Genomic DNA, 57,671 nt, shown 5'->3' on the forward strand with positions numbered 1-57,671 from the left:
GGGTCGCCCGTCCGCGGGGGTGCGGCGGCGGCCGCCGCCCGCCTCCGCGGCCCGCCGGCGCCCCCCCCGCCCCCCCCCCCCCCCCCCCCCCCCCCCCCCCCCCCCCACCCGCCCCCCGGGGACGGCGGGCACCGGCCCACCCCCCCCCACCCCCCCCCATCGGCGGTCCTGCTTCAGGAACCCTCGGCCCGCAGCGCCTCCCGGATCTTCGTCCGGCCGCTGGTGCGCAGCAGCGCGCCGGCGTACACCCGCCCGCCGAGCCGGACGATCAGCGCGATCGCCACCAGCATGAGGACGACGGCCAGCGCCACCTCCCAGGCCGCGACCTCGCCCGCCGCCTGCCGCACCGGCATCACCGTCGGCGAGAGGCCCGGCACGTAGGAGGTCACGGTGGCCAACGTGCTGCTTGGGTCGCCGGCGGCCTGGATGGCCACGATGAACCCGACCACCAGCAGGATCGTCGTCGGCGTGAGCACGCTGCCGAGGTCCTCCTGCCGGCTGACCAGGGACGCCGCCACGGCGAAGACCGACGCGTAGAAGGCGTACCCGAGGACGAACCAGGCCACGACGGTGAGCACGGTGCTGATCAGGTCGCCGGGGACCGCGACGATGTCGAAGGCCAGCGCCGCGGCCACACCGACGACGCCGATGACGACGATCTGGCCGAGCCCCAGCACGCCCAGGCCCAGGATCTTGCCCGCCAGCAGCTGCCAGGGGCGCATGGTGGCCAGCAGCAGCTCCACCACCCGGCTGGACTTCTCCTCGACCACACCCTGGGCCACGAACTGCCCGAACAGGATCAGCAGGCCGTAGAGGACCCCGACGCCGACGATCGCGACGACCACCGCCTGGCCGTCGTCCTCGCTGCCCTCGAGCGGGGTGACCGCGACCTGGGGCAGCGTCTGCAGGTCGACGCCGGCCTCGAGCAGCCGGTCGGAGATGGCCACGCTGTTGACCGCGCCGGTGACGACGGCCTCCATCGTCGCGTCGCGCTCGCGCACGAGGAGCTGCGGGTCGGTGCCGGCGCCCTCGACGAGCGCGCCGTCGACCTCGTCGTCCTCGACCGCGGCCCGGGCCGCGGCCTCGTCGGCGTACTCGACGATCTCGACGTCCACGCCGACCGCCTCGCCCTGCGCCCGGATCGCGGGCCCCAGCTGGGCGGTGTCGCCCACGATGCCGAGCCGCCCCTCGTTGCCGCCCGAGCTGACCGCGACGTTGAAGGCGATGGCGCCCAGCAGCAGGACGATGATGACGATCGAGCTGATGATGAAGTTTTTGTCGCGGATGCGGCTGCTGATCTCGCGGCCGGCGACCAGCCGCACCAGGGCGGCACTCGACGGGGTGCGCGGCTCGGTCACCGTGTCCATCGGGGACCGCCCGAACTCGGTCACGCCGCCACCTCCTCGCGCTCGGGGGCCGGATCGGCCACGGCCTCGCGGAAGAGCTCGACGAGGGTGGGCTCCCGCCAGGCGAAGTGGGTGACCCGGCCGGTGCGCAGCGCCGCGGCCAGCACGGCCTGGTCGTCGCTGCCGCCGTCGAGCTCGAGCAGGGTGTCCCCGGCCTGCTGGGAGACCACCCGCACGCCGGGCAGCGCGGCCGCCCAGCCCTGCGGCGCGTCGGGGACGACCACCCGCAGCAGGCGGCCGGCCTCCCGCCGGCGCAGCTCGGCGACCGTGCCGGAGGCGACCATGTGCCCGCGGGCGAGGATCCCGACCGAGTCGCACAGCCGCTCGACCAGGTCCAGCTGGTGGCTGGAGAAGACGACCGGGACGCCGTCGCGGACCTGCTCGAGCAGCGCCTCGGCGAGGGCGTCGACGCCGACCGGGTCCAGGCCGGAGAAGGGCTCGTCGAGGATGAGCACCTCGGGCCGGCTGACCAGCGCCGCGGCCAGCTGGACGCGCTGCTGGTTGCCCAGCGACAGCTTCTCCACCTGGTCGCGGCGGCGCGGACCCAGCCCCAGCCGCTCGGCCCAGTGCTCGGCGGCGCGGGTGGCGGCCGCGGCGTCCAGGCCGTGCAGCCGGGCGAAGTAGGCCAGCTGCTCACCGACGCGCATCTTCGGGTACAGGCCGCGCTCCTCGGGCATGTAGCCGATCCGGCGGCGCACCGCCTGGTCCAGCGGCCGGCCCCGCCAGCGGACCTCGCCGGCGTCGGCGCGGGCCAGGCCCATCGCGATCCGCATCGTGGTGGTCTTGCCCGCGCCGTTGGCCCCGCAGAACCCGAACATCGAGCCCGGTGCGACGGAGAACGACACCCCCTCGAGCACCCGGTGCGACCCGTAGGTCTTGACCAGGCCGTCGAACTCCAGCACCGCACTCCCCAGGACGTCGTCTACCGGTGGTCACCGAAACTATCGGCTGGACCCCGGCGGACCTGGAGCCGGCTCAGAAGACCTTCGCCAGTTCCCGCGCCTCGGCGTGGGCGGCCTGCCGGCCCGTGTCGGCGTCGGCCGTGGCGAGGTCCGGCCGGAAGTGCACCTCCGCGACGTCGCCGATGCCGGCCCACTGCAGCCAGTCGCGCAGGTACGGCGCCTGGAAGTCGGCGCCGAAGGCGGGCCCGCGGCCGGGGCCGTAGACGCCGCTGGTGTAGACCACGGCGGCCTTCTTGCCGGTGAGCAGGCCGGTGTACCCGGCCTCCGGGTCGAAGGAGAAGACCATGCCGGGCTGGCTGACCACGTCGATGAACTGCTTGAGCACGTAGGGGATCCCGGCGTTCCACATCGGCACGCTCAACAGGTACCGGTCGGCGGAGGCGAACCGCGCGAAGGTCGCCCGGGCCGCCGACCAGGCGCGGCCCTGCTCCCCCGTGGGCGTGTCCCCGGCGAACACGGTCATCTTGGCGCCGGCGGCGGCCGGCCCGAACTCCGGCAGGGTGCCGTCCCACAGGTCGAAGGTGTCGACGACGGCGTCCGGGTGGACCTCGAGGTAGGTGGCGAGGAACGTGCGGGCGATGGCGAGGGACTCCGAGCCCTCGCCGCGGGGCGAGGACGAGATGTGCAGCAGGCGGGTCATTCCGGACTCCTGGGACGTCGGGACCGCGGCGGGGTGCCGCGACGTCCCGGACCCTCCGCACCCGGCTGTCACGCTGCTGTCGGGCCTGTGACAGCCGGCCGGCTCAGGGCAGCAGGGCCAGCAGCTCGGGGACCGGCCGGTCGCGTCCGGCCGCCGCCATCCGGTCGAACGCCCCGTCCAGCGCAGCGCGGACCGCGGCCTCGGTCGCGCCGACCAGGCGCTGCTGGAGCGGGAGGAGGGGCAGCGCGTACCGGGCCCGCTGCGCTGCCGCGGCGCCGAGCAGGCGGGCGGCGTCCTGCGGGCGGTCCTCGGCGCGCGCGGTGTCGGCCAGCAGCTCGAGCCCCTCGGCGACGGCCGCCCGGTGGGACAGCTCCAGCGCCCGCCGGACGCTCTGCCGGTAGCGGGCCCGCGCGCCCGTGACGTCCCCGCGGCCGGCCCGCACCCGCCCCTGGGTGAGCAGGGCCGCCACGACCCCCTCGGGGTAGCCGAGCCGCTCGAACAGGCGGTGGCCGGCGAGGCCGAGCCGTTCGGCCTCGTCCAGGTCGCCGACGAACAGCGCGCAGCGGGCCGACTGCTCCAGCGCCAGGGCCGTGAGGTGCTCGTCGCCGGCCCGCGCGAGCACGTCCTCGGCGGTGCCCAGCCACGTCCGCGCGCCCTGCGGGTCGCCCGCCTCGAGCGCCGTGCGGGCCCGCAGCACGAGGGCCAGCGCCGCGCCGCCGTCGTCGGCAGCCGAGCGGAACAGCGCGATCGAGCGGTCCTGCGCCGCGGCCGCGCCGGGCAGGTCGCCGAGGGCCCAGCGGGCGGTGCCGACGTGCAGCAGGCTCTCCGCCTCGTTGCGGGCGTCCCCCAGGTCGGCGAAGACCTCCGCCGCCGCGGTGCACTCCCGCTCGGCGACGGCGAGCCGGCCGAGCGACTCCGCGTGCGTGCCCGCGGCCAGCCGCAGCAGCGCCGTCGTCCGGACCTCGTGCGGGCCGGCGGCCAGTGCCGCGGCGATCCACTCGGCCGCCTCGGCGAACCGGCCGTCGAAGGACCACGCCCACGACAGCGAGCAGACCAGCGCCGCGCCGGTGGCGGGGTCGGCCGCGGGCGGCGTGAGGCAGGCCGTCAGGGCGGCGCGCAGGTCCGGCGCGGCCAGGCGCAGCTCGGCCAGCCACCCTTCCTGGTCGGCGCCGCGGATGTTCCGGTCGGCGTCCCGGGCGAGGTCGGCGTACCAGCGGGCGTGCCGGGCCCGCGCGTCCTGGCCCTCCGTGTGCCCCCGCGCGGCCAGCCGCTCGGCGGCGTACGCCCGGACGGTGTCGAGCAGCCGGAACCGGTCCTCTCCCACGACCGCGAGCAGGGAGTGCGCCACGAGCGCGAGCAGCGGCTCCAGCGCGTCGCCGGGCAGCCCGGCGCCGGCCACCTCGACGGCGGCCTCGACCGGGAACGGCCCGGCGAACACCGACAGCCGGTCGAGGACGAGCGCCTCCTCGGGAGAGAGCAGCTCGTAGCTCCAGTCGATGGCCGCGCGCAGCCCCGCGTGCCGCCCGGACCGGCCCTGCCCGCCCCCGACCAGCCGCAGCCGGTCGGTGAGCAGCGCGGCGATCGTCCGGGGGCTGAGCGCCCCGGCGGCACCGGCGGCGAGCTCGAGCGCCAGCGGCAGGCCGTCCAGGAGCCGGCAGACGGCGGCGACGTCCGCGGCGTTGCCGGCGTCGAGCGCGAAGCCCGGCCGCACCGCCGCGGCCCGCTCGCAGAACAGCGCGACGGCGGCCGACCGCGCGACCGCAGCCGGGTCGCGCTCCCCCTCCCCGGGCAGCCCGAGCGGCGGGACCGGGTGCACCCGCTCGCCCCGCACACCGAGCCGACGGCGGCTGGTGGCCAGCACCCGCAGACCCGGGCAGCCGGCGGCCAGCCCGGTCACGAGGTCCGCCGCCGCGGCCAGCACGTGCTCGCAGGTGTCCAGGACCAGCAGCACCTGCCGGTCCCCGACCGCCCGCCGGAGCCCGTCCACCGGGTCGGTGCCCGGCGGGAGGGGCAGGACCGCGGCGCCGGCCACGGCGGCGGCGACGCCGGCCGGATCGGCGCCGGTCAGCCCGCTGAGGTCGGTCCACCACGCCTCGCCCGCCCGGGAGCCGGCGAGCTCGACCGCGAGCCGGGTCTTCCCCGCCCCACCGGGTCCGGTCAGCGTCACCAGCCGGGACGCGGCCAGCGCCGCGCCGGCCGCGGCGAGGTCGTCGTCCCGGCCGAGCAGGGCCGTCAGCGGCACCGGCACCGGTGCGGGCGCGCGACCGGCCGGGTCGGCCGGCTCCTCGTCGGCGGTCGCGGGGGCCGGTCCGGTCGGCGGCGCGACGGCCGGCGCGGTCCCGACCGGCGGCAGCAGCCCGGGGTCCTGGCGCAGCACCCGCTCGGCCAGCCGGCGCAGCTCGGGGCCGGGATCGAGTCCGAGCTCCTCGGCGAACACCCTCCGGGTGCGGTCCAGGGCGGCGAGCGCCTCGGCCTGCCGGCCGGACCGGTAGAGCGCGAGGACCAGCTGCTCGGCGAAGCGCTCCCGGAACGGGTGCTCGCGCACCAGCTCGCCGAGGTCGGGCACCGCCTCGGCGTGCCGGCCCATCGCCAGCAGGGCGTCGCCGCGCAGCTCGGCGGCAGTGAGCCGCAGCTCGCCGAGCCGGGAGATCTCACCCTGCGCGTAGTCGTCCTCGGCCGCCTCGCTGAGCGGGCGGCCGCGCCAGAGCGCAAGTGCCTCGCCGGCGAGCCGCAGCTGCTCGGGTGCCTCGGGAGCGGCCTGCGCGCCGCGGACCAGCTGCTCGAAGCGGAACGCGTCCACCCGGGCGGGGTCGACCAGCAGCCGGTAGCCGGCCGCGCTCCACTCCAGGCGCAGCTCGTCGCCGGCGAGCACGCGGCGCAGGTAGGACACGAGGACCTGCAGGGCGTTGTCCGCGTTGACCGGCGGCCGGGTCCCCCAGAGCTGGTCGACCAGCGTGGCCGGGGACACCGGCGTGCCGCGCTGCAGGAGCAGCGACAGCAGCAGCCGCCGGGGCCGGCCCCGGCGCACCGGCACCACGTCGCCGTCCCGCCGGACCTCCAGCGGACCGAGGACGAGGACGTTCACCGGCGCGCAGCGTAGTGCGCCCGCGCGCGCCGGCGGGGCCGCGCCGCGCCGCGGCCACCACGGCCGGCGCACGGTTCAGCGCGCCGGGACCGCCTCGAGGGGAGCCGCCTCCGCCACTCGCGGCAGCCGCCGGGCCACCGCCACGGCCGCGACCGTGGCGACGACCGCTGCCAGCGGCTGGACGACGCTGCCCACGATGCCGGCGGGGTAGAAGACGACCAGCGCCGCGGCGAGGACGACGCCGGGGACCCGCAGGCCCGGGCCGCAGCGCCCGATCCCCGCCCCCAGCAGCACGGCGCCCACCGTCCAGGCGACCAACGCCACCGCGGCGGTGGCGAACAGCTCCGGGCCGTAGACGTCGGCGTCCACGGCCTCGATGCCCTCGACGCCGGCGCGGGCGGCCCGGCCGATGGCCGGCTGGGCGAACGCCGCGACACCGAACACGGCCGTGTTCAGCACGGTTGCCAGCACGGCCGCGGCGGCACCGGCGAGGGTCCGGCCGGGCCGGCCGCTCGGCCGCGCGGCCAGCAGGGCCACGCTCGCCGTCCCCACGATGCCGATCGCCGCGCCCAGGACGCTGGCGCCGAGGTGGCTGACCAGGAACGTCGGCCCGGTGACGTACTCGGCGTAGCCGGCGAAGTCGGCGCGCGGGTCGGGCTGGTGGGTCACGGTGCCCACGGCGAGCAGCGCGGTGGACACGGGCAGGCCCCAGATCCCGGCGGTGAGCGCCCGCCGGACGGGGTCGGTGCGGATGGTCACGGGAGTTCCTCTCCAGGGGCGCCCCGGGCGGGCGTCGGTGCCGGCCACCGTCCGCGGGGCGCTGTCACGCGGCTGTCACGGCCGCGCAGCCGGACGCCGCTGACCGCGTCGTCCCACCGCGGTCGCAGGCCCTGCGGTTCCGGCCCGCCTGCGGTGGAATCGGGCCATGAGCCAGGAGAACGTCCCCGCGCAGCCGCCGACCGGGGTCGGGCTGGAGGGCCTGCGTTCGGCCGCCGCCGGGTGCACGGCGTGCGAGCTGTGGCAGGGCACCACGCAGACGGTCTTCGGCGAGGGCCCGGAGACCGCGCGCATCGTGTTCGTCGGCGAGCAGCCCGGCGACCAGGAGGACCGCAAGGGCGAGCCGTTCGTCGGCCCGGCCGGGCGGCTGCTGGACAAGGCCCTCGCCGAGGCCGGCATCGAGCGGCAGGACGCGTACGTCACCAACGCGGTCAAGCACTTCCGCTTCACGCAGAAGGGCAAGCGCCGGATCCACCAGACGCCGGGGCCGGAGCACCTGCGGGCCTGCCGGCCGTGGCTGGAGGCGGAGTTCGAGGTGCTCAAGCCCGAGGTGGTCGTCTGCCTGGGCGCGACGGCGGCCAAGGCGCTCATCTCGCCGTCGTTCCGGATCACGAAGGACCGCGGCCAGCTCATCCCGTGGACGGCACCGGGGGTGGCCGCCGCGGAGGGCGAGCCGGCCGACGACGACGAGGACGCCCCGCACCAGACCTGGATGCTGGCCACCACGCACCCGTCGGCGATCCTGCGGACACCGGACGAGTCCCGCGACGCCGCCTACGACGCCCTCGTCGCCGACCTCCGGGTGGTCGCCGGCGCGCTGGCCTGAGAGGGCCGCCCGGGCGGAACGGCGCGGGGCCGGTTAGGAAGGACCCGGTCCCGGCCGGTCGTCGCCACTCTCGGGGGCTGGTGAGGTCGGCCGGGACTCCCCCGCCCGCACGGTCGCCTGCGTCGAGCGCGAGGCCCGGAAGGTCCAGAAGGACGGCACGACCAGGGCCACCACGACCATCGCGACCACGATGACGATCCCGCCGGAGACCATGGCGGCGGTCACCCCGGCCGCGCTCGCGATCGCCCCGGCGCGGAGGTCGCCCAGCCGCGGGCCGCCGGTGACGACGACGATGAAGACGCCCTGCATCCGGCCGCGCATGTGCTCCGGGGCGGCCAGTTGCAGCATCGACGAGCGCAGCACGGCGCTGACCATGTCCCCCGCGCCGGCGACCGCCAGGCACAGCACCGCCAGCCACAGCGTCGGCGCGAAGCCGAAGCCGACGATCGCCACGCCCCAGACCGCGATGGCGACCAGCACCACCGCGCCCTGCCGGTCGACCCGCGACACCCACCCCGACGTCAGCCCCATGACCAGCGCGCCGATGGAGACGCCGGCGAACAGCCAGCCCAGGCTGTTGGGCGAGTCGGCGTAGCGGCCCTGCGACAGCTCCGGGAACACCGCCTGCGGCCACGCGAAGAGCATCGCGATCACGTCGACGACGAAGGTCATCAGCAGCACCGGCTGGGTGCGCAGGAAGGTGAAGCCCTCCCCCACCCCGCGCACGGCGGCGCCCAGCCGCAGCGGCCCGGCGTCGTGCCCCGGCGGCAGGGGCGGCAGCCCGCGCAGCAGCAGCACGGCGACGACGAAGCCGAGCGCGTCGACGGCGTAGGTGATCGGCAGGTCCCCGACCGCGATGAGGACGCCGGCCAGCAGCGGCCCCACGATGACCCCGACCTGGCGCACGGTCATCGACAGCGCGTTGGCCGCCGGCACGCCCTCGGGCCCCACGAGGGCCGGGATGACCGCGCTGCGGGTCGGCTGGTTGACCGCGGTGAAGCCGGAGACGCACGCGGTCAGCACCCACAGCACGGCCAGGTTCCCGCCGCCGGGCAGCAGCGCCTGGACGGCGAGCAGGGCACTGGTCACCGCCGAGCCGACGCCGGTGACCAGCATCAGCCGCCGGCGGTCCATGGCGTCGGCGATCGCGCCGCCCAGCAGGCCGAAGGCGATCAGCGGCACGAGCGCGACGACGGAGGTCACGCCGACCAGCAGCGACGAGCCGGTGAGCTCGTAGACCTGGTACGGGACGGCGACCAGCGTCATCTGCTGGCCGAGCATCGTCGCCGCGACGCCCCAGAACAGCCGCCGGTAGTTCGCGTTGCGCAGCGGCGTGGTGTCGATCGCCCAGGCGCGGCGGCTCCTCGGCTCCGCCGGCACCGGCTCCTCCACCGGGCCGGCCCCCTCCACGGGGTCGACCGGCCACTGCTGGGGATCGTCCCCGGACGCGCTCACGGCGCGAGCCGCTGGACCACCCAGCCGCCCCCCTCGGCGTCGTCGCGGACGAACCGGATGCGGTCGTGCAGCCGGTCGGCTCCGCCCTGCCAGAACTCCACCCGCTCCGGCACGACGCGGTAGCCGCCCCAGGCCTCCGGCCGCGGCAGCGGGCCCTCCCCGGTGTCGGCGTCCAGCCGGCGCAGCCGCTCCTCGAGCTCCTCGCGGGAGTCGACGACGGTGGACTGGATCGAGGCGGCCGCGGCCAGCTGGGCGCCGCGCGGGCGCGGGTCCCACAGGTCGTCGGAGGCCGCGCCGCCGACGCGCTCCACCCGGCCGGCGACCCGCACCTGCCGCTGCAGCGCGTGCCAGGGGAAGACCAGCGCCGCCCGTGGGTTCACCGCCAGCTGGGCGCCCTTCGCCGACGCGTAGCTGGTGCCGAAGACGAAGCCGTACTCGTCGTAGCCCTTGACCAGCACGATCCGCGCGTCGGGGGCGCCGTCGGCGTCCGCGGTCGCCACCACGACGGCGTTGGGCTCGGGCAGCTCGGCGGCCACCGCGTCGGCGAACCACCGGTCGAACTGCTCGACCCACGTGGGAGCCAGGTCGGACTCGCGCAGACCCTGCGTCTCGTAGTCCCTGCGCATGCGGGAGAGGTCGGGCACGGGACCCATGCTGTCACCGGCGGTTCCGACAGGCGCGCACACCGAGTCGGCCCTGCCCACCCCCCCGCCCCGGCTGCCCCGGGCGTGTCCGGACGGCCTAGGGTCTGGTCGCAGTCGTGTGCCCGCCCCGAGCGGGTCACGAGTCCCGCGCGCAGAGGAGCATGCGAGATGGCCGACGACTTCAAGCCGGGGCTGGAGGGCGTCATCGCCTTCGAGACCGAGATCGCCGAACCGGACAAGGACGGCGGCGCGCTGCGCTACCGGGGCGTCGACATCGAGGACCTCGTGGGCAAGGTCACCTTCGGCAACGTGTGGGCGCTGCTGGTCGACGGCAAGTTCGGCCCCGGGCTGCCCCCGGCCGAGCCGTTCCCGATCCCGGTGCACACCGGCGACGTCCGGGTCGACGTGCAGGCCGCCCTCGCCATGCTCGCCCCGGTCTGGGGCTACCAGCCGCTGCTGGACATCAGCGCCGGGGAGGCCCGCGAGGAGCTGGCCCGCGCCGCGGTGATGGCGCTGTCCTACGTCGCGCAGTCCGCCCGCGGCATCGGCGTCCCCGCCGTCCCGCAGAAGCGCATCGACGAGGCCGCGACCATCGTCGAGCGGTTCATGGTCCGCTGGCGCGGCGAGCCCGACCCCCGCCACGTCGCCGCCGTCGACGCCTACTGGACGTCGGCCGCCGAGCACGGCATGAACGCCTCCACCTTCACCGCCCGGGTCATCGCCTCCACCGGGGCCGACGTCGCCGCCGCCCTCTCCGGCGCGATCGGGGCCATGTCCGGCCCGCTGCACGGCGGCGCCCCCTCCCGCGTGCTGCACATGCTCGACGGCGTCGAGAAGGAGGGGGACGCCGACAAGTACGTCAAGGCCCTCCTGGACCGCGGCGAGCGGCTGATGGGCTTCGGCCACCGCGTCTACCGCGCCGAGGACCCCCGCGCCCGCGTGCTGCGCAAGGCCGCCCAGCAGCTGGGCGCGCCCCGCTTCGACGCCGCCCTGGCGCTCGAGCAGGCCGCGCTCAGGGAGCTGCGCGAGCGCCGCCCGGACCGGCCGATCGAGACCAACGTGGAGTTCTGGGCGGCGATCGTGCTGGACTTCGCCGAGGTGCCCGCGCACATGTTCACGTCGATGTTCACCTGCGCCCGCACCGCCGGCTGGTGCGCGCACATCCTCGAGCAGAAGAACACCGGCCGCCTGGTGCGCCCCTCGGCGCGCTACGTCGGCCCGGCGCCGCGCCGCCCCGAGGAGGTCGAGGGCTGGGACACCATCCAGACCAAGGCCGTCGACGAGGCCACGCCGGCCTGAAGAAGTAGAAGGACCCCGTCCCTCTCCCCCTCGCAAGCTCGGGGCGAGCCTCCGGACGGGGCCAACCGACCCCCGAGAGGCAGTCCCCCCGGATGACCATCTCCATCCCCGCCGACCTCCTGCCCGCTGACGGCCGCTTCGGCTGCGGCCCCTCGAAGGTCCGTCCCGAGGCGCTGCAGGCGCTCGCCGACAGCGGCGCCACCCTCATGGGGACCTCGCACCGCCAGGCCCCCGTCAAGGGCCTGGTCCGCCAGGTGCGCGAGGGGCTGACCGAGCTGTTCGACCTGCCCGACGGCTACGAGGTGGTGCTCGGCAACGGCGGGACGACGGCGTTCTGGGACGCGGCGATCATCGGCCTGATCCGCGAGCGCAGCGCCCACGGCACCTACGGCGAGTTCTCCGCGAAGTTCGCCTCCGGTGTGGCCGAGGCCCCGTTCCTCGCCGACCCGGTCGTCGCCAAGGCCGAGCCCGGCTCGCTGGCGCTGCCGAAGGCCACCGACGGCGTCGACGTCTACGCCTGGGCGCACAACGAGACCTCCACCGGCGTGATGGCCCCGGTGCAGCGCCCGGCCGGCGCCGACGACGCGCTGGTGCTCATCGACGCGACCAGCGCCGCGGGCGGTCTGCCGGTCGACGTCTCCCAGACCGACGTCTACTACTTCGCCCCGCAGAAGAACTTCGGCGGGGACGGCGGGCTGTGGATCGCCCTGATGTCCGGCGACGCGCTGGCTCGGGTCGGCGAGATCAAGGCCTCCGGCCGTTGGGTCCCCGGCTTCCTCGACCTGTCGATCGCGGTCGACAACTCCGGCAAGGACCAGACCTACAACACCCCCGCCGTCGCGACGCTGTTCCTGCTGGCCGACCAGATCCGCTGGCTGCTGTCGCTCGGTGGCCTCTCCGGGGCCGTGGCCCGCACCCAGGAGTCCTCCCGCCGGCTCTACGGCTGGGCCGAGCAGTCCGAGTACGCCACGCCGTTCGTGACCGACCCCGACCACCGCTCCCTCGTCGTCGGGACGATCGACTTCGCCGAGTCGGTCGACGCGGCGCAGGTGGCGAAGGTGCTGCGGGCCAACGGGGTCGTCGACGTCGAGCCCTACCGGAAGCTGGGCCGCAACCAGCTGCGGGTGGGCATGTTCCCGGCCGTCGACCCCGACGACGTCAGCGCACTGACCGCCTGCATCGACTTCGTCGTCGGCAAGCTGTAGGAGCGCCGCAGCGGAGTGTGAGAGGGCGGGTTTCCTGCACTCCCACACTCCGCTGGCGGCCCCGTAGTCGCGCCACGCCGGGCGAGCCTGCCCCCTCGCCCGGCCCCGCGCGGATAGCCTCGGGACCCGGAGCCGTCTCTGCCGAGCCGGCCGCCCCGACCCGTGCAGACCACCAGGAGGCCGCCCATGCGCACGCTGCGGCTCGTGGCGCTCTCCGACGACGGGAGGAGCCTGGTGCTGGCCCTCGACGGCGCCGAACCCGGCGAGGAGGGCGAGCGGTTCGAGCTGCCCATCGACGAGCGCGTCCGCGCGGCCGCCCGTGGCGACGCCCGCCGGCTGGGTCAGATCGACGTCGAGATCGGCGTCAGCCTGCCCCCGCGGGTCATCCAGGCCCGCATCCGCGCCGGGGAGACCCCCGAGCAGGTCGCCCAGGCCTCCGGCATCCGGGTCGAGCGGATCATGCGCTTCGCCCACCCGGTGCTGCAGGAGCGGGAGCGGGTGGCCGAGCAGGCCCGCGAGGCCCGCGTCCGGCTCTCCGACGGCACGCCGGCGGTCCCGCTCCAGCAGTTCATGTCCGAGCGGCTGCGGCTGCTCGGCGCCGACCTCGACGCCGTCCGCTGGGACGCCTTCCGGGCCGCCGACGGCACCTGGCAGGTCACCGCCGCCTGGCAGGCCGGCGCCAAGTCCGGCGTGACGCGCTGGGCCTACGACATCCCCGCCCGCACCGTCACGCCGGTCGACGCCGCGACCACCGACTTCGCCGAGGGCACCCGCCTGGTCCGCGTCGTCCCGCACGTGCCCGCCGAGCGGCCCGCACCGGTGCACCGCGGCCGGCCGGTCGCCGTCGTCCCCGACGAGGACGGTGTCGCCGCCCCCGCGTCCTCCTCCCGGCTGGCCTCGGACGAGGACGCCGACGACGAGCACGTGCGCCCGGTCCTGCCGCAGGACGTGCGCACGGGTGAGCGGCGCACCGACGCGTCGTTCGACGACGACATCGCCGAGCACGACACCGTCGTCCTGGGCCGCCCGGGCGGCGACGGGGACGACGACGAGGACCCGCGCGCCCGCATCCCGGCCTGGGAGGACATCGTCTTCGGGGTCCGCCGGCACCGCTGACCCGCCGCGGAACAGGGCCGACGCGTCCCCCGTTCCAGCAGAGACAGGAGGTGGGCCATGTCAGCTTCGGTGTCCATGCCGCTCGGTGGCGTGCAGGTGGGGTCCTACGACAGCTACGAGCAGGCGCAGGCTGCCGTCGACTACCTGGCCGACGAGAAGTTCGCGGTCGAGAACGTCACGATCATCGGCTCGGACCTCAAGCAGGTCGAGCGCGTGACGGGTCGGCTGACCTGGGGCCGGGCGATCGCCGCCGGCGCCGCGGCCGGGGCGTGGTGGGGCCTGTTCGTCGGCCTGCTGCTGGGCATCTTCGCGCCCAGCGGCAGCAACTGGGTGGGCTCGGTCCTGCTCGGCCTGCTCATCGGCCTGGTCTTCGGCGCGCTGTTCGGCGCGATGGGCTACGCGGCCACCCGCGGACGGCGGGACTTCACCAGCACCAGCGCGATCGTCGCCGGCCGCTACGACGTGATGTGCAACCCGGCCCGGGCCGAGGACGCCCGCGCCCTGCTCGCCCGCTTCTCCCTGCGGGGTTGAGAAAGGACCCCGTCCTCCTCACCGCTCGCAGGCTCGGGGCGAGCCTCTGGACGGGGCCAGCTCAGCGGAGGGTGGCGAAGGCGACCGCCGCCGCGGCGGCCACGCCGAGGGAGTCCACGCCGGCCCGCATCGGGATCCGCGCCCGCACCCGCGCGGCCCGCTGCGCCTCCTCGGTCAACCCCGGGCCCTCCGCTCCCAGCAGCACCGCCGTGCGGGGGTGGGCGCGGGGGTCGACCGCGGCGAGGTCCACGGCGTCGGGCGCCGGGGTGAGCGCGACCGTCAGGTAGCCCGCCTCGTGCAGCCGGTCGAGCCCGCCCGGCCAGTCCGGCAGGACGGCGAACGGCAGCGCGAGCACGTGCCCCATGGAGACCCGCACGGAGCGCCGGTACAGCGGGTCGGCGCAGCGCGGGTCCAGCAGCAGCCCGTCCACCCCGAGGGCGACCGCCGACCGCGCGATGGAGCCCAGGTTCTCCGCGTCGTTGAGCGCCTCGAGCACGGCCAGGCGCCGCGGTGCGGCCGGGTCGGGGCCGGTCAGCAGCGCGTCGAGGTCGTCCGGTGGACGGCGGTCGGCCGAGGCGAGCACGCCGCGGGTCAGCCGGAAGCCGATCACCTGCGACAGCACCCACTTGCCCGCCTCGTAGGCCGGGACGCCCTCCGGCAGGTCCAGCGCGGCCACCCGTCCGGGCACGCCGAACACCGCCCGCACGCGGTACGGCGAGGCCAGCAGCCGCTCCACCGCCGGGACGCCCTCGACGATCACCGGCCCGGTCCCGCGCTCGGTGCCCGGCCGCCGGTCACCGGACTTGAGGTCGCGGAAGTCGGCCACCCGCTCGTCGGCGGGGTCGGTGATCAGCGTGGGGACGGTGGGCACGACGTCGATCCTCCCAAGCGGCCCAGGGCACCTAGCGCGGCAGGCGGGCCAGCTGCCGGCTCTGCGCGACCAGCCGGCCGGTGGAGTCCCAGATGCGGTAGTCCTCGTCGAGCCAGCCGCCGGCGACCTCACCCGCCCGCGCCTCGACCAGGCACCAGCCCGGCGCCGGCAGCGCGCGCACCAGCACCTGCAGCTGCACCGTCGGCGCCCACCCGAACCGGCCGACCGCCCAGCTGGTCGGCGGGAGCACGTCGGCGAACAGCAGCAGCGCGAGCGGGTCGGGCTCGCGGCCGTCGGCCAGGCGCACCCAGCCCCGCACCAGGGGCTCGTCGCCGGGGCGGCCCGTGGCCCAGCCGGCGGTGACCGGGTCCAGCCGGGTGTGCACCCGCGTCCGCAGCCCCACCTCCGCCAGCGGCACGGCCGGCGGACCGTCGTCCACGGCCGGGAGGCAGTCCTCCACGGGCGTCGCACCCGGCGGCGGGGCGGCGGAGTACGCCGGCGGCTCGTCGGGCAGCGTCGCCGTCGTCGCCTGGGCCGCGAGCGTAGGGCCGTCGGCGCCGGCGAGGACCACCGCGGAGTGCGCCAGCGTCCGGCCCGCCGGCCCCGGGGTGACGTCGAGCGAGACGCGGCCGGGTGCGGTGGGCCGCAGGAAGCTCGCCGACAGCGCCACCGGGTGCGGGTGCGGGCCGGCGGTCAGCGCCGCCCGGGCGACCACGGCGAGCAGGTAGCCCCCGTTGAGGACCCCGCCGCCGACGTCCCACCCGGGGTCGAGCTCGGCCGCCAGGCCCCCGCCCTCGGTGCGGGTCACCGCGGTGGCGGCGTCGAACTGGAACGGCCCGGGGTCGGTCTGCGGCACGGTCCCGAGACTGCCAGGGTGGTCCCCCGTGGAGTACACGCACCTGGGGCGCAGCGGCCTGTCGGTCTCCCGCCTCTGCCTGGGGACCATGAACTTCGGCTGGAAGACCGCCGAGCCCGACGCGCACGTGATCATGGACCGCGCGCACGACGCCGGCGTCAACTTCTTCGACACCGCCAACACCTACGGCTTCGACGCCGGCAAGGGGCGCACCGAGGAGGTCCTCGGCACCTGGTTCGCCCGGGGCGGCCGGCGGCGCGAGAAGACCGTCCTGGCCACCAAGGTGTACGGCTCGATGACCGACTGGCCGAACGACACGTTCCTCTCCGCCCGCAACCTCGTGCGCTCCTGCGAGGCCTCGCTGCGGCGGATGCAGACCGACTGGATCGACCTCTACCAGTTCCACCACGTCGACCTGGCCACGCCGTGGGAGGAGATCTGGCAGGCCTGCGAGACGCTGGTCGCTCAGGGCAAGGTGCTCTACGTCGGCTCCTCCAACCACGCCGCCTGGCAGATCGCGGCTGCCAACGAGGCGGCGGCGCGGCGGCACTTCGTCGGGCTGGTCAGCGAGCAGTCCCATTACAACCTGCTCACCCGGCACGTCGAGCTCGAGGTGCTGCCGGCGGCCCAGCACTACGGCGTCGGGGTCATCCCGTGGAGCCCGCTGGCCGGCGGCCTGCTGGCCGGCGTGCTCGCCCAGGAGGGCGGCGACCGGCGGCGGTCCCGCGAGGAGCGCATCGAGCGGCACCGGCCGGCGCTGCAGGCCTACGAGGACGCCTGCCGGGAGTGGGGCCTGGCACCGGCGGACGTCGGCGTCGGCTGGCTGCTGCACCGGTCCGGGGTCACCGCGCCGATCGTCGGGCCCCGCACGATGGAGCAGTTCGAGGGGTCCCTGGCGGCGCTCGACGTCTCCCTGGACGAGGCCCAGCTGGCCCGCCTCGACGAGATCTTCCCGGGGTACCGGCCGGCGCCGATGGAGTACGCCTGGTGAAGGACCCCGCTCCCCCGCCACTCGCAGACCCGCAGCGGGCCCCTGCAGCGGGGCCGATCCATCACGTCTCCACCGGCCAGACCGCCCGGCGGTCGTAGCGGGGCGTGGGCCCCAGGTGGCTCTCCCACAGCTCGACCTCGGTCACCGGCCAGCTCGGCCCGCGGTAGTCGGCCAGCCGGTCGGGCAGGTCGCCGTCGCCGAGGTGGCCGGGCCGCCAGCGGCCGAGGGTCAGGTGCGCCCGGAACGGCCGGTCCTCCACCGGCAGCCGCAGCGAGCGGGCCACGCGGGCCAGCCGCGCGGCCAGGGCGCCGAGCACCTCGCCGTCCCCGGCGACGCCCGCCCAGCACACCGAGGGCCGCCGTCGCGAGCCGAACCGGCCGCCGCCGGCCAGCCGCAGCGTGAGCGGTGGCGTGGCCGCGACCGCCGGGCCGGCCGCCTCGACCAGCGGCGCCACGGTCTCGCCGGGGACGTGGCCGAGGAACAGCAGGGTCAGGTGCCAGCGCTCCGGAACGGTCCAGCGAGGCCCGCCGGGGGACGCGCGCAGCGGCTCGAGGGCACGGTCCAGGTCGGCGCGCGCCGCGGCGGGCGGTGTGACGGCGAAGAACAGCCGGTGGCCCCGCGGGCCGGCGTCGGACGGACTCAGCGGCCGACCACCAGTCCGGCGTCGGCCAGCGCGGACTGCAGACGCAGCCGCTCCGCGTCGCGGGCGCTCCCGGAGGGCCGGTCGGTCAGGGTGTGCGGCACCTCGAGGATGCGCGCGGCCTCGAGCAGGACGTCGTCGTAAGCCGCCTGCAGACCGCGCCGCCGGGCCATCGGGGCCCCGGCGGGCACCCGGGCCAGCTGACCGGAGAGCCGGCGCAGGTCGGCGGCCACCAGCTCGATCGGCCGGGACGACGGCGTCGCCTGGACCCGCGGCGTCCGGCGCACCGGCAGCCGTGCCGACCCGAACACCAGCCGGGCCAGCCAGCCCAGCAGGCCCACGGCCCCGACCACGCCGACGACGATCGACCCGAGGTGGAGCAGCTGTGCAGCCATGCCGCCTCCGCGGAGGACTCGACGGGCGCGTGGCGACACCGTACGACGGCGCGCCGCGGCGGTCACGCCGATCGGCGGTCGGCCGCCTCCTGGCCGGGGGCCTGCGCGTCGGCCGCCTCCTCCGCCGTCCGCACCGCCACCGACGGCACCGCCGCCCGGGGGCCCACGTGCAGCTGCAGCCGCGGCGGGGAGACGTGTGCCTCGAGGCGCACCCGCCGTCCGCGGGCCAGCCAGGCGGCCGCGCCGAGCGCGGCCAGCACCGCGACGGCCCCGCCCAGGATCAGCCCCCAGGGGGCGCCCAGGTGCTCGGAGACCCAGCCGATGACCGGCGCGCCCAGCGGGGTGCCCCCCATGAAGCACATGAAGTACAGCGCCATCACCCGGCCGCGCATCTGCGGGTCGACCCCGAGCTGCACGAAGCTGTTGTTGGCCACGCTGAACACCAGCCCGGCCGCGCCGGTCGGCACCAGCAGCACCGCGAAGGCCCAGTACCCGGGCACCAGGCCGCAGGCCATGGTGAGCAGCCCGAACACGATCGCCGCGCCGACCAGGAACCGCTGCCGCGGCCGCGCGCTGCGACGGGTGGACAGCAGTGCCCCGGACAGCGACCCGACGGCGAAACAGGTGGAGAGCAGCCCGAAGGCCTCCGCGCCCAGGTCGAACACCTCACGGGCCATCAGCGCGATGGTGACCTGGTAGTTGAACGCGAAGGTGCCCAGGACGAACGCCAGGCCCATCGCCAGCACCAGGTCGGGGTGGGCCCAGGTGTAGCGCAGCCCCTCCCGGAGCTGCCCCTTGCCGCGCGCGACCGGCGGGCTCGGGTGCAGCTCGTCGGGCCGCATGGACAGCAGCGCGCCGATGGTGAAGGCGAAGCTCGCGGCGTTGACCAGGAACGCCGGCGCGGTGTCGCCGGACGCCGCGCCGATGACCACCCCGGCGACGGACGGGCCGACCAGCCGGGCCCCGTTGAAGATCGTCGAGTTTAGGCTGACGGCGTTGGCCAGGTACTCGGGCCCGACCATCTCCGACACGAAGGACTGCCGTACCGGCGCGTCGATCGCCGACACCGCGCCCAGCGCCCCGGCGAGCACGAACACGTGCCACAGCGCGATGCCGTCCGCGGCGACCAGCAGACCCAGCACCAGGGCCAGCAGCCCCATCAGCGCCTGGGTGACGACCAGGACCCGGCGCTTGGCGTACCGGTCGGCGAGCACCCCGCCGTACATGCTCAGGAGCAGGGTCGGGCCGAACTGCAGCGCCGTGATCAGGCCCAGGGCCACGCCGCTGTCACCGGAGAGCTGCAGCACCAGCCAGTCCTGGCCGATCCGCTGCATCCACGTGCCGGTGAGGCTCACCAGGTTGGCCGAGGCGTAGATCCGGTAGTTGCGCACCCGCAACGACCGGAACATCCCGGAGCGGTCAGCTCGGGCGCTCACCCACTCGCCAGCTTGTCCATGATCGCCGACGCCTCGCGCAGCACCGCCCGCTCCTCCGCCGTCAGTTCCTGCAGCCGGCCGGCTAGCCACGCCTCCCGGGCCCGCGCCTCGACGGCGAGCAGTTCCTCCGCCGCCGGGGTGAGCTCGATGACCACCTGCCGGCCGTCGGTCGGGTGCGGGCTCCGAGTGACCAGGCCCATCCCCTCGAGCGCGACGACCACGCGGGTCATCGACGGCGGCTGCACCCGCTCGTGCGCCGCCAGCTCCCCCGGGCTCAACCGGCCGTGCCGCTGCAGGGTCGACAGGGCGGCGAGGTGCGTGAGGGTCACCGACTGGTCCACCCGCTGGTTGCGCAGCCGACGGGAGAACCGCATGACCGCCAGCCGCAGGTCGTGGGCCAGCGCCGCGGTGTCCAGCGTCGTCCGGCTCACGACCATTAGCCTAGCTCACGAAGGCCCCGGACCGGCCCCGTGCAGGGGCCCGCCGCCGGCCCCGTCCCGACGCCCACCCCGAGCGTGCGAGGGGTGCGGAGGACGGGGCCCGTCACGGTGGGGACAGGGCGTCCTCCCTCAGAACAGCTGCTGCAGCGGCTCCAGGGCGAAGTAGATGACGAAGAGCACCGTGATGACCCACATCAGCGGGTGGACCTGGCGCACCCGTCCGGTCGCCGCGCGCAGCAGCACGTAGCTGACCACGCCGGCGCCGATGCCGTTGGTGATCGAGTAGGTGAACGGCATGAGCGCGATGGTGAGGAAGGCCGGGATCACCAGGGACATGTCGTCCCACTCCAGGTGCCGGATCTGGCTGATCATCAGCGCCCCGACGATCACCAGGGCCGGCGCGGCCGCCTCCGAGGGGACGACCTGGACCAGCGGGGTGAAGAACATCGCCAGGAGGAACAGGACGCCGGTGCCGACGCTGGCCAGGCCGGTGCGGGCGCCGTCGGCGACACCGGAGGCGCTCTCGATGTAGGTCGTGTTGGACGAGACGCTGCCCGCACCGCCGGCCGCCGCGGCCAGGGAGTCGACGAGCAGGACCGGCTGTGACCGGGGCAGGTTGCGCTTCTCGTCGAGCAGGCCGCCCTCGGCGCCGACCGCGGTGACCGTGCCGACGGTGTCGAAGAAGTCGGCGATCATGATCGAGAAGACGATGAGCAGCGCGGCGATGACGCCGATCCGCTCGAAGCCGCCGAACAGCGAGAAGTTGCCCACCAGCGACAGGTCGGGCGCGCTCACCACGTCGTCGGGCAGGGTCGGCACCTGCAGCGCCCAGCCCCGCGGGTTCTCCGCGCCGTCGGCACCGATGCGCGGACCGATCTGGGCGACGGCCTCGATGAGGATCGCCAGCAGCGTGGAGACGACGATGCCGATGAGCAGCGCGCCCTTGACCTTGCGCACCACCAGGACGCTGGTCAGCAGCAGGCCGACGACGAAGACCAGCAGCGGCCAGCCGGCCAGCTGACCGTTGATGCCGAAGCTGATCAGCGGGTTGCCGGGGCGGATGACGCCGGCGTCGGCCAGCCCGATGATCGTGAGGAAGAAGCCGATGCCGACCGCGATCGCCGTCTTCAGCTGTGGCGGGATGGCCTCGAAGACCGCCCTGCGGAAGCCGGTCAGCACCAGGACGGTGATCAGCAGGCCCTCGAGCACGACCAGGCCCATGATCTCGGGCCAGGCCAGCTGGGTGGCCGCGTAGACGGCGACGATCGCGTTGATGCCCAGCCCGGTGGCCAGCGCGAAGGGGTACCGGCCGACGATCCCCATGACGATCGTCATCACGCCGGCGATCAGCGCGGTGACCGCGGCGACCGAGGCGAAGGGCAGGGACGCCCCGGTGAGGTCGGCGCCGGACAGGATGATCGGGTTGAGCACCACGATGTAGGCCATCGTGAAGAACGTCGTCAGGCCGCCGCGCAGCTCGCGGCCGACCGTGGAGCGGCGGGCGCTGATGCCGAAGTAGCGGTCCACACCGTTCTTCGGCCGCACCCGCGGCCCCTCGCTGCGGCGGGGCGTCCGGGCCGCGGCGACGTCGGCCGGCGTACCACCGTCCGCCGCGGTGGCGCTGTTGCCGTCCCCCGCGGTCGTGTTGCTGCCCCCGGAGGGGCGGGACTTCTCGGTCATGAGGGACTCCACGAGCGGGTGGCGGGCAGGCGGGCGCGGGGGAAGCGCGCGACGGCCGGACCGGTGCGGCTGGCAACGAGCGGCGACAGCGTGCCACACACACGTTTCCACCATGTGCAGGACCAGCGGGCGCTGGGGGCCTAGGGTCGGGGCGTGCCCGCTCCGACCAGACAGGCCCCGCCGCCGCTGCGGGTCGACACCGTCCGCGTGGTCCTGATCGGGACGGCGCTGTGGGCCGTGGCCCTGGTCGTCCTGCTGCTGCTCGGCGACCGCGTCGACCGGGTGTGGACCTGGACCTGCGTCGCGGGCATCGCGCTGGCCGGCGTCGGCCTGGCGGTCATGCGCCAGCAGGGCCAACTCGGCCGCAAGGACTGACGGAGGGCCTCCTCGCCGCGGTGGCCGTGAGGAGCGGGGCCCGCAGGGTCCCCGACGAGCGGCCGGGCGGGCTCAGCTCACCTGGGGGGGACGGCACCTGGCCGCGGTGGCCGTGAGGAGCGGGGCCCGCAGGGTCCCCGACGAGCGGCCGGGCGGGCTCAGCGCAGGTCGGGGACGGCACCTGGCCGCGGTCGTCGTCCGGAGGACGACGGTGTCACAGCACGTCGAAGGCGCCGGTGTCGTAGCGCGCCGACGTCACGACCTCGGTCGCCTCGTCGACCACCAGCGTGGCCTGGCTGTGCGCCCCGCAGCCGTAGTCGACGGCGACCACGCGCCCGTCGGCGGGGGCGTAGACGTTGCCGCAGGCGCCGAAGGCCCGCCGCAGCGAGCCGGCCAGCGGGAGGAAGAAGCCGCAGGTGCCGCACGGGCCGGGTGCGTGGCGGGCCATCGACGAGCGCGGCCCGTACTCGCCGGCGTTCCACCGGGCCGCCGCCTCGCCGCGCCCCTGCTGCGACATGACCCGCTCGCGGCCGAGCCCGACCTCCCGGGCGACGACGGCGCCCTGCGGGTCGTCGTCCGCGTCGTCGTCGGTGGTGTAGGCCGGGACCAGCCGCGGGTCGTCCTCGGTGGAGGGCAGCACGTCACCGACCGACAGATCGCCCGGCCGCAGCCGCTCGTGCCACGGCACCCAGGCCGGCGCCAGCAGCGCCTGCTCCCCCGGCAGCAGGACCACCTCGTCGAGGGTGACGACGTCCTCGCCGGGGACGTGGGCCAGGGTGACCGCCCAGTGCCAGCCGGCGTACCCGGGCACCCCGCTGGCGAAGGTGTGGGTGGCGACCTCGCCGAGCACCGCCGGGTCGCCGGACGCCGGGACCTCGGGCGAGACGCCCAGGTGCTCGCCGACCAGGTCGGGGGACCCTGCGGTCTCGACCGCCGCCGCCCGCGCCTGGTCGACCGCCGCGGACAGCACGTCGCTCCCCGCGCCTGCGGGGTGGAGGAAGTCGGCCACGACGCCATTGTCCCTGACGCCGCCGCACCCCGGACGGCACGGGGGCACGTGCGCGACCGCGCGTCCAGACTGGTGCGGCACGATGGGCGGGTGCCCAGCTCCCGTCCGTTCGGTGCCCGCCGGGGCGGCCCCCGCCGGCACCCGCTGCCTCCCGGCGCGGACGGCATGGACACCACGCCCATCGACGTGGGCCGGCCGGCCACCCGGCCGCAGCCGGCGGCGCCACCCCCGTGGACAGGAGCCGCCCCTCCCGGCGGCGCCCAGCCGCCGACCGCCGTCCTCCCGCCCGGCGGCCCGCCGCAGCCGGGCGCCACTCCCCGGCCGGCACCGACGACGCCCCGGAAGATGACGGTCACCCGGGTGGCCGCCGCCCGCTCGCGCGAGCTGACCGGTGCGGCGGTGCGCCGGGTGCGCACGGCCAGCCGCGCCGACGGCGCCGGGGACAGCGGACTGACCCACCTGCTGTGGGTCAACGCCCTGCACATGGCCGGCGACGCGATGATCGCGGTGTCGCTGGCCGGGACGCTCTTCTTCGCCGCCACCACCGACGCCCAGCGCAGCAACGTCGCGCTCTACCTGCTGGTCACGATGGCGCCGTTCGCCGTCGTCGCGCCGGTCATCGGGCCGCTGTTGGACAAGCTCCAGCGCGGCCGCCGCTGGGCGATGGCGGCCAGCCTGCTGGGCCGGGCCGTCCTCGCCCTCGTCATGGCCGCGCACTACGACGACCTGGTGCTCTACCCCGCGGCGCTCGGGGTCCTGGTGCTCTCCAAGGCGCACAACGTGCTGCGCGCCGCCGTGGTCCCGCGGGTCCTGCCCAGCGCGATGTCGCTGACCTCCGCGAACGCGCGGACGTCGGTCTTCGGGCTGCTCACCGCGGCGGTGTTCGGCGGTCTCGGGGGCGGGCTGGCCTGGGCGTTCGGGTTCCCGCCGGAGCTGTGGGTCACCGCGGTGGTGTTCGCCGCGGGCGCGGTCCTCGCGGTGCGGCTGCCCGGCCACGTCGACGTCCCGACCGGCGAGCTGCCCGCCGACGTGTTCACCACCGCGCCGGTGCCGGTCGTGGTCCCCGGGCGGCGGCGCCGGCCGGTCAACCCCCGGGTGGTGCTGGCGCTGCGGGCCAACGCCGCGCTGCGCGGCCTCGGCGGCTTCCTCACCATCTTCTCGGCGTTCCTGGTCCAGGCGACCGTCGACGACGGCTGGCAGGCGACCGTCGCCCTGGGCGCGATCGCCGCGGCCGCCGGGATCGGCAGTGTGGCGGGCACCGCGGTCGGCTCCCGGCTGCACCGCGTCGCCCCCGACCCCGTCGTGCTCTGGTCGGCGGGCGCGGCGGCGGCGGTGACCGTCCTCGCCGCGGTCTTCTTCAGCCTCCCGATGGCCGCGCTGGTCGCCGGAGTGGCGGCGGTGGCCAACGCCCTGGGCAAGGTGTCCCTCGACGCGATCATCCAGCGGGAGGTGCCCGAGAGCCTGCGCGCGTCGGCGTTCGCCCGCTCCGAGACCGTCCTGCAGCTGGCCTGGGTGGTCGGCGGCGCGCTCGGCATCGCCCTGCCGCCGACCGGCTGGCTGGGCTTCACCGTGGCGGCCGGGCTGCTGGTCCTCGCCATGGCGCTGGTGCTCTGGGGCCCGCGCCGCCGGTCCGCGCCGTCCCCCGCCGTGGTCGCGGACCCGGTGGGACCGGCGTGAGGCGCGGGGGCGTCCCGGCCGCGCTCGTGCTCCTGGCCGGCGTGGCCGGCTGCGGGTCCGGCGAGCCGGAGGGCCCGCCGGACGTCGTCGTCCAGGCCGGCACGCAGCAGGTCGACGTCGCACCGACGCAGTACTGCCTGGACGGCGACGGGCAGCGCTACGAGCGGGAGCCGCCGATCGTGGAGGTCCCCGCCGACACCACCATCCGCATCACCGTGCCGCAGGCGGTGGCCGAGCAGGGCTGGAGCGTCCAGGTCTTCGACGACGGGCTCCAGGAGCAGCTCGGGGAGGTCGAGGTCGAGCAGGGCGCGGCCGTCCTCGACGAGATCAACTCCGACGACGTCGTCCCGGCCGCCTTCTACCTGGTGGTCGTGGAGGACGCCGGCGAGGCGTGCGAGGGCTTCAGCGGCGCGTGGCCGGTGGGCTTCCTGCGCAGCGGCGGCTCCGAGGGCGGCACGGCCTCCGCGACACCCGCCGGCTGACCGCCTGGTGAGGTGCTGGAACGGCCACCCTTCAGGGACCCGCGCCGAGCCGGCGAGGCGTGGGGGGAAGGGTGGTCCTTTCAGTGCTCCAGGTCGGTGGCGACGGCACGCAGCACCGAGGCGACCTTGCGGGCCACCTGCCGGTCGGGGTGGCGGCCCCGCCGCAGGCCGTTGGAGACGTCGTCGAGCAGCTTGATGAGGTCCTCGATGATCGGGACCAGCTCGTCGGGCTTCTTGCGGGTCCGCTCGGCGTGCGCCGCCGCGACCGAAGGCAGCGGGTCGAGGATGCGAACCTGCAGCGCCTGGTCGCCGCGCCGTCCGGCGACGATGCCGAACTCCACCCGCTGGCCGGGCTTGAGCTCGCTGGTGCCGGCCGGCAGCGCGTCCTTGTGCACGAAGACGTCGGGACCGTCCTCGCGGGAGAGGAAGCCGAAACCCTTCTCCGGGTTGAACCACTTGACTCTGCCGGTGGGCACGTTGATCCCTCAGTCGGTCGCGGACGGACCCGGCACGGGCCGGGAGGACGGTGGCGGCGCGGGCGGCCGCCGGTGCCCAGGTTAGTCGCCGCTCCCCCCGTCCAGTGCCCCCTTCCCGACCGCGCCGCGGGAGGCTGCTGCGCAGGTCGCCACGCTCAGGAGGCGTCGAGGGGCTGCTCCACGACCCCCAGCCGGTCGAGCAGGACGAGGAAGACCGCGGCGAAGTCGTTGTCCGCGACGTCGCGGCGCACGCGGTCCCAGTCGACCTGCTCGCGCAGCGCCCGGGCGACCGGCAGCAACCGCGAGTAGTCGCAGTAGTGCTCGTCGAGGGCCATGAGCTTGGTGACGAGGATGTCGGTCGCCTCGAGGACGGGCATGTGCACCGAGAGCACGGGCAGCTCCTCGGCCCGCTCGATGAGGTCGAGCTCGACGGGGGTGCCGCAGGTGCGCCACAGGACGTCGACGAACGAGTTGCCCTGGACGACCTTGGTGAGCCAGTCCTCGGCGGGGTCGACGACCTCGAGGCCGGCCTCGGCCATGACCTTGGCCGCCCGCTCGGACTCGGCCGCCGGCACCAGGAAGTCGGCGTCGTGGTCCGGCTCAGGAGCGCCGCGGACCCACGCCGCGTACCCGCCGCAGAGCGCGAAGGGCACGTCGCCCTGCTTCAGCGCCACGGCGACGCGCTTGAGGAGGTCACGGATCTCGTCCCGGTCCGAGGGCTGCACGCCGTCCCTGCTACCCGACGGTGCGTCGTCGGAACGTGACGGTGTGGACGACGGCGTCCGGGGCACAGGAACGGCGTGCGGATCGCCACGTTCAACATCCTCCACGGCCGCTCCCCCGCCGACGACAAGGTCGACGTGGAACGGCTCGCCGCGGCGGTGAAGTCCCTGGACGCCGACGTCCTCGGCCTCCAGGAGGTCGACCGCGACCAGCCGCGGTCGATGGGCGCGGACCTCACCGCGGTCGCCGCCGAGGCCATGGGCGCGGTCGACTCCCAGTTCGTGGCGGCGCTGCACGGCACGCCCGGGGGCACCTGGATGGCCGCCACCGGTGACGAGCAGCCCGGGTCGGCGACCTACGGGATCGCTCTGCTGTCGCGGTACCCGGTGGTGTCCTGGCGGGTGGTGCGGCTGCCGGCGCTGCGCAGCCGGGTGCCGGTGTGGTTCCGCGGGGCGCCGCGGCCGAAGTTGGTGGGCGACGAGCCGAGGGTCGCCGTCGCCGCCGTCCTCGAGGGGCCGGCGGGCCAGTTCACCGTCTGCAACACGCACCTGTCGTTCGTCCCCGGCTGGGGCGCGCTGCAGCTGTCGAAGCTGGTGCGGTCGCTCACCGGCACCCGAGAGCCGCTGGTCCTCATGGGGGACCTCAACATGCAGGCGCCCCAGGCGGTGCGGGTGAGCGGACTGCGGCCGCTGGGCACGGCCGCGCCGACCTTCCCCGTGGACACGCCGACCCGCCAGCTCGACCACGTGCTCGCCCGCGGCCCGATCACCGCGACCGGGCGGGCCGAGGCGGTGCGCCTGCCGCTGTCGGACCACCGGGCCCTCGTCGTCCCCTGCGCCCACACTTGACGGCCCGTCCCGGGTCCCGCCCTGAGCTTGCGAAGGGTGGGGAGGACGGGGTCCTTCTTCAGGCGTTCCGGACGGCGGCGGCGGACTGGAGGCCGAGCTCCTCGATCGAGACCTCCCGCATCTCGACCTTGCGGACCTTGCCGGTGACGGTCATCGGGAAGCCGTCGACGACCTTGACGTAGCGCGGGATCTTGTAGTGGGCCAGCTTGCCGGTGCAGAACTCGCGCAGCGACTCCACGGTCATCGCCCCGGCGCCCTCGCGCAGCCGCACCCAGGCCATGAGCTCCTCGCCGAACCGCTCGTCGGGGACGCCGATGACCTGCGCCTCGATGATGTCCGGGTGGGTGAAGAGGAACTCCTCGACCTCCCGCGGGTACACGTTCTCCCCGCCGCGGATGACCATGTCCTTGATGCGCCCGACGATGTTGAGGTAGCCCTCGGCGTCCATGACCGCGAGGTCCCCGGTGTGCATCCAGCGGGCCGCGTCGATGACCTCGGCGGTCTTCTCGGGCTCGTTCCAGTAGCCGAGCATCACCGAGTAGCCGCGGGTGCAGAACTCGCCGGGCGTGCCGCGGGGCACGGTCAGCCCGGTCTCGGGGTCGATGACCTTGACCTCCAGGTGCGGGTGCACCCGCCCCACGGTGGAGGTGCGCCGGTCGAGGTCGTCGTCCGCGCCGGTCTGGGTGGAGACCGGCGAGGTCTCGGTCATCCCGTAGCAGATGGTCACCTCGGTCATGCCCATCTCGGCGACCACCCGCTTCATCACCTCGACCGGGCACGGCGAGCCGGCCATGATCCCGGTCCGCAGGCTGGACAGGTCGTAGGTGGCGAAGTCGGGCAGCGCCAGCTCGGCGATGAACATCGTCGGGACGCCGTACAGCGAGGTGCACCGCTCGTCCTGGACCGCCCGGAGGGTCAGCGCGGGGTCGAAGCCGGGCGCCGGGATGACCATCGTCGCGCCGTGGCTGGTGGCCGCCAGGTTGCCCATGCCCATGCCGAAGCAGTGGTAGTAGGGCACCGGGATGCAGATGCGGTCGGCCTCGGTGTAGCCGCAGCCCTCGCCCACGAAGAACCCGTTGTTGAGCAGGTTGTGGTGGGTGAGCGTGGCGCCCTTGGGGAAACCGGTGGTGCCCGAGGTGTACTGGATGTTGATCGGGTCGTCGGCCGACAGCTGGGCCTCCCGCTCGGCGAGCAGGCCGCGGTCGCCCTCCCGGCCGGTGGCCACGAGCTGGTCCCACTCGGCCGAGCCGAGGAAGACGACGTCGCGCAGGTCGGCGCAGGAATCGCGGACCTCGGCGACCATCGCCCGGTAGTCGCTGGACTTGAACTCCGGCGCGCTGACCAGCACCGAGATGCCCGCCTGCTGCAGCACGTAGGCCAGCTCGTGGGTGCGGTAGGCCGGGTTGATGTTGACCAGGATCGCGCCGAGCTTCGCCGTGGCGAACTGGACGAAGGCCCACTCCGCGCAGTTGGGCGCCCAGATGCCGACGCGGTCGCCCTTGGCCACGCCCAGCGCGTCCAGCCCCAGGGCGACCGCGTCGACCTCCGCGACGAACTGCGGGTAGGTGAAACGGCGACCGGTGGCGCACTCGACGAGCGCCTCGTGGTCACCCACCCGCGCTGCCGTCCGGTCGAGGTTGGCCCCGATGGTGTCTCCGAGCAGGGGGACCGTGGAGCTCCCGCTGCTGTAGGACGGCAGCGCGGGCGCCGTCACCGCTGGACCACCTGCACGCCGGCGCGGTTGGGCTTGTCGGTCGGGTGCGCGTAGCGGAGGCGGTTGACCGGCAGCGGGAAGTCGTGGTCCTCACCGAAGGGCGACAGGGGACCGGCCGGCTCGGCGGTGAACTCGGTCAGGGGCGGGCCACCGTCCACCGACTGCCCCCAGGTGGGCTCCACCAGGTGCGCGTGCTTGGTCTTCCGCTTGGCCATCTCGCCACTGCCTCCGTTGCTCGGTACGGGCACCGCCTGGTGCACGTCGGTGGACATCTTCTCGGACGCGGTACCCCGAACGCACGCACTAGGCCTCATCGGGGGAGCCGGGCCGCGTGCGGCGGCCGGTCACGCGGGCGCCGTAGACGGTCGGCAGCCCGTCGGCGGTGAGCACCCACTCCCGCGACCCGACCGGGGCGGCGCGGACCACCGCGTCGCGCAGCTGCTGCACCGCGCGGGTCCGCCACACCGCGGTGCTGACCAGGCGCAGCCGCACCGGGGAGGCGTAGGGGTCGGTCTCGTCGTAGCCCTCCGGCTCGAACGCCAGCACCGCCGGGCCGGCGATGCGCAGCACGCCCGTCTGCCAGGGCACCCGCCGCAGCGCCCGCTGCCAGCGCTGGTGCCGGACCAGCGCGCCGGCGCCGGCGACGGCGGCCACGGTGCCGACGACGACGAGGACGAGGACGAGCATCCCCGCGCCGGGGACCCGCCGGCCGGAGTCCTCGAAGATGCCCACCGCGGCGGCGCCGAGCAGCACACCGAGCACCACGGCGATCACCCCGCCGGCCAGCCAGCGCCACGCACCGGCCTGGTAGCCGGTCAGCGCCGCCTGGGTCTGGGGGTCCTCGGCCGCCGGGTGCACCCCGTCATGCTGGCGCACCGGGCGACGGCACCGGCAGCACCCGGCCGCGGGCGACCGGCAGGACCCGGCCGTGGGCGGCACGGCAGGACCCGGCCGCGGGCCACCGGCAGGACCCGGCCGCGGGCGACACCGCAGGACCCGGCCGCGCGGACGTCGTAGCGTGGTCCGGATGCCTGCCGAACGCCCCGCCACGCTGTCGGCCTGGCTGCGCACCCGCAGCGACGAGCAGCTCGCCGCGCTCCTCGCCGCCCGCCCCGACGTCGCCCGGCCCGCGCCCTCCGACGTGGTCGCCCTGGCCAGCCGGCTGGCGGTGCCGGTCTCGGTGGACCGGGCCCTCGACGAGCTCGACGCCGCCACACTGCAGGTGCTCGACGTGGTGCTGCTGGCCGAGACCGACGGGGTGGACGCCGCCGAGCTGCCCGGCGCCCTGCCCGAGGTGCCCGACGACGTGCTCGCCGCCGCGCTCGACCGGCTGACCGGCCGGGCGCTGCTCTGGGGCGACGACGTCCTGCACGCCCCCGACCCGGTGCGCCGCGCCGTCCGGTACCCGGCGGGGCTGGGCCGGCGGGCGGCGGAGCTGCGGCTGAGCCTGCCGGCCGACCTGCCCGCCGCGCTCGGGGAGCTGGCCGCGGAGGAGCGTGAGGTCCTCGAGCGGCTGGCCGGGGACCGCCCGGTCGGCCACCTGCCCGACAGCCCGGGCACCGCCTCCTCCCCCGCCCGGCGGCTGCTGCAGCGCGGCCTGCTCGCCCGGATCGACGCGCTCAACGTGGAGCTGCCGCGAGAGGTGGGGCTCGCGCTCCGGGGCGGGCGCCCCTACGGCCCGCCGCGGCTGCGCCCGGAGCCCGCGACGGTGTCGCGCGACCCGGCCGTGGTGGACCGGCAGGCCGCCGGCGCGGCGCTGGAGACCATCGGCCGGGTCGGCGAGCTGCTCGTGCTGCTCGAGGAGGAACCGGCCGGGCTGCTGCGCAGCGGCGGGATCGGCGTCCGCGACCAGAAGCGGGTGGCCCGCGCGCTGCACGTCCCCGAGCCGGAGGCCGGCTGGCTGCTGGAGCTGGCCCACGTCGCCGGCCTGCTCGACGTCGGCGGCCCGCACCGCGACGAGTGGCTGCCCACCCGGGCCTACGACCTGTGGCGCGAGCAGGACCTCCCCGACCGGTGGGCCACGCTCGCCGCCGGGTGGCTGGACGCCGTCCGGCTGCCCTCGCTGGCCGGCCAGCGGGACGTGGCGGGCAAGGCGGTCAACGCACTCTCCCCCGACCTGGTGCGGCACACCGCCCCGGCGATCCGCCGCTCGGCGCTGGCCGCCCTCGCCGAGTACCGGCCGGGCACGGGCCTGGCCGCGGACGACCTGGTGGCGCTGCTGCGCTGGCGGACCCCGCGGCGGGCCGACCGGCTGGCCCCGGTGCCCGACCTGCTCGCCGAGGCCGCCCGGCTCGGTGTGCTGGTCGGCGGGGTGCTCTCCGCCGGCGGCCGCGGCCTGCTCACCGGCGGGGAGGACGGCGCGGCCGACGGCGTGCGCGGCCTGCTGCCCGAGCCGGTCGACCACGTGCTGGCCCAGCCCGACCTGTCCCTGATCGCCCCGGGGCCGCTGGTCGCCGAGCTCGCCGACACCCTCGCCGTCGTCGCCGACGTCGAGTCCTCCGGCGGGGCGACGGTGTTCCGGGTGTCGGAGGGCAGCGTCCGGCGGGCACTGGACTCCGGGTGGTCGGCCACCGACCTGCACGAGTTCTTCGCCCGCGCCTCCAGGACACCGGTCCCCCAGGCGCTGGACTACCTGGTGGACGACGTCGCCCGCCAGCACGGCCGGCTGCGGGTCGGCGCGATCGAGAGCTACGTGCGCTCCGACGACCACGGGCTGCTCTCCCAGGTGCTCAACGACCGGCGGACGGCGGACGCCGAGCTGCGCCGCCTGGCGCCCGGGGTGCTGGTCAGCGCGCTGGGCGCCGACGAGGTGCTCACCGTGCTGCGCGCCGCCGGGTACGCGCCGGCCGGCGAGTCCCCGGGCGGCGCCGTCCTCACCCGGCCCCCGGCCCGCCCGCGCGCCGCCGGACGCCGGCCCGGCGCCGCCGCCCCGCAGGCGCCGCGGCCGCTGACCGGCGAGGAGGTGGCCGCGACGGTCCGCGAGATCCGCGCCGGCGACGCCGCCCTGGCCGCCCGCCGCGGCGAGGCGGTGCGCCAGGTGCCCGGGGTGACCACCGCCGGCACGCTGGAGCTGCTGTCCCGCGCCGTCCGCGAGGGCGTGCCGGTGTGGCTGGGGTACGTGGACGCGCAGGGCAGCGGCAGCCAGCGGGTGGTGCAGCCGGTGTCCCTGGCCGGCGGGTACCTGCAGGGGTACGACGAGCGCCGCGGGGAGAGCCGCACCTTCGCCGTCCACCGGATCACGTCGGTGGCCCTCGTCGAGGACGGGGAGTCCGCCGCGTCCGGGTGATCCGTGCCGCAACCGCTTGTCCCACGCAACGGATCGCACGACCCTGCCAGGCCATGGGGACTGAGCAGACCGTCGCGGCCCGGCTCGTCGGAGCCGTGCAGGGGGTCCTGGGTGTCGACCGGCTGCCCGTCCGGCTGCGGGCGTGGGACGGGTCCGTGGCCGGGCCCGAAGGAGCACCGGTGGTCGCCGTCCGCTCCCGGCGGGCGCTGCGGCGGCTGGTGTGGTCGCCCGGGGAGCTCGGGCTGGGCCGCGCCTACGTCGCCGGGGAGCTCGACCTCGAGGGCGACGTGTTCGACACGCTGGCGGCGCTGTCCGCGTCCGGACGGCTGGCCTCCGACGACGTGCCGGCGCCGACGCTCGCGGAGCGGCTGGCGCTGGTGCGCACCGCGGCCTCCCTCGGCGCCCTCGGTCCCGAGCCGGCCCCGCCGCCGGAGGAGGTCCGGCTGCGGCGGTTCGGACGGCGGCACTCGAAGGCCCGGGACGCCGCCGCGATCTCGCACCACTACGACCTGAGCAACGACTTCTACGCGATGGTCCTCGGACCCTCGATGGTCTACTCGTGCGCCGTCTGGGAGTCGCCGGCCACCGGGCTGGAGGCTGCCCAGGAGGCCAAGCTCGACCTCGTCTGCCGCAAGCTCGCCCTGGCCCCGGGGGCCCGGCTGCTCGACGTGGGCTGCGGGTGGGGCAGCCTGGCGCTGCACGCCGCCGAGCGGTACGGCGCGCAGGTCGTCGGGATCACGCTGTCCACCGCGCAGGCCGACCTCGCCCGGGCGCGGGTGGCCGAGGCCGGGCTGGCCGACCGGGTGGAGATCCGGGTGCAGGACTACCGGGACGTCGCCGACGGCCCGTTCGACGCGATCAGCTCCATCGGGATGGCCGAGCACGTGGGCGCCGCCGGCATGGCCGGGTACGCCCGCGCGCTGCACGACCTGCTGCGCCCCGGCGGCCGGCTGCTCAACCACGCGATCTCGTGGAACGCCGGCGCGGCCGACTGGGACAACGACACGTTCATCACCCGGTTCGTCTTCCCCGACGGCGAGCTGCTCAGCCTGGCCGGCACGGTGGCAGCGCTCGAGGGCCAGGGGCTGGAGGTGCTCGACGTCGAGGCGCTCCGCCGGCACTACGCGCTGACCCTGCGGGCGTGGGTCGAGCGGCTCGAGAAGCGCTGGGACGCCGCGGTCGCGCTCACCACGCCGGGCCGGGCGCGGGTGTGGCGGCTCTACATGGCCGCCTGCGCGCTGGCCTTCGAGAACGGGCGGATGGGCGTCAACCAGGTGCTGCTGCGGCGGCCGGGCGGGGAGGAGGCCCCGCTGCGGCTGCGGGAGTGGATCTGACACCCGTCGGCGTGACCCGACGCCGCCCGTCGAGATCGCGCGATCTCGCACGGCCGGCGCGGGTGTGACGTGCGAGATCACGGGATCTCGACCCGCTCCGGCGGGAAGGCCCTGTCGGTCCCCGTGGTTACCGTGTCGGAGGCCCTGCGTGGCCGCCGTCCCCCCACGCCTGCCGAAAGGTCACCGTGAACGACGGACCCCTCATCGTCCAGTCGGACAAGACCCTGCTGCTCGAGGTCGACCACCCGCTGGCCCGCGAGTGCCGGGCCGCGATCGCGCCCTTCGCCGAACTGGAGCGCTCCCCCGAGCACGTGCACACCTACCGGGTCACCCCGCTGGCGCTGTGGAACGCCCGCGCCGCGGGGCACGACGCCGAGCAGGTCGTCGACGCGCTGGTGCGGTACTCCCGCTACCCGGTTCCGCACGCGCTGCTGGTCGACGTCGCCGACACCATGGACCGGTTCGGCCGGCTCACCCTGGTCAACAACCCGGTGCACGGGCTGGTGCTGACCAGCTCCGACCGGGCGGTGCTCGAGGAGGTCGTCCGCTCCAAGCGGGTCGCCCCGATGCTGGGCGCCCGGATCGACGACGACACCATCGTCGTCCACCCGTCGGAGCGCGGGCGGCTCAAGCAGGCGCTGCTCAAGGTCGGCTGGCCGGCCGAGGACCTCGCCGGGTACGTCGACGGCCAGGCCCACCCCATCGAGCTGCAGCAGGACGGCTGGCACCTGCGCGACTACCAGCAGGAGGCCGTCGAGGGCTTCTGGTCCGGCGGCTCGGGCGTCGTCGTCCTGCCCTGCGGGGCGGGCAAGACGCTGGTGGGAGCCGCGGCGATGGCCGAGGCCAAGGCCACCACGCTGATCCTGGTCACCAACACCGTGGCCGGGCGGCAGTGGAAGCGCGAGCTGATCGCGCGCACCTCGCTGACCGAGGAGGAGATCGGCGAGTACTCGGGCGAGCGCAAGGAGATCCGCCCGGTCACCATCGCGACCTACCAGGTGATCACCACCCGCCGGAAGGGCGAGTACCGGCACCTGGACCTCTTCGACGCGCAGGACTGGGGCCTGATCGTCTACGACGAGGTGCACCTGCTGCCCGCGCCGATCTTCCGGCTGACCGCCGACCTGCAGTCCCGCCGGCGGCTGGGCCTCACCGCCACCTTGGTGCGCGAGGACGGCCGGGAGGACGACGTGTTCTCCCTCATCGGCCCGAAGCGCTACGACGCACCGTGGCGCGACATCGAGGCCCAGGGCTACATCGCCCCGGCCGAGTGCATCGAGGTCCGGGTGTCGCTCGACGACGAGGAGCGGATGACCTACGCGGTCGCCGAGCCCGAGGAGCGGTACCGGATCGCGGCCACGGCGTCGTCCAAGCTGCCGGTGATCCGCCGCGTGCTCGACCGGCACCCCGACGAGCAGAAGCTGGTCATCGGCGCCTACCTCGACCAGCTCGAGGAGCTCGGGCAGGCGCTGGACGCCCCGGTCATCCAGGGCTCGACCACCAACCGCGAGCGGGAGAAGCTCTTCGACGCCTTCCGCGCCGGGGAGATCCGCACGCTGGTCGTGTCGAAGGTGGCGAACTTCTCGATCGACCTGCCGGAGGCGGCCGTCGCCGTCCAGGTGTCGGGCACCTTCGGCTCGCGGCAGGAGGAGGCCCAGCGCCTCGGCCGGGTGCTGCGGCCCAAGGCCGACGGCCGGCAGGCGCACTTCTACACGGTCGTCAGCCGCGACACCCTCGACGCCGAGTACGCCGCCCACCGGCAGCGCTTCCTGGCCGAGCAGGGCTACGCGTACACGATCGTCGACGCCGACGACCTGGCCGGACCCGGCGAGGTCAACGGACCCGACTGGGTGGACGAGCCCGCCGACTGACGCCGACCCTCGTGTGCACTCATCGTGGTCTCCGGCCCCGCGAGACCACGATGAGTGCACACCGCGCGCGCAGCTGAGCCGCCGCGCCGCGGGGCACCTGGGGCTCGCGAGACGGAACGGCCCGTCCGCAGCCCCGAGATGATCGCCACACTCCCGCACCGCCGACCGCATCGGCCCAGGTCAGCGGCGCGCGCGCCCCGCCCATACGACGTCGCCGAGGTGGCGCGCGGGAGGCGGCCGGTTGGGCGTGTTGCCGTTCCCGCAGGCAGGATGGCCGACGACATGGGGAGTGCAACACGCGCGGAGGCGGTCGCCCCGCAGAGGACCAGCCGACCGCTCCGGGCCTGGCAGCAGGCCGCTCTGGAGAAGTACGAGCAGGAGTCACCGAAGGACTTCCTCGTCACCGCGACCCCGGGCGCGGGCAAGACGACCTTCGCCCTCACCCTGGCCGCCCGGCTGCTGCAGCGCCGCGAGGTCGCCCGCGTCATCGTGGTGTGCCCGACCGACCACCTGCGGCTGCAGTGGGCCGACGCGGCCGACCGGATGGGCATCGTCCTCGACCCGGGACTGACCAACGCCGTCGGTCCGGTGCGCGCCGGCACCCAGGGCTACGTGACGACGTACGCGCAGGTCGCGGGCAAGCCGATGCTGCACGCCGCGCGCGCCACCGCGGTCAAGACGCTGGTCATCCTCGACGAGGTCCACCACGCCGGCGACGGCCTCTCCTGGGGTGAGGCCGTCGAGGAGGCCTACGGCTTCGCCGCCCGCCGGCTGTGCCTCACCGGGACGCCCTTCCGCACCAAGGCCGACGAGCGCATCCCCTTCGTCCGCTACGAGGAGGACGGGTTCGAGGGGGACGATGGCGAGGGCGGCATGGGCCTGGTCAGCCGCGCCGACTACACCTACGGCTACAAGGAGGCGCTGGCCGACAACGTCGTCCGCCCGGTCGTCTTCGCCGCGTACACCGGCACGTCGCGCTGGCGGAACTCCGCCGGCGAGGTGGTGGCGGCGTCCCTGTCGGAGGCCGGCACCCGTTCGGTCGAGATGCAGGCGTGGCGGACGGCGCTGGACCCCAAGGGCCAGTGGGTGCCGCACGTGATCGCGGCGATGGACGACCGGATCACCCACCTGCGCGAGGCGGGCGGCATGCCCGACGCGGCGGGGCTGATCCTCGCCAGCGACCAGGACGACGCCCGCGCCTACGCCCGCATCGTCAAGCGGGTCACCGGCAAGGCGCCCGAGCTCATCCTCTCCGACGACCCGAAGGCGTCGAAGAAGATCGAGCGGTTCGCGACCGGGTCGGCCCGCATCGCGGTCTGCGTGCGGATGATCTCCGAGGGGGTCGACGTCCCGCGGGCCGCAGTCCTGGCGTGGATGACCTCCTACCGGACGCCGCTGTTCTTCGCCCAGGCCGTCGGCCGCGTCGTCCGCTCCCGGGCCGCGCACGAGTCGGCCACCGTGTTCCTCCCTGCCGTCCGGCCGCTGCTCGGCCTGGCGGCGTCCATGGAGAAGGAACGCAACCACGTCATGCCGCCGCCCAAGGCCAAGGACCCCGAGGAGCTCGACCTCGACCCCCTGCCGCCCAAGGAGCGGGAGGTGCCCGACGGCGTCAAGCAGTTCGAGGCGCTGGAGGCCGACGCGCGCTTCGCCCACGTGCTGCACGGCGGCACCGCGCACACCGGGGAGGGCCGGCCGGCGACCGTGTCGCTGGGCGCCGAGGAGGAGGAGTTCCTCGGTATCCCCGGTCTGCTCACCGCCGAGCAGACCGCGTCGCTGCTCGCCAAGCGGGACGACGAACTGCGTGCCCGCATCGCCGAGCGCGCGCACCACGACGACGACGACGGTGGCCTCTTCCCGGTCGAGGACCACCCCGAGGAGGACGACGCCGGCCGCTCCTGGCGCGACGCCGCCGAGCTGCGGCGGGAGATCAACCGGCTGGTCAGCCGCGTGTCGGCCAAGACGTCCACGCCGCATGCGGTGGTGCACACCCAGTTGCGCAAGTCGGTGCCCGGGCCGCCCTCGGCCTCGGCGTCGGTCGAGGTGCTCCGCGCCCGCCGGGAACGCCTGCGCACGATGCTGTGACTCGGTGACACTGCGGTCCTCCGCACCGCGGCCACGTGCCGTCCCCGACCTGTCCCCTCCGAGTTGATCATGGGCTTGTTGCAGGGGACACGCGACGACACGCCGCGAGACCTGGCAACGAGCCCATGATCAACTGCCGGGCCGCGGCCGCTCGTCGGGGACTCGGGCCCGCTCCTCCGACCAGCGACTCAGCGCGGGGCGGGGTCGGGAACCGGCAGCAGGCCGCGGGCGGCGGCGATCGCCACGGCCTCCGTCCGGCCGCCGGCGCCGAGCTTCGCCAGGATGTTGCTGACGTGCACGCTGGCGGTCTTCTCGCTGATGTAGAGCTCCGCGCCGATCTGCCGGTTGGTCCGCCCCTGCGCCAGCAGCCGCAGCACCTCGGCCTCCCGCGGCGTGAACACCGCCGTCGGGCCGGCGCTGCGACCCGCGCCCGGCAGGTCCAGCCGCCCCCGGCGGGCCAGCGCGGTCACCGCGCCCCGCAGCGGAGCGGCGCGCAGCCGCTCGGCCACCTCGGCGACCGCCCGCAGCTCCGCCGCCGCACCCGCGCGGTCGTCGGCGGCCAGCAGCGCCTCGGCCAGCCGGAACCGGGACCGCGCGGCCTCGTACACGTGGCCGTAGCCGAACGCGTCGACGGCCGCCCGCCACAGCTCCGGCTCGACCCGGCCGGCCAGCCGGGCGGCCTCGGCCTCCAGGCGGGCCAGCCACGCGGCCGCCTCGACCCCGTACTCGCCCACACCGCGCAGGTGGTCCTCGACGGCCGAGCGCCCGAGTGCGGCCAGCTCCTCCCCCACCGGGACCCAGCGGCCCACGCCGGCGTCGTCGCCGAGCAGCCGGGCCGCGGCCGCCGCGTCGGCGACCGGTGCGAGCGCGGTGGCGACCAGCCGCACCACCGCCAGCCGGTCGTAGTTCCAGTACGCGTGCACCTGCTGCACCGCGGCGCGGGCCCGCTCGGCCGCGGTGCCGGCGTCCCCCGCCCACGCGGCGAGGTCGATCTCGGCGCCGGCGGTGGCCAGGAGCAGCAGCACGTGCGCGTCCAGCCGCGCGGCCAGGCCCCGGGCCCAGGCCAGCCGCTCCGCGGCGGCCGGGTCGCCACGGCCGACCTGCACGAGCAGCCCGGCGGCCCGCACGTGCGCCGACATCTCGGGCACGCGGGCCAGGCCCTCGGCGAGCTCCAGGCTGCCGTCCCAGTCCCCGGAGACGTAGCGGGCGACCACGCCCAGGTGGCGCAGCTCGGCCGGGTAGAACGCCCACTCCACGCCCAGCGCGCGGGCCCGCGCCAGCCCGGCGTCGATCCAGGTCAGCGCCTCGGCCACCGCGCCGTCCTCGTACGGGACGACGGCCAGGTTGAACAGCACCCGCATCTCGACGTCGGTGTCGCCCGACCGGCGGGCCCGCGCCAGCGCCTCCTCCAGCCGGGCCCGCACCGCGGCCCGGTCGCCGAACCCGCGGACCCGCGCCAGCGACACCGCGGTGTCGGCCCACGCGCTGTCCAGGCCGAGGGCGTCCGCGGCGGCGAGCGCCTCGTCGGCCGCCGCGTCCCCCTCCGCCCAGCGGCTGAGGTCGTAGCTGGTGCGCGCATGCGTCGCCGCGGCCCAGGTCCGGACGACGGACGGCGGTGCGGCCGGGACCAGCTCCATCGCCCGGCTGCTCTCCCGGTGCGCGGCCGCCTGGTCCTCGATCCGCCCGAGCGCCTGGGCGAGGGTGTAGTGCACCCGCGCCCGGGCTGCCGGGTCGCCGTCCTCGCCGAGCAGGTCCAGCGCCGAGCGCAGCAGCGCCACCGCCCGGTGCAGCTCCCCGCCGCGCCGGGCCGCCGCCGCGGTGTCCAGCAGCAGAGTGGGCTGGTCCCGTCCGGCGCGCGCGGCCGCGTCCGGCACCGCGGGCCACAGGGCGAGGGCCGCCTCGAGGTGCTGGAGCGCCTCCGCGGGCGCGCCGACCGCGCCGGCCTCCGCGGCCGCCTCCAGCGACGCGGAGAAGGCGCCCGCGAGGTCGTTGCTCCCCCGGGCGTGGTGGGCCAGCTCGGCGGCGGTGCCCGAGCCCGACGTCGCGGCCAGGTGGGCGGCGAACGCGGCGTGCAGCCGCACCCGCTCCCCCGGCAGCAGGTCGGCCAGGACCGCCTCCCGCAGCAGCGCGTGCCGGAAGCGGTAGCGGCCGTCGTCGGAGACCACCAGCAGGTGGTGGTGCACGGCCTCGGCCAGCGCCGCCTCCAGCTCGGCCGGGGACAGGCCGCTGACGGCGGCGACCAGGTCGTGCCGCACCAGCCGGCCCGCGACCGCCGCCACGCGCAGCACCCGCTGGGCGGCCTCCCCGAGCTGCTCGACCCGGGCCAGGAGCACGTCGGTCAGCGCCAGCGGCAGGCTCTCCCCCGCCAGGCCCGCGGCCAGCAGCTCCTCGGCGTAGAAGGCATTGCCCTCGGCGCGGGCCACGACGTCGTCGACCGCCCTCTCGGGGACGCCGGCGGCCAGGCCGCGGACCAGCTCGCCGACCGCCGCGTCGGGCAGCGGCCCGAGCTCCAACCGCTCCACGCCGGGCAGCCTCACCAGCTCGGCGAGCAGCGGCCGCAGCGGGTGGCGGCGGTGCAGGTCGTCGGCGCGGTAGGAGACGACCAGCGCGATCGGCTCGTCGGCCAGCCGGGCCAGCAGGTAGCGCAGCAGGTCCCGGCTGGAGCGGTCGGCCCAGTGCACGTCCTCCAGCACGACCAGCAGCGGGGTGGCGGCGGCCAGCTCGACCAGCAGCGCAGCGACCGACTCGAACAGCTGCAGCCGGCCGTCGTCCAGGCCCGCCCGGGGCGCCAGGCGGGGCAGCGGGCGACCGAGGTCGGCGGCGTCCCCCGCGGGCAGCTCGGCCACCCCGGTCGCTCCCCGTCCGGTGAGCAACCCGGTCAGACCCGCCGCGGCCGGGTCGCCGGCCACCGGGCGGAGCAGATCCACGAACGGCAGGTAGGGCAGCCCGACGTCGCCGAGGTCCACGCAGTGGCCGGTGAGCACCCGGCACCCCCGCCCGGCCGCCCGCGCGGCGAGCTCGTCGAGCAGGCGCGTCTTGCCGACTCCGGCATCGCCGGCGACGAGCACCGCGCAGGTGCGCCCCTCGACCGCCCGGTCGACCGTCGCCAGCAGGCGGGCGAGCTCCTCGGCCCGGCCCACCAGCGGTCGGTCCTCCCACTGCGGCACGAGGCCGATCGTGGCAGAACCCTCCGACGGGGCCGGGGCAGGGAGCGTCCCCGTCAGTGAGTCCTCCGCCGGCGGCGGAACCAGGGGCCGCGCCGGGTGCGGGTGTTGCGGCCGATCTGCTGCAGCACCTCCCGCCGGTAGGCCAGCTCTGCCTCCAGCCCGGGGTTCGGGTAGGTCGCCATCGTCGTCTCCCGTCGTCCTCATCGGTTCTGACGACGACGGTCGCGCTGAGGCGGCCGCCCCGGCATCGGTCGGCCGGGCAGTGTCGCCCGGCCGACCGGCGCCTGAGGCCCCTCAGAGACCCCTCAGAGCAGCTCGGTGCCCTTGGTCTCCCGCAGGGTGAGGACGACGGAGAAGGTGATCACGGCGGCGATCGCCACGTACCAGAAGAACCACAGGGGGTGGCCGGCGTCGGAGAGCGCGGTGATGACCAGCGGCGCCGTCCCCCCGAACGTGGCGACCGTGAGGTTGTACCAGGCGCCGATGCCGGTGGCCCGCAGCTCCGTGGGGAACAGCTCGCTCATGATCGCCGGCGCGATGGAGGCCATCAGCGCGTAGAGACCCAGGCCGACGCAGAACACCACGATCAGCGAGAGCAGGTTGTCCCTGACCAGGAACGACAGCGGCACGATCAGGATCGCCAGCGCGCCGGACCAGACCAGCAGCTGCGGTTTGCGCCCGAACCGGTCGGACAGGTTGCCGAACGGGTAGCACAACGCCACGAACAGCGCCGTCCCGATCGAGAGGGCCACGAAGACGTCGGTCTTGTCCGCGTCCCGGAAGCTGATAGCGAACGGCGTCAGGGCGCTGAAGAACGTGTAGTAGGACAGCGTGTTCAGCAGCGTGATGGCGATCAGCTGCAGCACGGCCTTGGGGTGGTGCTTGATCGTCTGCAGCAGCGGGTGCTTGGTCGCCCGGGCCTTCTCCGCGTTCTCCTCGAACTGCTCGGTCTCGACCAGCGACCGGCGCAGCCACATGCCGATCAGGCCGAGCAGGCCGCCGATGAAGAACGCGATCCGCCAGCCGTAGGACTCCAGCTGTTCGGTGCTGAGCACCCCGGTCAGCAGCACGCCGAGCAGCGAGGCCGCCAGCAGCGCCGACCCCGTGGAGATGTAGAAGAACGACGAGTAGCGCCCGCGGTGGTTCGGCGGGGCGATCTCGCCGAGGTAGGCCGACGCGTTGGACACCTCGCCGCCCAGCGACATGCCCTGCGCGATGCGGGCGAGGAGCAGCAGGATCGGCGCGAGCCAGCCGACCTGCTCGTAGGTGGGCAGGATCGCGATGACCATCGAGCCGCCGGCCATCAGCAGGATGGTGAGCAGCATCCCGGCCTTGCGGCCGCGCAGGTCGGCGAACCGGCCGAGCAGGATGCCGCCCAGCGGCCGGAAGAAGAACGCCAGCGCGTACGTCGACGTCGCCCCGATCAGTGCCAGCGCCTCGTTGTCGGCCGGGAAGAACTGACCGGCGAAGAAGACGACGAACGTCGCGTAGACCGTCCAGTCGAACCACTCGACCGCGTTGCCGATGCTCGCCGAGACCAGCGTCTTGATCGGCAGGCGGTGCCGTTCGTCGACCGTCGTCCCGCCGTGACCCTGCTGTACCGCGCCTGCCATGGGAACTCCCGATGTCGCCCCGGTCACACCTGTGGACGACGGTAGGCGGGAGCCCGGTGCGCGGCACCTCGAGTGTGGGGTCCGGACCGGATGACGGCCGCCTCGCGGCGAGAAGCACAACGCGGCTCCAGACCCCCGACCGGAGTCGGGGCGGTGGTCCGCGAAGGCGATAACCAATTGGCACCCGGGGGCACGATGCACCCGGCCCGGACGTCTTCGAGGCTACCCCCGGTCACGGCCGCTCACACGGCCCGGGCCGGATCAGTTAAAGCCGCGGTCGTCCTGCTTCAGGGCGGTGTCGACGGTCAGCGCCGAGGCGATGACCATGCTGGCCAGGGGCTCGGGCAGCCGGTAGTGCACCAGGACGACGTACCGGTCGGCGGTGGTGAACAGGGTCCGCCCCAGGCCCTCCCACTTCTTCGTGATCCTGGCCACCTCGGTGCCCGCGGCATCGGTGACCGCGAAGTCCCAGGCCCGCCAGTTCTCCGCCTGGATGGCCCCGACCACCTGGCCGCCCACCACCAGGTCGAACCGGATCTTCCCGAACACGGTGGCCTGGACGATCTCGCCCAGCACCTCCCCCGTCGGCCGCTCGACGACCACCCGGGACCGCACCAGCTTGGCCGGCCGCGTCAGGACGAGCACCACCCCGGTGGCGTCGCGGACCTCCAGCCGGTGGGTGAGGAACTGGTCGAACTCGGTCAGGAACCGCAGGGCCTTCCTCAGCCCGCTCTGCCCGACCTCGACGACCGCTCCGATCTGCGTGCCGTTGCCGTCGAGCACCGCGTACTCGTTGGTCAGCTCCACCAGCTTGGTCTTCTGGTTGACCAGCAGGACCGGCTGGTCGTAGAGCGAGGGCCCGTACTGCGCGGGCACAGGCTGGGCCGGGGCCTGCTGCGCCGGTGCACGCTGCTCCGGTGCCTGCACCGCGCCCGGGGGCGCCTGCACGTGCTCGGTCCAGCCCTGCCCGTCCCACCAGCGGGTGCCGCCGCTCCCGGTAGGGTCGGGGTACCAGCCGGGTGGAGGGGGCGGTTGGGTCACGGCGGGGAACGCTACTGCCCGCGGCGCCGGACGCCCGGCAGGTCGCGTGCCAGACTCCGCCCGTGCCCGCCTTGACCGACGCCGAGGCCCGTGTCCTGGCCGCCGTGGACGAGCAGTGGGCCGTCGACCGGCTGCGCGCCCTGGTCGCCGTCCCGTCGGTGGGCGGGACCGCCGCCGAGTGCGAGGTGCAGCACCTCGTCGGCGACTGGCTGGAGGAGCTCGGCTGCGCCGTCGACCGGTGGGACGTCGACCTGGCCGAGGCCGCCGCCGCACCGGACGGGCCGGGTCAGGAGGTCGAGCGCACCGAGGCCTGGGGCGTCGTCGGGACCACGGCCGCCGCCGAGGACGGCGTCCCCGCCCTGGTGTTCTCCGGCCACACCGACGTCGTCCCGCCCGGCGACCCGGACCTGTGGTCCGGGTCGCCGTTCGACCCGCGCGTCACCGGCGGCGCCGTCCACGGCCGCGGGGCCTGCGACATGAAGGCCGGGGTGGTCGCCTCCCTGGCCGCGCTGGCGGCGGTGCGGACGGCGGGCGTGCGGCTGGCCCGGCCGCTCGCGGTGCACGCCGTCGTGGGCGAGGAGGACGGCGGCCTGGGGGCGTGGGCCACGCTGCGGCGGGGCCACCGCGGCGACCTGTGCGTCATCCCCGAGCCGACCGCCGGCGCCGTCGTGACCGCCTCCGCCGGCGCGCTCACCTTCCGCCTGGAGGTCTCCGGCCTGGCCGCGCACGCCGCCCACCGCGACCAGGGCGTGAGCGCGCTGGAGCTGTTCGAGGTGGTGCACGGCGCGCTGCGGGAGTTCGAGGCCGAGCGGCAGCGGGACACCGACCCGCGGTTCGGCGGCGCCCGCTTCCCGTACGGCATCAACATCGGGCGGGTGCAGGCCGGCGACTGGGCCAGCTCGGTGCCCGACCGGCTGATCGCCGAGGGCCGCTACGGCGTGCGGCTGGGCGAGCCGGTCGAGGTGGCGCGGGCGGCGTTCGCCGACCGGCTGGCGGCGGTGTGCGCGGGTCACCCGTGGCTGGCCGCGCACCCGGTCCGCCTCACCTGGACCGGCGGCGCGTTCGCCAGCGGCGCGCTGCCCGGCGGGCACCCGCTGCTCGCCGACGTCCAGCGGGCGGTCGACGACACCGGAGCCGGTGTCCCCCCGGAGCGCGCCCTCTCCGCCGGCACCGACCTGCGGCTCTACGCCGCCGCAGGGATCCCGACGCTGCACTACGGACCCGGCGACCTGCACCTCGCCCACGGGCCGCTGGAGCGGGTGCCGGTCGCCGAGCTGGTCACCGCGGCGCGGGCGTTCGCGCTGCTGACCCTGCGCACCTGCGGAGTGGCATGAGCCTCGTCGGGTTCGAGGCCTGGGCGCAGCTGGCCGGCGACTCCCCCACCGCGCGCACCGAGTGGGCGGCCGTCGTCGCGGCGTGGAGCGAGCCGCACCGCCGCTACCACGACCTCGCCCACCTGGCCGCCGTGCTGGGGCTGGTCGGGGAGCTGGCGGGGGCGGCGAGCGACCCGGACGCCGTCCGGCTGGCCGCCTGGTACCACGACGTCGTCTACGACCCCCGTCGCACCGACAACGAGCAGGTCAGCGCGGAGCGGGCGCGGGCCGGGCTGCGCGGCCTGGTGCCCGACGAGCAGGTCGCGGGGGTCGTGCGGCTGGTGCTGCTGACCGCCGGGCACGACCCCGCGCCGGACGACGCCAACGGGGCGGTGCTGTGCGACGCCGACCTCGCGGTGCTGGCCGGCCCGCCCGCGGCCTACGCGGCCTACGCCTCGGCGGTGCGCGAGGAGTACGGGCACCTCCCCGACGCCGAGTTCACCGCGGGGCGGATCGCCGTCCTCGAGCACCTGCTGGCGCTGCCGCGGCTCTACCGGCTGCCCGCGGTGGCCGACGCGTGGACGCCGCGCGCCCGGGCCAACCTGACCGCTGAGCTCAGCCTGCTGAGGAGGCGGGCCGCGTCTCCACGGTCGCAGGGGACTCCCCCGCAGGACGGTCCCCCCGCGCCTTCCTGAGCCGCAGGCCGGCGCCGGTCAGGCGGGACAGCAGCTCCCGGCAGCCGACCGGCAGCGCCCCGGCCGCCACGGCGACCGCGTGCAGCTCCTCCGGGACGTCGTAGTGGTCGCCCTGGAACGCCCGCCGAGGGATCCCGAGCTCGGCGGCCACGAAGGCGTGCAGCTCGTCGTAGGACACGTCGCTGACCAGGTGCGACCACCGCCGCCCGCGCCAGGGCCACACGGGAGGGTCGATCAGCACGGCCACGGGACCTCCTCGCTGCGCTCGACGGCCCCGGCCGACCACGCTCCGCACCCGGACGCCCTCGCAGGCTCGGTCGTCTGCGCCAGTCTGCCTGCGCGGTTAGCGTCGTGCCGGTGAGCGACGAGATCCGCTGGGGCATCGTGGGGCCGGGCCGCATCGCGGAGAACGTGATGGGCGACTTCGTGCACGTCCCCGGCGCCCGGCCGGTGGCGGTCGCCTCCCGCTCGGCCGAGCGGGCCGCCTCGTTCGCCCGGCGGCACGGGCTCGACCGCGCGCACGGGTCCTACGCCGACGTCCTGGCCGACCCCGACGTCGACGTCCTCTACGTCGCGACCCCGCACCCGCAGCACCACGCGGTCGCCCTGGGCGCCATCGACGCGGGCAAGGCGCTGCTCGTGGAGAAGGCCTTCACCGCGACCCCCGCCGGCGCCGCCGAGGTGGTCGCGCGGGCGCGGGAGCGCGGGGTCTTCGTCATGGAGGCGATGTGGACCCGGTTCCAGCCGGTGGTCGTCGCCCTGCGCGAGCTGGTGGCCGACGGCGCGATCGGCGAGGTCCGCTCGGTGCAGGCCGACCTCGGGGTGTCCCGCGCCTACGACCCGCACGACCGGCTGTTCGCCCTGGAACTCGGCGGCGGGGCGGTGCTCGACCTCGGTGTGTACGTCGTCTCCTTCGCGCAGATGCTGCTCGGCACGCCGGACACGGTGGCCGCGACGGGCTCCCGGTTCCCGACCGGCGCCGACGCCGACGCCGCGCTCCTGCTGGGCTGGGCCGACGGGCGCTCGGCGACGCTGACCACCTCGCTGCGGCACCCGACACCCGGGGCGGCCCGGGTCTTCGGGACGGCGGGCTGGATCGACGTCCTCCCCCGCTTCCACCACCCGCGCACGATCGTGCTGCACCGCACCGGCGCCGAGCCGGAGACCATCACCCGCCCGCCGACCGGCACCGGCTACGCGCACGAGATCGCCGAGGTGACCGAGTGCCTGCGGGCCGGCCGGACCGAGAGCGCGGTCATGCCGCTGGCCGACACCCTGGCGGTGCAGACGGTGCTCGGGCAGGCCGCCGAGGCGCTGGGCGTCCGGCACGCGGAGGACCCCGCCGTCCTCCGTTAGCAGGAAATCTCCTGCAAGGTTCAAGTTCTCACCCCTGGTGCCGATGGATGGAGTGACGCCCGTCACCCACCCCAGGGAGCTCCCCGTGTTCCTGCTCCACGGCATCACCGCACTCGTCGCGAAGATCGGCTCCGCCTCGGTCGTGGTCCAGGCCGCCACGGGCCTCGGGATCGCCGTGGCCGGCGTGACCGGGGCCGGCGCCGCAGGCGTGCTGCCCGGCCCCGTCCAGGACGGCGTGGCCGGCGCGATCGAGGCGGTCACCCCCTTCGACGCCCCGTCCTCCCATGACGTGGCCGACGACTCCGGCCGCAGCGGCGACGACGACGACACCGCCGACCGCGGCCCGGGCGACGAAGGCGCCATCGGCACGGACGACGACGGCACGGACGACGACGGCACGGACGACGACGGCACCGACGACCGGGGCTCCGGCGCAGGCACCGGCGGGACCGACGACGACGGCACGGAGGACCGGGGCTCCGGCGACCGGGGTGCCCCGAGCACCGACGACGACGGCACGGACGACGACGGCCGGCACCACGACGGCACCGACGACGACGGAACCGACGACCGCGGCTCGGGCGACGCCGGCGCGAGCCACTCCCCCGACGACTCCGACGACCCGGCCCGGGTGGCGCGCGAGGCCGAGGAGCAGGCCCGCGAGGCCGCCGAGGAGGCCGCTGAGGAGGCACGCGAGGCCGAGGAGGAGGCCCGCGAGGCCGCCGAGGAGGCCGCCGAGGAGGCCGCCGAGGAGGCGCGGGAAGCCCAGGAGCGCGCCCGGGAGGAGGCCGAGGAGGCCGCCGAGGAGGCCGCCGAAGAGGCACGCGAGGCCGAGGAGCGGGCTCGGGAGGAGACCGAGGAGCGGGACCGCCGGGACGACGACTCCGACGACCGCTCCCGGCACGGCGGGGACGACGACTGACTAGGCCGCTGCCCAGGCGTCGCCGGTGGCCTGGGCCGACGTCGGCACGCGGGTCGGCGTCCGCCCCGTCCGGCGGACCGCCTCGGCGAAGGCCACCGCGTCGACGACCGCGGCGCACCCGGGGTCGTTGTTGAAGTAGACGAGCACGTCCTCGTCCGGGCCCCAGGTCGCGGCCAGCCGCTCGGCCCACAGCTGCAGGGTCTCCGGCCGGTAGCGGGGCCACGGCGAGGCCGCGCCGGTGTGCATCCGCAGGTAGCCCCACCCGGTGGTGCGCCACAGCGGAGCGACCGGCTGCTCGTCGCGGTCGGCCCAGCACAGCGCCGCGCCGTAGCGCTCCAGCAGCGCGCGGACCTCGTCGGTCCACCAGCTGTCGTGCCGCGGCTCGACGGCCACGCGGGTGCCGGCCGGGAACTGCGCCAGGCAGGTGCGCAGCAGCTCCGGGTCGGCCTTGAGCGTGGGCGGCAGCTGCAGGAGGACGACGTCGAGCCGCTCCCCCAGCCCGGCGGCGCGCTCCAGCAGCCGGGCGACCGGCTCCTCGGGCTCGCGCAGCCGCTTGACGTGCGTGAGGAACCGGCTGGCCTTCACCGCCCACCGGAAGTCGGCCGGGGTGCGCGCCCGCCAGGCCTCGAACGTCGACCGCTCCGGCAGCCGGTAGAAGGCGTTGTTGCTCTCCACCGTGGCGAAGTGCTCGGCGACGTGCTCCAGCCACAGCCGCTGCGGCAGGCGCTGCGGGTAGAAGCGGCCGCGCCAGTCGCGGTACTGCCACCCCGACGTCCCGATCACCACGGCCACGGGCAGCGCCTACCCGCAGGTCGTGCGGACGACGCGCGGAGGAGTGACCGCCGTCCTCCTCGGGCACTGTCGGACGAGCGCTCCCAGCAGCGAGGAGGACCCGTGCCCGACCTGCCGCCCACCGTCTTCGTGCTCTTCGGGGCGACCGGGGACCTCGCCCGCCGGATGGTGCTGCCCGCCTTCTTCCAGCTCGCCCAGGAGGGGCTGCTCCCGGAGGACTGGCGGCTGGTCGGCAACGGGCGTGGCGACGTGTCGCACGAGGACTTCGCCGGCCGCGTGCGGGAGGCGCTCGAGGAGTTCGGCCCCTCGCCGGGCGACGGGCCGTGGGAGGAGTTCGCCGGCCGGCTGCGGTTCGCCGGGGGCGGCTTCGAGGAGTCCGACCCCGGCAGCCTGCTCGACGTGCTCGGCGAGGCCCGCGACGAGCTGGGCGGCGACCCGCAGCTGGTGCACTACCTCGCCGTCCCGCCGTCGGCGTTCGAGAAGCTGACCCGGGGCCTGCAGCAGCACGGGCTGGCCGAGGGCGCGCGCGTGGTCTACGAGAAGCCCTACGGCACGTCGCCGGAGACCTTCGCCGAGCTCGACGAGCTGGTGCACTCCGTCCTCGACGAGGACCAGGTGTTCCGGATCGACCACTTCCTGGGCAAGGAGGGCACCCAGGACCTGCACGTGCTGCGGTTCGCCAACGGGCTGTTCGAGTCGATGTGGAACCGGGAGCACGTCGTCCAGGTGCAGATCGACGTCCCGGAGGACCTCGACGTCGCCCAGCGCGCCGAGTTCTACGACGCCACGGGCGCGGCGCTGGACATGCTGGTCACCCACCTGTTCCAGCTCGCCGCCGAGGTGGCGATGGAGCCGCCGGCCAGCTTCGCCCCCACCGACCTGGTGGACGCGCGGGAGGCGGTGCTGGCCTCCTTCCGCCCCCTGGACCCCGGCGACGACGTGGTGCTCGGGCAGTTCGACGGCTACACCGACATCGACGGCGTGGCCGACGACTCCCGCACCGACACCTTCGTCGCGGCCCGGCTGTGGGTGGACACCGACCGGTGGCGCGGCGTCCCGTTCGTGCTGCGCACCGGGAAGCGGATGGCGGCCGGCGAGCAGCGGGTGAGCCTGCTCCTGCGCAAGCCGGAGGGGCCGGTCACCGGCGTCCCCGGGCACGGCAACGTGCTCTCCCTGTCACTGTCCGGGTCCGGTGCGGTGGACCTGACCCTGGTGGCCAAGGAGCCCGGTCCGGACCTCGCCCTCGCCCGCGCGACGGCGACGCTCGAGCTCGCCGACGTCCCCGGCGGGACGCCGCTGCCGCCCTACGTCTCCCTGCTGCACGACGTCCTCACCGGTGACCGCTCCCTGTTCACCAGCAGCGCCGGCCTGGCCAGCGCGTGGCGGGCGTTCGCCCCGCTGCAGGAGCACCCGCCGCAGGTGCACCGGTACGCGCCCGGGTCGTGGGGCCCGGAGGAGGCCGGGGCGCTGGCCGAGCCGTGCGGATGGCTCCTCGGCCCCACCGGGGGCTGACCCAGCACCCTCCTCCCGGCGTAGGTGCAGATCAGGAGGGCGACGGGGACCCACCGGCGGCCGGTGCCACCGTGGTCGTACGACCTCCGTCGCCCCACGCATTGGGGGAACGCCTCCCCCCTCGTCGCGGCTCCCCGCGCACCGCTCCGTGCGACGACCGTCTGACCGACCCTCCGGTGTCCGGAGGTAGCCAGGACGGCTCGACTGCGGAGAGAGGCCATGACCAGGACACGACCGACCCACCACGGCGGTCGCGGGGGCGGGACTGCAGATGCGGCTCCCTCCCCCTCGCGACTGCCGCTGCACAGCACCCGGACCCGCCTCGCCACCGCCGGCCTGGTGGCCGCCACGGCCACCGGCGGCGTCATCGGGCTCGCGACCAGCGCCTCGGCCGGCACCCCGCCGACGGGACCGGGGAACATCGAGGTGTTCCCCTCCCGCGACATGGTGGCCATCGAGGGCTACACCGCCCAGGCGGGGCAGACCGCGACCCTGACGGTCACCCGTGGCGGCCAGACCGTCGGCACCGCCACGGGCGAGGTCGACGCGACCGGTTTCATGGAGTGGAACCACGAGGCGACCCCCAACGGCGACGGCACGTTCGCCGGGTGCTTCACCGACGTCACGCCGGACATCCAGCCGGGTGACGAGGTGTCGGTCCGCTTCAGCGGCTCGCCGCTGGTGGACGGCATGAGGGTGAGCTCGGCGGAGGTCACCGAGGTGACCGCCAGCGAGCCGGCCGAGGGCAACGTCAACACCGTCACGATCCGGGGGACCTACGGTTCGGACGTCGACCTCAACCGGTTCGCCGTCGAGGTCGTCAACCCGGAGATGCGGGAGGCCGGCAGCGCCATCGGCGAGCGGGCCATCAGCTGGGGCCCGAACGAGCCGCCCGCGGCCACGCAGGGCTACACCGTCGAGGGCACCGCGGCCAACGGCGAGTTCTCGGTGACGTTCGGGGGCCTGTCGCCGTCCGACCAGCAACTGGTCTTCGACGGCGAGAAGGTCGCGCTGAGCTGGATGGCCGACGCCACGACGGTCGAGGCCCAGCTCGGCCTCACCCTGTCGGAGTTCGGGCTGGTCGGCGGCGGAGCCCCCGGCTGCGCGCCCGGACCGGCCGGCGCGGAGCCCCCCGCCGGCGAGTTCTCCGTCGTGTGGGCCAACCAGTCCGAGGCCACCATCACCTGGAACTCGGCCGCGCCGGTCGCGGGCGGCGAGGCGGTCGACGGCTACAGCGTCGAGGCCATCGACCAGACGGCCGACGCCAACGGCGCCCAGCGGACGGCGGGCTACCGGGTGGGCGCGGACGCCACCCAGGTCGTCCTCGGCGACCTCGACCCCGGCGCCCTGTACGACATCGAGGTCCGCTCGATCGTCAACGGCGAGATCGGCGCACCGTTCGCCCTCGCCGGCACCGCGGAGCCCACGCCTCCGGAGGGCACCGCGCTGCAGCTGACCTCGACGCCGGCCTTCAGCGGCGACACGGCGGTCATCGCGGAGGACCGGCAGCTGACCCTGTCGGCCAACGCCGGGACGATCTACTACACCGTCGACGGCAGCGCGGTCACCACGCAGCCGAACGGCAACGTCCCGTCGTCGACCGCGAAGATCTACACGGCACCGGTCCCCATCACGGCGGAGAACACGCGGGTCAACGTCGCGGTCATCGACGCCACGGGTGCCGTCGCGCACGCCACGGGCGTCGTGTCACCGAAGCCCGCGGCCGCCGCTGTCGCCCCGGGCGGGCTGGCGATCACCAGCATCGCCGGCTCCGGGCCGAGCAACGACGCCGGCCGGGTCAGCCTGGCCTGGAACCCGGTGCCCGACGCCACCGAGTACCGGGTCCGGGCGTTCCTGCGGACGGACGCGACGAACACCAACACGCTGCAGGCCGAACGCGACGTGGTCGTCACCGGCACCACCGCGGACGTGTCCGGTCTGCCGAAGTCCGAGCCGGGGACGCGGTGGGTCTTCCGGGTCCAGTCGAAGACGCCGGCAGGAGCGCAGTTCTCGGCGCTGTCCAACCCCGGCGTGAACGTCGTCCTCCCCGGTGACAGCATCGGCCTGACCCTCGCCCAGTTCCGGACCGGCGACGAGTTCCGGATCAGCGGCTCGGGCACCGTGCCGGGCGCGACGGTCACCGTCCACCGCCCGAACACCGCGGGCACCGGTCCGGCCGCCACCCCGATCGCCGGGTACCCGTCGGGGACGGTGGGCGCGCTGGAGGCACCGGAGAACACCGGGCCGTGGCAGATCGTCCTCGACCCCGCTCCGGCGACCGCACCGACCACCATCTGGATCAAGTCCAGCCTGGGTGGCGTCGCCGGTCCGTTCACCGTCGAGGTCCGGTGACCCCGGCCCGGCCGGGTCCTCACCCCCGCCAGGGCTGAGCCGGCCGGGAGGCACCACGACCGGACACCCACCCGAGGGCCCGCCACCATCCCGGTGGCGGGCCCTCGGCCTGTCCGTGTGCGGGGTGACGACATGGCCGACGCACCCGGCAGTGGACGCGGTGGCCCAGGAACGCCGACAGGGGCGGCCCCGCGGAGTGCGGGACCGCCCCTGCCGGGCAGTGCTGGTGTTGCAGGCGGCCCCTCTGCAGGGTCCCGCGCCGAGCGTGCGAGGCGTGGGGGCAGAGGGGTCCTTCAGGGACTCAGAAGTCCATGCCGCCCATGCCGCCGTCGCCACCGGGCATGGCCGGGGCGGCCTTCTCCGGCTTGTCGGCGATGACGGCCTCGGTGGTGAGGAAGAGCGCCGCGATGGAGGCAGCGTTCTGCAGCGCCGAGCGGGTCACCTTGGCGGGGTCGATGATCCCGTTGGCGACGAGGTCCACGTACTCGCCGGTGGCGGCGTTGAGGCCGAAACCGGTGTCGGAGTTGCGCACCTTCTCCGCGACGACGCCGCCCTCGAGGCCGGCGTTGACGGCGATCTGCTTCAGCGGAGCCTCGAGCGCGACGCGCACGATGTTGGCGCCGGTGGCCTCGTCACCGTCGAGCTCGAGCTTGTCGAACGCGACGGCGGTGGCCTGCGCCAGGGCGACGCCACCACCGGCGACGATGCCCTCCTCGACGGCGGCCTTGGCGTTGCGCACCGCGTCCTCGATGCGGTGCTTGCGCTCCTTGAGCTCCACCTCGGTCGCGGCGCCGGCCTTGATGACGGCGACGCCACCGGCCAGCTTGGCCAGGCGCTCCTGCAGCTTCTCGCGGTCGTAGTCGGAGTCCGACTTCTCGATCTCGGCGCGGATCTGGTTGACCCGGCCGGCGATCTGGTCGCTGTCACCGGCGCCCTCGACGATCGTCGTCTCGTCCTTGGTGACGACGACCTTGCGGGCGCGGCCGAGCAGCTCGGTGCCGGCGGACTCGAGCTTGAGGCCGACCTCCTCGCTGATGACCTGACCGCCGGTGAGGATGGCGATGTCGGTCAGCATGGCCTTGCGGCGGTCGCCGAAGCCCGGGGCCTTGACGGCGAGGGACTTGAAGGTGCCGCGGATCTTGTTGACCACCAGGGTCGCCAGGGCCTCGCCCTCGACGTCCTCGGCGATGATCGCCAGCGGCTTGCCCGACTGCATGACCTTCTCCAGCAGCGGGAGCAGGTCCTTCACCGAGCTGATCTTGCTGTTGACGACGAGCACGTACGGGTCGTCGAGGACGGCCTCCATGCGCTCGGCGTCGGTGACGAAGTAGGGCGAGATGTAGCCCTTGTCGAAGCGCATGCCCTCGGTGAGCTCGAGCTCCAGGCCGAAGGTGTTGCTCTCCTCGACGGTGATGACGCCTTCCTTGCCGACCTTGTCCATCGCCTCGGCGATGAGCTCGCCGATGGCCGGGTCAGCGGCGGAGATCGACGCGGTGGCGGCGATCTGCTCCTTGGTCTCGACGTCCTTGGCGGTCGAGAGGAGGTACTCGGTGACCGACTCGACGGCCTTCTCGATGCCCTTCTTCAGGGCCATCGGGTTGGCGCCGGCGGCGACGTTGCGCAGACCCTCGCGGACGAGCGCCTGGGCGAGCACGGTGGCGGTGGTGGTCCCGTCACCTGCGACGTCGTCGGTCTTCTTCGCGACCTCCTTGACGAGCTCGGCGCCGATCTTCTCCCACGGGTCCTCGAGCTCGATCTCCTTGGCGATGCTCACACCATCGTTGGTGATGGTGGGGGCGCCCCACTTCTTCTCGAGGACGACGTTGCGGCCCTTCGGACCGAGGGTCACCTTGACGGCGTCGGCGAGGGTGTTCATGCCCCGCTCGAGGCCGCGGCGCGCCTCTTCCTCGAAGGCGATCATCTTGGCCATGTGGTGATGTCCTCCATGCATGGATCGCTGCACGGCCGGGTTCGGCGCCCGCGACGGACGACACCGGCGGTTCGCGGGCACTCCGTCGGCCCGCCCACCAGTGCCTCACCGTTCCGACCTGATTGGCACTCGGCACTGTCGAGTGCCAATCGAGAGTCTGGCACTCGACCCTGCCGAGTGCAAGAACGGGGGTGACCGGCGACTGTTCCCGCCGGGGACCGTGTGCGCTGATCAGCGGCACCCGGGCCCGGACCTGCCGATCAGCGCCCGACGTCGCCGCGGCAGCCTGCACACACGACCGAGGCCCGGCCCCCTGACGGGGACCGGGCCTCGATGAGGACCTGCTGGCTCAGGCGACGCGAACGGCGTCCGCCTGCGGACCCTTCTCGCCCTGGACGACCTCGAAGGTGACCCGCTGGCCCTCGTCGAGGCTCTTGTAGCCGTCCATCTGGATGGCCGAGTAGTGGACGAAGACGTCCTGGCCGCCGTCGACGGCGATGAAGCCGAAGCCCTTCTCGGCGTTGAACCACTTCACGGTGCCCTGTGCCACGTGTGCTCCCACGTTCGTGCGTTGCGGACGACCCCCGCCTACAGGGGGCCGGGTCTCGTTCTTCCGCCCGTCGAACACGAACGTGGAACTGGAACCGCGGGAGAAGCTACAGCACGAAAGCCGTGGTGAGAGCAACCTCACGCACGCGTCTCCCCAGAACGGGGGACGCGTGCGCGGGAACGCCTCGAACCCTACCCGGTCACCCGATGAGGCCCGCCGCCCGCACCGACTTGAGCGAGGGCTCGACGCGGTGGGTCGGACCGACGACCGGCTCCAGCGGGTCGAGCGTCTTCAGCCCCTCGCCGGTGTTGAGGACGACGGTCTCCTTGGCCGGGTCGAGCCGGCCGTCCTCGACCAGCTGGCGCAGCACCGCCACGGTCACGCCGCCGGCGGTCTCGGCGAAGACGCCGGTGGTGCGCGCGAGGTCGCGGATGCCGCGCACGATCTGCTCGTCGTCCACCCGGCCCACCGAGCCGCCGGTGCGCCGGATGGCGTCGAGGGCGTAGGGGCCGTCGGCGGGGTTGCCGATGTTGAGCGACTTGGCGATGCCCGTGGGCTTCACCGGCTTGACGACGTCCCAGCCCTGCTCGAACGCGGTGGCGATCGGGTCGCAGCCGGCCGACTGCGCGCCGAAGATCGTCCACTCGGTGGCCTCGACGATCCCGGCCGCGGTGAGCTCGCGGAAGGCCTTGTCCACCTTGGTCAGCAGCGAGCCCGACGCCATCGGGATGACGACCTGGGCCGGGATCCGCCAGCCGAGCTGCTCGGCGATCTCGTAGCCCATCGTCTTGGAGCCCTCGGCGTAGTACGGCCGCACGTTCTGGTTGACGAACGCGGTGTCCTCGAACTCGTCGGTCTCGGCGAGTTCGCTGGTCAGCCGGTTGACGTCGTCGTAGGAGCCCTCGACGGCGACCAGCGTCTGCCCGTACACCGCTGACTGCACGACCTTGCCCGGCTCCAGGTCGGCCGGGATGAACACGAACGAGGGCAGGCCGACGCGGGCGGCGTGCGCGGCGACGGAGTTGGCCAGGTTGCCGGTCGAGGCGGCGGCGATCTTCTTGTAGCCGAGCCCCTTGGCAGCGGTGGCGGCGAGGCTGACCACCCGGTCCTTGAACGAGTGCGTCGGGTTGGCCGAGTCGTCCTTGACCCACAGCCCGCCGGTGAGCCCCAGCTCGGCGGCCAGCCGCTCGGCGCGGACCAGCGGGGTCAGACCCGGGTCCAGGGAGACGCGGTCGGCCGGGTCCTGGCCCACCGGCAGCAGCGCGACGTAGCGCCAGATGTTCTGCGGCCCGGCCTCGATCTGCTCCCGGGTGACGGCCTTGAGCAGGTCGTAGTCGTAGTCGACCTCGAGCGGGCCGAAGCACTCCGCGCAGGCGTGCTCGGCGATCAGGCCGAAGGTGGCGCCGCAGTTGCGGCAGACCAGGCCCTTCGCCGGGCACGGGGGGATCGGGCCGCCCGCGCTGGAGTCGGCCTGCTGGGAACCGGGAGCGGTCAGGGTCATGCGACGACTACCTCCTCATCTTCCCCGCGGCGGGCCGTCGAGCCGCGCGGGACGGAATTGGCACCTCTCGCTGCGCGGACGCACAGGCGGCGGTTGCCGGGGCTTCGTCGGGCCGTGTCCCTCTGCCCCTCTGGATGAGTGGAACGCCTGAGACTGTACCCACGTGTCCTGGGCCGCACCGGCCCGGCCAGGATGGCGGCGTGGCAGCGCGCATCGTCTACACCGACCTCGACGGCACGATGGTCGGCCCGCGGGGGTCGTTCTGGCACACCGAGCGCCGCGACCTGACCGCCGACCCGGCGACCGCGCTGCTGGACCTGCACCGGTCCGGCGCCGCGCTGGTCCTGGTCAGCGGCCGCACGTTCGAGCAGGTCGTCGAGGCGGCCCGCATCTTCGCGGCGGACGGCGCGATCGCCGAGCTCGGCTCGGTGGTCAGCTGGGACGGCGGCCGCGGGGTGCACCGGCTGGACGGCGAGCTGCCGGCCGAGTACGCCGGCCGGACCCCCATGGAGGTGATGGCCGAGCTGGGCGTCGTCGAGGACCTGCTCGCGCGCCACCCCGGGCGGCTGGAGTGGCACGCGCCCTGGCACGCCACGCACCAGGCCGACGCGCTGCTGCGGGGCCGGGTCGACGCACTGGCCGTGGACGCGTACCTCGCCGACGCCGGGCTGGGGTGGCTCACGCTCAAGGACAACGGCGCGATCCACACGACGTCGCGCATGACGCTGGACCCCGAGGCGCTGCCGCCCCAGGTGTACCACCTGATGCCGCGCGGGATCTCCAAGGGTGCGGCGATCGCCTGGGACCTCGAACGCCGGGGCCTCACGCCCGACGACGCCGTGGCGATCGGCGACAGCGCGAGCGACCTGGAGATGGCACCCGCGGTCGGCCGGCTGTGGATCACCGCGAACGGGGCCACGGTCGACGGCATGGCCGACCTGCTGGCCGCCGTCCCGAACGCGTCGGTCACCGAGGCCGCCATGGGCGAGGGCTGGGCCCAGGCCGTCCGCGCCTCGCTCTGACCCCTGGTGCCGGTTTCCGCGGAAACCGGCACCAGGGGTCAGGAGGTGACGTCGCGGCGGGAGAAGTGGCGGAAGGCCAGCGCGGTGAACACCGCCGCGTAGACCAGCGACTGGACGACGCCGCGGAACAGGTCCCCGGAGTCGACCGGGGTCTGCAGCAGGTCGGTCCAGGCGAACTCCTCGGCGGTCGGGAACCAGTCCCGGATCGACCCGAGCTGCTCGACCTGGTCGAGGATCGCGAAGACGAACATGGTGAACACCGCGCCGCCGACGGCCGCCAGCGGCGCGTCGGTGACGGTGGAGAACCAGAACGCCAGGGTGCCGACGACGAGCAGGTGGACGGCGAGGTAGCCGACCATCCCGGCCAGCCGGAGCAGCCCCTCCCCCTGCGGCAGGCTGACCCCGATCGGTGTCTGGATCGGCTCGAACCCGAAGGCGATGCCGCCGGCGACGATCCCGGTGAGGACCAGCACGACCATCGCGCCGAGCGACAGCACCAGGGCGGCGTACCACTTCTGCCGGAGCAGCCGCATCCGCGGCACGGGGGTGGCCAGCGTGTAGCGCAGCGAGCCCCACTGCGCCTCGGCCGCGACGGTGTCGCCGAAGAACAGCGCGTAGACCACGACGAGGAAGAAGCTCGTCGTCGCGAACAGCACGAACAGCGTGAAGTTCAGCCCGCTGGAGGTCGCGACGTCGACCAGGTTGAGCCGGCCGTTCTCCGCGGCCTCCTCGCTCGCCCCGAGCTGCAGCGCGGCGATCAGGATCAGCGGCAG

The 57,671-nt window shown here is 75.2% G+C and carries 51 protein-coding genes and 1 riboswitch (1 of these 52 running past the window's edge); of the genes, 21 read left to right on the forward strand and 30 right to left on the reverse strand.

The genetic code is table 11. The features are described from left to right. Positions 1-173: 173 nt before the first annotated feature. From ACI789_RS03045 to ACI789_RS03065, 5 genes are all read right to left on the reverse strand, one after another. On the reverse strand, positions 174-1,391 hold the full coding sequence (locus tag ACI789_RS03045) for an ABC transporter permease (protein WP_457006667.1): 1,218 nt from the start codon (positions 1,389-1,391) through the stop codon (positions 174-176). Next, the gene (locus tag ACI789_RS03050; RefSeq protein WP_457006668.1) at positions 1,388-2,308 is read right to left on the reverse strand and encodes an ABC transporter ATP-binding protein; all 921 of its coding nucleotides are present in this window, start codon (positions 2,306-2,308) and stop codon (positions 1,388-1,390) included. Before ACI789_RS03050 ends, ACI789_RS03045 begins: the two co-directional genes overlap by 4 nt. A gap of 73 nt (positions 2,309-2,381) precedes the next feature. Further along, the gene (locus tag ACI789_RS03055; RefSeq protein WP_457006669.1) at positions 2,382-3,008 is read right to left on the reverse strand and encodes an FMN-dependent NADH-azoreductase; all 627 of its coding nucleotides are present in this window, start codon (positions 3,006-3,008) and stop codon (positions 2,382-2,384) included. 103 nt (positions 3,009-3,111) lie between these two features. Further along, positions 3,112-6,093, reverse strand: coding sequence for a BTAD domain-containing putative transcriptional regulator (locus ACI789_RS03060; protein WP_457006670.1), 2,982 nt, complete (start codon positions 6,091-6,093; stop codon positions 3,112-3,114). A gap of 75 nt (positions 6,094-6,168) precedes the next feature. After that, a complete protein-coding gene (locus ACI789_RS03065) occupies positions 6,169-6,852 on the reverse strand; it encodes a hypothetical protein (RefSeq protein WP_457006672.1) in 684 nt (227 codons plus the stop codon). A 166-nt stretch (positions 6,853-7,018) separates the two neighbouring features. Between ACI789_RS03065 and ACI789_RS03070 the strand changes: the two genes are divergently transcribed. Beyond that, on the forward strand, positions 7,019-7,696 hold the full coding sequence (locus ACI789_RS03070; RefSeq protein WP_457006673.1) for a UdgX family uracil-DNA binding protein: 678 nt from the start codon (positions 7,019-7,021) through the stop codon (positions 7,694-7,696). Between the two features lie 33 nt (positions 7,697-7,729). Here the strand turns inward: ACI789_RS03070 and ACI789_RS03075 are convergent, their stop codons facing one another. Both ACI789_RS03075 and pdxH read right to left on the reverse strand, forming a co-directional pair. Next, a complete protein-coding gene (locus ACI789_RS03075; protein ID WP_457006674.1) occupies positions 7,730-9,151 on the reverse strand; it encodes an MFS transporter in 1,422 nt (473 codons plus the stop codon). Beyond that, entirely contained in the window at positions 9,148-9,804 is a 657-nt protein-coding gene (gene pdxH / locus ACI789_RS03080; RefSeq protein WP_457006675.1) for a pyridoxamine 5'-phosphate oxidase, read from the reverse strand. Before pdxH ends, ACI789_RS03075 begins: the two co-directional genes overlap by 4 nt. A 159-nt stretch (positions 9,805-9,963) precedes the next feature. On the opposite strand from pdxH, the gene ACI789_RS03085 reads away from it, so the two are divergent. From ACI789_RS03085 to ACI789_RS03100, 4 genes are all read left to right on the forward strand, one after another. Then, positions 9,964-11,094 (forward strand): citrate synthase 2, encoded by a 1,131-nt coding sequence (locus tag ACI789_RS03085; RefSeq protein ID WP_457006676.1) that lies wholly within the window; start codon positions 9,964-9,966, stop codon positions 11,092-11,094. A gap of 92 nt (positions 11,095-11,186) precedes the next feature. Beyond that, positions 11,187-12,299, forward strand: coding sequence for a phosphoserine transaminase (serC, locus tag ACI789_RS03090; RefSeq protein ID WP_457006677.1), 1,113 nt, complete (start codon positions 11,187-11,189; stop codon positions 12,297-12,299). A 186-nt stretch (positions 12,300-12,485) separates the two neighbouring features. Next, positions 12,486-13,415 (forward strand): septation protein SepH, encoded by a 930-nt coding sequence (gene sepH / locus ACI789_RS03095; RefSeq protein WP_457006678.1) that lies wholly within the window; start codon positions 12,486-12,488, stop codon positions 13,413-13,415. A 57-nt stretch (positions 13,416-13,472) separates the two neighbouring features. Next, entirely contained in the window at positions 13,473-13,946 is a 474-nt protein-coding gene (locus ACI789_RS03100; protein WP_456917106.1) for a general stress protein, read from the forward strand. Between the two features lie 61 nt (positions 13,947-14,007). On the opposite strand, the gene ACI789_RS03105 is transcribed toward ACI789_RS03100, so the two are convergent. Next, positions 14,008-14,817: a TrmH family RNA methyltransferase gene (locus ACI789_RS03105; protein ID WP_457006679.1), complete on the reverse strand. Its 810-nt coding sequence runs from the start codon at positions 14,815-14,817 to the stop codon at positions 14,008-14,010. Positions 14,818-14,848: 31 nt separating this feature from the next. Then, positions 14,849-15,673, reverse strand: a complete 825-nt coding sequence (locus tag ACI789_RS03110; RefSeq protein WP_457006680.1) for a thioesterase family protein — start codon at positions 15,671-15,673, stop codon at positions 14,849-14,851. A gap of 28 nt (positions 15,674-15,701) precedes the next feature. Between ACI789_RS03110 and ACI789_RS03115 the strand changes: the two genes are divergently transcribed. Further along, entirely contained in the window at positions 15,702-16,664 is a 963-nt protein-coding gene (locus ACI789_RS03115) for an aldo/keto reductase (RefSeq protein ID WP_457006681.1), read from the forward strand. A gap of 61 nt (positions 16,665-16,725) precedes the next feature. On the opposite strand, the gene thpR is transcribed toward ACI789_RS03115, so the two are convergent. The 5 genes from thpR to ACI789_RS03140 form a co-directional block, all read right to left on the reverse strand. Beyond that, positions 16,726-17,307: an RNA 2',3'-cyclic phosphodiesterase gene (gene thpR / locus ACI789_RS03120; RefSeq protein WP_457006922.1), complete on the reverse strand. Its 582-nt coding sequence runs from the start codon at positions 17,305-17,307 to the stop codon at positions 16,726-16,728. Next, positions 17,304-17,699 (reverse strand): hypothetical protein, encoded by a 396-nt coding sequence (locus tag ACI789_RS03125; protein ID WP_456917102.1) that lies wholly within the window; start codon positions 17,697-17,699, stop codon positions 17,304-17,306. Before ACI789_RS03125 ends, thpR begins: the two co-directional genes overlap by 4 nt. Before the next feature lie 62 nt (positions 17,700-17,761). After that, entirely contained in the window at positions 17,762-19,135 is a 1,374-nt protein-coding gene (locus ACI789_RS03130; RefSeq protein WP_457006682.1) for an MFS transporter, read from the reverse strand. Further along, on the reverse strand, positions 19,132-19,566 hold the full coding sequence (locus ACI789_RS03135; protein WP_457006683.1) for a MarR family winged helix-turn-helix transcriptional regulator: 435 nt from the start codon (positions 19,564-19,566) through the stop codon (positions 19,132-19,134). The genes ACI789_RS03130 and ACI789_RS03135 overlap by 4 nt, the downstream gene beginning before the upstream one ends. 138 nt (positions 19,567-19,704) lie before the next feature. Continuing rightward, positions 19,705-21,255 (reverse strand): NCS2 family permease, encoded by a 1,551-nt coding sequence (locus tag ACI789_RS03140; protein ID WP_457006684.1) that lies wholly within the window; start codon positions 21,253-21,255, stop codon positions 19,705-19,707. A gap of 153 nt (positions 21,256-21,408) precedes the next feature. On the opposite strand from ACI789_RS03140, the gene ACI789_RS03145 reads away from it, so the two are divergent. Further along, the gene (locus ACI789_RS03145; RefSeq protein ID WP_457006685.1) at positions 21,409-21,630 is read left to right on the forward strand and encodes a DUF2530 domain-containing protein; all 222 of its coding nucleotides are present in this window, start codon (positions 21,409-21,411) and stop codon (positions 21,628-21,630) included. Between the two features lie 214 nt (positions 21,631-21,844). On the opposite strand, the gene ACI789_RS03150 is transcribed toward ACI789_RS03145, so the two are convergent. Then, positions 21,845-22,639 carry a DUF3027 domain-containing protein gene (locus ACI789_RS03150; RefSeq protein WP_457006686.1) on the reverse strand — a complete coding sequence of 265 codons (795 nt, stop codon included), beginning with the start codon at positions 22,637-22,639 and terminating at the stop codon, positions 21,845-21,847. Between the two features lie 90 nt (positions 22,640-22,729). Between ACI789_RS03150 and ACI789_RS03155 the strand changes: the two genes are divergently transcribed. After that, positions 22,730-24,316 carry an MFS transporter gene (locus tag ACI789_RS03155; protein WP_457006687.1) on the forward strand — a complete coding sequence of 529 codons (1,587 nt, stop codon included), beginning with the start codon at positions 22,730-22,732 and terminating at the stop codon, positions 24,314-24,316. Beyond that, positions 24,313-24,798, forward strand: a complete 486-nt coding sequence (locus ACI789_RS03160) for a DUF2771 family protein (RefSeq protein ID WP_457006688.1) — start codon at positions 24,313-24,315, stop codon at positions 24,796-24,798. The genes ACI789_RS03155 and ACI789_RS03160 overlap by 4 nt, the downstream gene beginning before the upstream one ends. An 80-nt stretch (positions 24,799-24,878) precedes the next feature. On the opposite strand, the gene ACI789_RS03165 is transcribed toward ACI789_RS03160, so the two are convergent. After that, positions 24,879-25,274, reverse strand: a complete 396-nt coding sequence (locus ACI789_RS03165) for a cold-shock protein (protein ID WP_456917094.1) — start codon at positions 25,272-25,274, stop codon at positions 24,879-24,881. Positions 25,275-25,429: 155 nt separating this feature from the next. Further along, a complete protein-coding gene (locus ACI789_RS03170; protein WP_457006689.1) occupies positions 25,430-25,999 on the reverse strand; it encodes a nucleotidyltransferase family protein in 570 nt (189 codons plus the stop codon). A gap of 75 nt (positions 26,000-26,074) precedes the next feature. On the opposite strand from ACI789_RS03170, the gene ACI789_RS03175 reads away from it, so the two are divergent. Beyond that, positions 26,075-26,845: an endonuclease/exonuclease/phosphatase family protein gene (locus tag ACI789_RS03175; protein WP_457006690.1), complete on the forward strand. Its 771-nt coding sequence runs from the start codon at positions 26,075-26,077 to the stop codon at positions 26,843-26,845. A 58-nt stretch (positions 26,846-26,903) separates the two neighbouring features. Here ACI789_RS03175 and ACI789_RS03180 read toward each other — a convergent pair whose 3' ends face one another. The 3 genes from ACI789_RS03180 to ACI789_RS03190 are packed head-to-tail and all read right to left on the reverse strand — an operon-like array spanning position 26,904 to position 29,435. Then, a complete protein-coding gene (locus tag ACI789_RS03180; protein WP_457006691.1) occupies positions 26,904-28,559 on the reverse strand; it encodes an AMP-binding protein in 1,656 nt (551 codons plus the stop codon). Beyond that, a complete protein-coding gene (locus tag ACI789_RS03185) occupies positions 28,556-28,831 on the reverse strand; it encodes a hypothetical protein (RefSeq protein ID WP_457006692.1) in 276 nt (91 codons plus the stop codon). The genes ACI789_RS03180 and ACI789_RS03185 overlap by 4 nt, the downstream gene beginning before the upstream one ends. A 31-nt stretch (positions 28,832-28,862) precedes the next feature. Then, positions 28,863-29,435 (reverse strand): hypothetical protein, encoded by a 573-nt coding sequence (locus ACI789_RS03190; protein WP_457006693.1) that lies wholly within the window; start codon positions 29,433-29,435, stop codon positions 28,863-28,865. 151 nt (positions 29,436-29,586) lie between these two features. Between ACI789_RS03190 and ACI789_RS03195 the strand changes: the two genes are divergently transcribed. The 4 genes from ACI789_RS03195 (at position 29,587) to ACI789_RS03210 (ending at position 37,132) form a co-directional block, all read left to right on the forward strand. Beyond that, positions 29,587-31,845 (forward strand): helicase-associated domain-containing protein, encoded by a 2,259-nt coding sequence (locus tag ACI789_RS03195; protein ID WP_457006694.1) that lies wholly within the window; start codon positions 29,587-29,589, stop codon positions 31,843-31,845. Between the two features lie 53 nt (positions 31,846-31,898). Further along, positions 31,899-33,179, forward strand: coding sequence for a class I SAM-dependent methyltransferase (locus ACI789_RS03200; protein WP_457006695.1), 1,281 nt, complete (start codon positions 31,899-31,901; stop codon positions 33,177-33,179). A gap of 185 nt (positions 33,180-33,364) precedes the next feature. After that, complete coding sequence (locus tag ACI789_RS03205; RefSeq protein WP_456917086.1) at positions 33,365-35,050, forward strand: DNA repair helicase XPB; 1,686 nt, start codon at positions 33,365-33,367, stop codon at positions 35,048-35,050. Positions 35,051-35,332: 282 nt separating this feature from the next. Next, positions 35,333-37,132 (forward strand): DEAD/DEAH box helicase, encoded by a 1,800-nt coding sequence (locus tag ACI789_RS03210; RefSeq protein WP_457006696.1) that lies wholly within the window; start codon positions 35,333-35,335, stop codon positions 37,130-37,132. A 188-nt stretch (positions 37,133-37,320) separates the two neighbouring features. On the opposite strand, the gene ACI789_RS03215 is transcribed toward ACI789_RS03210, so the two are convergent. From ACI789_RS03215 to ACI789_RS03230, 4 genes are all read right to left on the reverse strand, one after another. Next, a complete protein-coding gene (locus ACI789_RS03215; protein ID WP_457006697.1) occupies positions 37,321-40,299 on the reverse strand; it encodes an ATP-binding protein in 2,979 nt (992 codons plus the stop codon). A 53-nt stretch (positions 40,300-40,352) separates the two neighbouring features. After that, complete coding sequence (locus ACI789_RS03220) at positions 40,353-40,481, reverse strand: hypothetical protein (RefSeq protein WP_457006698.1); 129 nt, start codon at positions 40,479-40,481, stop codon at positions 40,353-40,355. Between the two features lie 123 nt (positions 40,482-40,604). Further along, positions 40,605-41,912 carry an MFS transporter gene (locus ACI789_RS03225; protein WP_457006699.1) on the reverse strand — a complete coding sequence of 436 codons (1,308 nt, stop codon included), beginning with the start codon at positions 41,910-41,912 and terminating at the stop codon, positions 40,605-40,607. A gap of 261 nt (positions 41,913-42,173) precedes the next feature. Further along, positions 42,174-42,953 (reverse strand): phospholipid scramblase-related protein, encoded by a 780-nt coding sequence (locus ACI789_RS03230; RefSeq protein ID WP_457006700.1) that lies wholly within the window; start codon positions 42,951-42,953, stop codon positions 42,174-42,176. Between the two features lie 62 nt (positions 42,954-43,015). On the opposite strand from ACI789_RS03230, the gene ACI789_RS03235 reads away from it, so the two are divergent. Further along, entirely contained in the window at positions 43,016-44,287 is a 1,272-nt protein-coding gene (locus ACI789_RS03235; protein ID WP_457006701.1) for an ArgE/DapE family deacylase, read from the forward strand. Next, positions 44,284-44,961: an HD domain-containing protein gene (locus ACI789_RS03240; protein ID WP_457006702.1), complete on the forward strand. Its 678-nt coding sequence runs from the start codon at positions 44,284-44,286 to the stop codon at positions 44,959-44,961. Before ACI789_RS03235 ends, ACI789_RS03240 begins: the two co-directional genes overlap by 4 nt. Here ACI789_RS03240 and ACI789_RS03245 read toward each other — a convergent pair. Then, positions 44,882-45,208, reverse strand: coding sequence for a DUF4031 domain-containing protein (locus ACI789_RS03245; protein ID WP_457006703.1), 327 nt, complete (start codon positions 45,206-45,208; stop codon positions 44,882-44,884). The genes ACI789_RS03240 and ACI789_RS03245 overlap by 80 nt on opposite strands. A gap of 110 nt (positions 45,209-45,318) precedes the next feature. On the opposite strand from ACI789_RS03245, the gene ACI789_RS03250 reads away from it, so the two are divergent. Both ACI789_RS03250 and ACI789_RS03255 read left to right on the forward strand, forming a co-directional pair. Beyond that, the gene (locus tag ACI789_RS03250) at positions 45,319-46,317 is read left to right on the forward strand and encodes a Gfo/Idh/MocA family protein (protein WP_457006704.1); all 999 of its coding nucleotides are present in this window, start codon (positions 45,319-45,321) and stop codon (positions 46,315-46,317) included. An 85-nt stretch (positions 46,318-46,402) separates the two neighbouring features. Further along, positions 46,403-47,239 carry a hypothetical protein gene (locus ACI789_RS03255; protein WP_457006705.1) on the forward strand — a complete coding sequence of 279 codons (837 nt, stop codon included), beginning with the start codon at positions 46,403-46,405 and terminating at the stop codon, positions 47,237-47,239. Here the strand turns inward: ACI789_RS03255 and ACI789_RS03260 are convergent, their stop codons facing one another. Continuing rightward, on the reverse strand, positions 47,240-48,031 hold the full coding sequence (locus ACI789_RS03260; RefSeq protein ID WP_457006706.1) for a DUF72 domain-containing protein: 792 nt from the start codon (positions 48,029-48,031) through the stop codon (positions 47,240-47,242). A 102-nt stretch (positions 48,032-48,133) separates the two neighbouring features. Between ACI789_RS03260 and ACI789_RS03265 the strand changes: the two genes are divergently transcribed. Both ACI789_RS03265 and ACI789_RS03270 read left to right on the forward strand, forming a co-directional pair. Next, entirely contained in the window at positions 48,134-49,543 is a 1,410-nt protein-coding gene (locus ACI789_RS03265; protein WP_457006707.1) for a glucose-6-phosphate dehydrogenase, read from the forward strand. A gap of 339 nt (positions 49,544-49,882) precedes the next feature. Beyond that, on the forward strand, positions 49,883-51,895 hold the full coding sequence (locus ACI789_RS03270) for a fibronectin type III domain-containing protein (protein ID WP_457006708.1): 2,013 nt from the start codon (positions 49,883-49,885) through the stop codon (positions 51,893-51,895). A gap of 301 nt (positions 51,896-52,196) precedes the next feature. On the opposite strand, the gene groL is transcribed toward ACI789_RS03270, so the two are convergent. From groL to thrC, 3 genes are all read right to left on the reverse strand, one after another. Next, a complete protein-coding gene (gene groL / locus ACI789_RS03275) occupies positions 52,197-53,825 on the reverse strand; it encodes a chaperonin GroEL (protein WP_457006709.1) in 1,629 nt (542 codons plus the stop codon). Positions 53,826-54,174: 349 nt separating this feature from the next. Beyond that, positions 54,175-54,375: a cold-shock protein gene (locus ACI789_RS03280; protein ID WP_091218572.1), complete on the reverse strand. Its 201-nt coding sequence runs from the start codon at positions 54,373-54,375 to the stop codon at positions 54,175-54,177. Between the two features lie 199 nt (positions 54,376-54,574). Then, positions 54,575-55,876: a threonine synthase gene (gene thrC, locus ACI789_RS03285; RefSeq protein WP_457006710.1), complete on the reverse strand. Its 1,302-nt coding sequence runs from the start codon at positions 55,874-55,876 to the stop codon at positions 54,575-54,577. Between the two features lie 12 nt (positions 55,877-55,888). Beyond that, a riboswitch (SAM riboswitch) is annotated at positions 55,889-56,017 on the reverse strand. 59 nt (positions 56,018-56,076) lie between these two features. Here thrC and ACI789_RS03290 point away from each other — a divergent pair. Next, positions 56,077-56,898: an HAD hydrolase family protein gene (locus ACI789_RS03290; protein WP_457006711.1), complete on the forward strand. Its 822-nt coding sequence runs from the start codon at positions 56,077-56,079 to the stop codon at positions 56,896-56,898. 38 nt (positions 56,899-56,936) lie between these two features. Here the strand turns inward: ACI789_RS03290 and ACI789_RS03295 are convergent, their stop codons facing one another. Further along, positions 56,937-57,671, reverse strand: the 3' portion of a protein-coding gene (locus ACI789_RS03295; protein ID WP_457006712.1) for an ABC transporter permease. The gene runs 138 nt beyond the window's last position; only the last 735 of its 873 coding nucleotides appear in the window; the start codon falls outside the window, past its right edge; it ends in the stop codon at positions 56,937-56,939.

The organism is Geodermatophilus sp. SYSU D00965 (genome assembly GCF_054050075.1).

Excerpts from the sequence above, each read along its gene's own strand:
- ACI789_RS03055 (WP_457006669.1), bottom strand. The coding sequence starts at position 3,008 with ATGACCCGCCTGCTGCACATCTCGTCCTCGCCCCGCGGCGAGGGCTCG.
- ACI789_RS03070 (WP_457006673.1), top strand. The coding sequence starts at position 7,019 with ATGAGCCAGGAGAACGTCCCCGCGCAGCCGCCGACCGGGGTCGGGCTG.
- pdxH (WP_457006675.1), bottom strand. The coding sequence starts at position 9,804 with ATGGGTCCCGTGCCCGACCTCTCCCGCATGCGCAGGGACTACGAGACG.
- ACI789_RS03085 (WP_457006676.1), top strand. The coding sequence starts at position 9,964 with ATGGCCGACGACTTCAAGCCGGGGCTGGAGGGCGTCATCGCCTTCGAG.
- serC (WP_457006677.1), top strand. The coding sequence starts at position 11,187 with ATGACCATCTCCATCCCCGCCGACCTCCTGCCCGCTGACGGCCGCTTC.
- sepH (WP_457006678.1), top strand. The coding sequence starts at position 12,486 with ATGCGCACGCTGCGGCTCGTGGCGCTCTCCGACGACGGGAGGAGCCTG.
- ACI789_RS03100 (WP_456917106.1), top strand. The coding sequence starts at position 13,473 with ATGTCAGCTTCGGTGTCCATGCCGCTCGGTGGCGTGCAGGTGGGGTCC.
- ACI789_RS03125 (WP_456917102.1), bottom strand. The coding sequence starts at position 17,699 with ATGGCTGCACAGCTGCTCCACCTCGGGTCGATCGTCGTCGGCGTGGTC.
- ACI789_RS03140 (WP_457006684.1), bottom strand. The coding sequence starts at position 21,255 with ATGACCGAGAAGTCCCGCCCCTCCGGGGGCAGCAACACGACCGCGGGG.
- ACI789_RS03185 (WP_457006692.1), bottom strand. The coding sequence starts at position 28,831 with ATGTCCACCGACGTGCACCAGGCGGTGCCCGTACCGAGCAACGGAGGC.
- ACI789_RS03195 (WP_457006694.1), top strand. The coding sequence starts at position 29,587 with ATGCCTGCCGAACGCCCCGCCACGCTGTCGGCCTGGCTGCGCACCCGC.
- ACI789_RS03200 (WP_457006695.1), top strand. The coding sequence starts at position 31,899 with ATGGGGACTGAGCAGACCGTCGCGGCCCGGCTCGTCGGAGCCGTGCAG.
- ACI789_RS03210 (WP_457006696.1), top strand. The coding sequence starts at position 35,333 with ATGGGGAGTGCAACACGCGCGGAGGCGGTCGCCCCGCAGAGGACCAGC.
- ACI789_RS03220 (WP_457006698.1), bottom strand. The coding sequence starts at position 40,481 with ATGGCGACCTACCCGAACCCCGGGCTGGAGGCAGAGCTGGCCTACCGG.
- ACI789_RS03225 (WP_457006699.1), bottom strand. The coding sequence starts at position 41,912 with ATGGCAGGCGCGGTACAGCAGGGTCACGGCGGGACGACGGTCGACGAA.
- ACI789_RS03240 (WP_457006702.1), top strand. The coding sequence starts at position 44,284 with ATGAGCCTCGTCGGGTTCGAGGCCTGGGCGCAGCTGGCCGGCGACTCC.
- groL (WP_457006709.1), bottom strand. The coding sequence starts at position 53,825 with ATGGCCAAGATGATCGCCTTCGAGGAAGAGGCGCGCCGCGGCCTCGAG.
- thrC (WP_457006710.1), bottom strand. The coding sequence starts at position 55,876 with ATGACCCTGACCGCTCCCGGTTCCCAGCAGGCCGACTCCAGCGCGGGC.